Raw genomic sequence first — 56,067 nt, 5'->3', positions numbered from 1 at the left:
GCGCTGCTGGCCGTGATGACGGCGGTCCGCGAGTTCGGGCGGTCGCTGACCAAGCCGTTCGGGGCGCCGGCGGGCAACGTCGAGACGTACATCGAGGTGCCGTTCGTCCTGGGCGAGAAGAAGCTGTTCCCGGACGGTCTGGTCCGGGTCACTCGCGGGCAGAAGTCGTGGACCGCCCTGGTCGAGGTCAAGACGGGCAGCAACGAGCTGGCGCCCGAGCAGCTGGAGAACTACCTCGACATCGCCCGCGAGCAGGGCTTCGACGCGGTCCTGACCATCTCGAACGAGATCCCGGCCGTCCCGGGGCAGCATCCGACGAAGGTCGACAAGCGCAAGCTGCGCAAGGTCGCGCTGCACCACCTGTCGTGGACGAACGTGCTGACCGAGGCGGTGATGCAGAAGGAGTTCCGCGGCATCGCCGATCCCGACCAGGCGTGGGTCCTCGGTGAGCTCATCCGCTATCTCGAGCACCCGCGTTCCGGCGCGCTCGAGTTCGACGACATGGGCGAGACCTGGGTCGGCATCCGCAACGCGGTCGCGGCGGGGACGCTCCGGCCTGCCGACAAGGGCGTCAGCGAGGTCGCCAACCGCTTCGACGCGCTGCTGCGCTTCGCCAGCCTCCGCCTCGGCCGTCAGCTCGGCACCGAGGTGACGCCGGTGCTGTCGCGCAAGGAGCTGGCTGACCCGTCGCTGCGCGCCCAGTGGCTGATCGACAACCTGGCCGAGCACGGCACGCTCACCGGGGCCATCCGCATCCCCGACACCGTCGGCGAGCTGGTGGTGACGGCGGACCTGCGGGCCGGGCGCATCACCTGCCACGTCGACGTCGACGCGCCCAAAGAAGGGCGGCAGACGACGCGGGTCAACTGGCTGGTCCGGCAGCTCAAGGATGCGCCCGCGGACCTCCGCATCGAGGCGTACGTCATGCACGGACGGGGCGCCGGCGCGGCTGAGCTGCTCACCGTCGTCCGCGACGACCCGGGCGTGCTGGTCGCCGATCCGGCCAAGGAGCTACGCGCGTTCCGCGTCGCCCAGGGCCTGCCCATGGGCGGCAAGCGCGGCCGTGGCCGCGGCACGTTCATCGACTCGCTGCTGCACGCGGTCGACACCTTCTACGGCGAGGTCATCCAGCACCTGAAGGCATGGTCGGCCGCGCCGCCGCGGCTGCGTCCCGAGCCCGAGGCCGTGGAACGCCCGGCCGCCCTGGTCTCGACGTCGCTGTCGTCGCAGGACGACCCTCAGGTGGCCGCCGCCGAATGACGGCAGCGGCCACCGGGCCTCGTCCGGCCGGCGTCAGCGAGCGGGCCGCAGCCGGGACACGAGGGCCTTGGCGCGCGCCAGCATGCTGTCGCCGCGCGCCGGCGCCAGCGGACCGGGCAGGCTGTCCGGGAGCGGCTGAATGGGGTTGTCGCAGTAGATGGTGCCGGTGACGTACAGGTCGCCGGCGATCAGCACGTCGCCGTTGAACTGCGTGTGGCCGAAGGCGACGAGCGCAAAGCCGGCCTCGGAGTCGTTGACGGCCCACAGAGCCGAGTCGTCGCTGGCGGAGGTGTACGCGACGACGCCGGCGATGTTCGTTCCGACGCCGATGACGCCGGCGCCGGAACCCACAACGGGCGTGTCGTTGATGCCGACCACACCGACGCGCTCGGAGTCGAGCGTCGAGCCCACGACGCCGTCGTTGTACCGACCGCTGGCGGCGACGGCGGCGCCGGCGCCGGGGCTGTTGGCGTAGTTGGCGGCCGAGACGCCGTAGGCGTTGGGCGAGTAGCTGCCGCCGGCGAAGCCGTTGGACCGGGCGGACGTCATCAGCGCGGCGGCGCCCGACCCCGCGTTGTGCACTGCGACCGTCGGCGTCGAGGTCGAGTACGTGACGCCGGTCGAGGCGGAGCCCGACGTGTTCGAGCGGCCGAGGATGAGCGCCTGACCGGCCGCGGCCTGCGCCTGCGACGCGCCGGCGACGCCCAGCGCGGCAGCACCAGCGGCGCCGGCCGCGCCCGCCGCGATGATGCGACGACGGCTCGGCGTGCCGTCGGTGGTCGCAGGGTCGGTGGTCTCGTGCATGCTTGCCCCCCATGTTCCAGCCCGGCCGCGGGTCGGCGCGGGCACGGTCAGGTAACGGCTCGGACCGTAACAGCGGCGCATTAATGGTCAACAGGTATCCCGGCCGTCGGGCACAACCCTCATCAAAGTCCTCGATCAGACGCGCGTACCGGTGGCGGGCGGGGTGCCGGCGCCCCGCGTCAGGCGCGCCTCGACGGCGTTCAGCGCGCGCATCCAGAGCGCCATCCGCGTGGGGCGCTCCACCCGGCCGCCGGTGAGCCGTTCCGCGTTGTCGAGCAGCTGGCCGATCATCGTGTCGTGCATGCGCAGGAGCAGCGGCTTCGCCAGCTTGACCGCTCCCTCCAGCCGCGTGTCGAGCGTGTGCACCAGCCGCGTGCGGCCGTCCGCGAGCTGTTCGACGTCGAAGCCGTGGGTGCCGTCGAGGCCCGTGCCGGGGTCGAAGCGGAAGCGCACGCGGCGACCGGGCTCGTATGCGTCGACCGAGTAGCGGATGACGCCGTGCCCGCCGCGCGCGCCGGGGCCGAGCGGGCGGTCGAACTCGAGCTGGGTGCCGGGCCAGAGGTCGTTCGGCCACAGCGCGTCGTGCTCGCTGCCGAGGGCGGCGATGAGCCGTCCCACCTCCTCGCCGCTTGCGTCGAGGTCGCGCACGTGCCTGCTCAGGACTCTCATGGTGCGGTCCTTCCATACGGTTGCGTATGGTCCATACTGTAGCGTATGGCACTTAGCCGCGAGGACTGGACGCACGCCGCGCTCGTCGCGATCGCCGAGGGTGGTACCGCCGCGGTCACGGTCGAGCCCCTGGCCGCGCGGCTGGGCGCCACGAAGGGCAGCTTCTACTGGCACTTCGGCAGCCGCGCCGAGCTGGTCGCGGCCGCGCTCGCGACGTGGGAGCGCGAGGCGACCGACGAGATCATCGCCCGGCTCGAGGATCTGCCCGACCCCGTCGAGCGGCTGCGACTGACGCTCACCGCGGCCATGGAGGACGAGGGCGACGAGTACGGCGCGATCGACGCGGCGCTGCTCGCCTCCGCCGCGGATCCGGCGGTCGCCCCGGTCGTCGAGCGGGTCCAGAACAAGCGGCTCGCGTTCCTGGAGCGCTGCTTCCGCGACATGGACCTGCCGCGGCGCGAGGCGCGCCTGCGCGCACAGATCGGCTACAGCATCTACCTCGGCTGGTTCCGCCAGCGGCAGGCGGGCGGCGCGACGGTGCCGACGGTCCGCGAGCTGCGCGCCTACCAGCGCACGGCGATCGACCTGCTCACGCCCTGACGGCCTCGATGCTGTGTCGCCCTCGGACGCGATCTGAGCAACCAGAAACTCTGTTGCACCTCGATCACCGGAGCATCAACGTTGGGCGCATGGACAACGGCACCGCAGACGCCTGGCGCACTGACGGCTTTGTGATCCTGCCTGGCTTTCTTTCGAGCGATGACCTGGCGGCCGCACTCGGGGAGGTGGAGACGATGTTTCCCACCCCGGACGGGTTTCATGACGGCACCGATCCACGTCGCACCCGCTATGTCGATGATGAGTTCGACGGGATCGACGAGTTCCCGTTCTCCAGTACCGAGCTCAGTCTCCTGGCTGTGCATCCCCGGATCGTCCAGCTAGCCGAGGATCTGCTCGGGCAGACTGACCTGCGGATCTCCTCGGCGGAAGCTTGGGCCAAGTACACGGGCGCCGCATCGTACGACCAGGCGCTGCACCGCGACTATCTCAATCAGACGATCCTGGTGCCTTCCACTGAGAACCGGTACCAGCAACTTGAGCTCTTCGTCTTCCTCGTCGACGTCCCTGAAGAGCTCGGCCCGCCGCATGTGGTCTCGTGGGACCACACCGCCCACCTGCCGATGAATCCGAACTTCTACCCCAGGAGCGGTGGCACCGGCGAGTTCGTCTCGACCGCCGACAACTCGAACCTGTACGCCGCAGAGCAGTCCGGCGCGGGCCCGGCCGGCACCGTCATCGCATTCAACACCCGGACCTTCCACCGCGGCACCAGTCTCAGGGCGCCTCGGGGCGCCCGATACTCGATGCAACTCATCTTCCGTCCGGCCGACGTCGACTGGGGCCAACGGATGGCATGGGCGGCGCGAAGCCACCTGCCCGCGTGGTACGCGTTCGTGCACCGTGCGACGCCACGTCAGCTTGAACTCTTCGGGTTCCCGCCCCCTGGCCACCAGTTCTGGACCGCGGAGACACTCAACGGCATCCAGCAGCGCTACCCGGAACTGGACGTGAGGCCCTGGCGTGACTCTTCCTGATCATGTGCTGACGAGCTGGGTGCGCCTGGAGGGACTCGAACCCCCGACCAAGAGCTTAGAAGGTCGTTCAGGGGTCGAAAGGCGCGGCCGCGAAATGGCTTTGAGCTGCAACGATGTGCGACAGAGGGCGACGCGAAACGAAGCTGGTTTGGTCGGTCACCGACCAGATGCCGACCACCGTGGCCTGTCGGTGGCGCGTACAGGACCCGGGCAGGCGGGGCTCGTGGGCCTCCTGTAGGCGGGCTCTGCCTCATCCATTTAGTCGCCCCCAGCCGGTGCTAGAGACACCGGACCGGGGACTTGATCCCAACCTGAGCTAGCCAGGGAGAGACCCGTGGTCAACGTACCTGAACGTGACAAGAGAGAGATCATCGCCCGCGCGCCGTTCGTCGACGAGATGGTCGGTGAGATGGTGGCGCACCTGCTGCACGGGAACGCGCACATCGATGTAGAGATCAAGCCGTTCGAGACCGACATGTACGCCAAGGTCGGCCTGAACCTGAAAGAGGTCCGCCGGACGGCTCTGGAGCTGCTGCGGATGGCCGAGGTCGCGCAGCAGGCGACGTGGACACCGAGGCTGCTGGCCAATGTCCGTGAGCGGTACCTGCCCGGCGCGACCGATGCGCAGATTATCGAGCAGTTGCGGCGGCTGGCCGAGCGAGACGACGGTCTGGAACTGCTCGAATCCGGTCTGCTGTTCCCCCAGGACGGCTACGCCCTCACCGCTGAAGCGCACCGCGAGCTGGTCGACCGCATCGCGGCTGCGTTGTCGGCGGCCGGCGTGACGCTAGGCGAGCTGGAGTCCTCCGTCGATGATCTGCGCAAGGTATACGCGAGCCGGGCGGCGGACGTGTCGTGATCGCGGCGGTGAACAGCTCGACGACGGCGTACGTGGCCACAGTCGAGCGTGCCCGGCGGGGGAGTGGGTGCGACGCCGGCTGAGCAAGGTGTGCTGGCTGATCCCGCCGCGGGCGTGTTCGTTGCTGCGGCGGGATCAGCCTGGCCCATTAGGGCCATAGGGACGACCGAACGTCGCAGGTCGCGGCGGTGAAATCGTGGAGGTTGGCAGATGACAAGCCGTACACTCGGCATCATGACCGCTGCATCGGAAGAGTACGAGGAGATGCATCGGCTGGTCGATCAGCTCACGCCTGACCAGCTGCGGGAGATTCGCGCGCGCACGGTTCGCCTTGTCCACTCGTCCGAGCACACCGAAGACAGTCATTGGCCACCGTCGTGGGTCGGCTCCATCCACGCCGGCCGGTCGGATGTCTCGGAGCGGGTCGAAGAGATCCTGTCCGAGGAGTTCGGGCGCGACGAGTGATCGTCGTCGACACCGGCCCTATCGTGGCTGCTGCCATCACTGATGACGCGCACCACGAGCGATGCGTCCAGGAGTTCGCCCGCATCTTCAAGGCACGGACGACGATGGTCGTGCCGAGCTTCGTCGCCGCGGAAGCCTGCTACATGCTGTCCCGATTCGGAACGCCGCAGCACGAGGCCGCGTTCGTCCGGTCGCTGGAATCCGGGCTGCTGACCTTCGGCGAGCTGACTACGGACGATCTCGCCCGCGTTGCCGTCCTGGTCGACCGCTACGCCGACTTCCCGCTTGGTGCGGCGGATGCGTCCGTGGTCTCGGTGGCTGAACGGCTGAAGGCAACCGAGGTCTTCACCCTCGACGTACGCCACTTCACGGCGATGCGTCCAGCTCACACGAGTGCGTTCACCCTGCTACCTGGTTAGACGCTCGGCCGATCGCTGCGCATTGCCTACTCCCGCACGCCGCGATCACTCGAACTTTGAAGCATTCTGATCTATGGTTCTGTTATGGGAGCCGACTCGCCGTTCGGGCAACCGGTAACAGCGCCCCCGGAGCACAAACCATGGACCACTATCCCGCTCATCCAGCAGATTGATGATGAGCTGCCTTGGCTTGGCCAAGCGACGCACACGATCAAGTATATAGCTATGCCAATTGTCCGGGAGTTTATCTCGGCGTCCGCGCCCTACCAGGCGCCCGCGTTGGTCTTCAGTCAGGCGTTCAATGACTGGATGGAACTCCTTGATGAGGTGTTAGAGGGTGCGGGGCGACCAGCTACACGCACCGCGCGCGCATTAGTCGAGCATGCAATAAATATGGCCGATGTCTCAACGAGTCCCGGACAAGCTGAGCGATATATGGATCATCTCGTCATCGTTGCAGAGCTTCAGCAGAACGCGAGGATTGGCCTGTCGAAGCTTAATCCGAAGGCGAGACGGTCCGTTGCTAGGAAGCTGGAACGTGAAGCCAGGCAGGCCGAGAGAAAGATTACCGAGGCGGTGTCGCGCTACGGTCCTTCATGGAAACGCAGCTGGGCGAGCGAGAACCTCTATGACCGCGCGAGTCGCCTGAACCTTGTGGATCTGTACGACTACTATCGCATTGCGTCTTTGGTGATGCACGGAGCCGCTGGTGGAAGTCTCGGGACTCGCGCCACCATCGACGGGCATACCGTCCATCGGACGGGTCCAGCGATCGACCTTTGTCCCATGGCCTACTTCGAGGGAAATCGGGCATTCTTGTCGATACTCGATTCGGCTGCCACCGTACGCGCAGATATGGACTTCAGTGATCTGCGCAATGCGGTCCAAGAACTGCTAGATGGCTTTGATGACGTTAGAAGTGCCTTTGTAAAGATCGACGAGCAGACCTGGCCCAGGACCAGTCCGGCGGAGCCACATTCCGTTGTAGCTATTGCTCGCAATGGACAAGTTCGCTGGTATTGGCATGAGCCCATCGCTGACCTGCTCTTCGAGGCCGAGCAGCCGACCCTGGCGGATAAGGTTCAGCGCGCGTTGGACCAGAAAGTCGATGACATCGTGCGCTCGCCAGATCAGTATATCCACCCGGGCTTTCGTTGGGTCGCAGGAGTATTCGGTCCTCCGGCGCTTTCCCCGCCCCGGGCCGGCGGCTGGGCGGTTCCAGCAGCGAGCGTTCTCGCCGCGGGGCAGGAAGATATCGCCGTCCCGGATTGAGGCGTCGGCCTCATAGCTGCCGGTCGTTGGCCGGAGCGTAGGGGGTCAAGGGTGGCGCTTGCGCCATCGCGTAGCGACGTCAAGATGGTTCGCCCTTTGGAGTCGATCGGTGACGAGTCCGCTAGCCAGGCGAACGATCTTGGCGCCCTTGATGCCCGGAGTGGAGGTCAAAGAATGGCCGCGATGAGGGGGACGCCGTTCGGCGAGATGTCAGCGTGGCCTGAGTTGGTGTCGGCCAGCTCGCTCGCACGCCCGGTCCGCGCCCGGAACGGCCGCCAGGCCGCACGCCCGGCGCGTGGCCGGGCGTGCTGCGGCGCGCTTGCGCGCCGCCTTGATCCTCAAGAGGCCTATCCGGCAAATCCCGTGTCTGTGAAATGCCCGTGAAGCAAACGCATTCGAAGCGAGGCGGTGAGATCAACGGTCTTACCGTCGCTTGGATCAGCACGGACGAACTTTCGGGCGAGGCTTACTCCGAGGCCAGAGCGGCACCCAGGAGCGCACCCAACAAACCAGCAAGTCCGGCGAGAGCTGTGACGGCAACCATGGATCGGCTGTCGAGTCGGGCTGACGAGTAGTCGAGCGCCTCACGGGCCAGGCTGAGATCCATCGTGTCGATGGCTGCAAGGTCGTCGGTTGAGTCCTGGTCAAAGAGTGGGCGCAGTTTTCCTTCACCTTCGTCGATCTGCTCGGTGAATCGTCTCCTGTCTTCGCTCCACTGACGGTTAATGAATCCAATCGCGGCAAGCCCGAGCCATATATCGGCCATAGCCTTTCTTGTCTTGCGCTTCCAGCCCCATAGTCTCGCCCATGCCGCAAATCGCTTCCTGATCGGCGTAACTCTAAGCTGCGCGCGTTGCTGCTGCAATGCAAGGAGGGTGAACAGGCGGCGGCTAACGATACTCTCGATGTCTCTGATTCTCCGCGCACCATTCTTGTAAAGGGAAAATAGAAAGAATGGTTGTCGGACTCTCCTGTGCCACCAGGTCAGTATCTCGCCCGGATCCTTATCTGCTAGGCGAGCAGGCAGGGTGAACATCACTGTCTGCCACATCGATTTCGGCGCTTCCACACCCGGAAAGACAAGGAGTGCATTTGCATGCGTGAAAATGTTCTGACAGTTCGGATTGCAGGCTTGGACGTATAATCCAAGATAAGATCTCTTGATAGCGTCGCGCAAAACATCTATAGCGACGCGTCCTGCTGCAACGGATACCGTGCCTGGGGATTGCTGTTCCCACATGACAGTCAGGGAAATCCCATCCCACGACACGAAGTAGCTGCCACGCGGAAAGGTCTTGACGCCCCTGAATTCTTCTTGATTCTCTGCGGGCACATTAACGCTGAACAGTATGGGATCCGACAGCTGTAGTGTATGAAAATGATCACGGCCGGTAAGGGGTAAGTCGCTTTCGTAGTTCTTCACCCAAGGGTAGGCTTCTCCGCGATAGACAAGGTGTGGCCTAAGCGGGGGTCTCGTAAGCTCCTTGACGCGGCTATCCGCTTTAAGGGCGTCGCAGATGCTTGAAAGCAGCTTCTCCGCGGCCTCAGTGCGTCGTCCTTTTAGATCTATCAATGCCATGGCATGTCGCACCGCGAAGCACCGATTGTCGACAACCTCGCTTGGCGCCGCCACCTTGCCCGCATTGGCCGCTTCTTGACCTGACATCGCATCCCCCTTGGTCACCGCATGCGATCACCCTTGCAGACGTTGACGTGTCATGGAAGTGTCTGGCAGGGTCAGTTGCGCTAGGTCTCAATGCAGCAGCCACGTGCGACGTTCGCAGAGTGTCGTCCGCGCCGGTAGCGGTCAACACTCCGCCTTGCTACTGCAGTCTCATGCAACACATCCTGACTCAGACCCCGGACACTGACCCGGCGTGGTGGCGTTGCGCCAAGGGGGCGTGGTGAGTTAGAGGATGACTGGGGCCGCGTCGTCCGGCGGTGCGTCTCGTGAAGCGCCCTCGTCCTCCTTGAGCAACCCCCGCGCGCGGAGCAGTTGAGCTGGCATCTCGTACTCGTGACGTATGAGGTGGCGAACAAACTCAGCGAGCTTGGCAGCCTCGTCGGCTGTCACGTCGTCGTAGTCCTCGGGGTGCGCGCCTTCGTTGCCCAGCTGATTGAGGTGGTCGGCCCATTCGGCCAGCGACGAGTGCAGCGAACCGTCCTCCTTCATGTGCCTGAGGGCGGGTTTGAGGTGGCGTTCAGCTTTGGCGTCTGGTCCACCCTTGTCTTTGACGAACAGACTGAGCGCACTCCGGAACATCACCGCAGCGGCGCGATTCGCTCCGATGCCGAGGCAACGCATCCCCTCGTCGTAGCAAGAGGCAACGCGTTCGTTGACCTGCTTGTCCAGATTTGCGGCGCCTGGCGCTGGATACCAGTGGATCCCACGCCGGTTCTGTTCGACGACAGCGGTCACGCGTTGACAGCCCTGGCACTTCATCGCTTGGAGCGTCTCATCGATCACGCTGCCGCCCGGGACGTTCCGAAAGGTGAGGACCGCTACGCGCTGAACGTCGAAGTTGGACACGCGTCCACAACGTGGGCATGGTCCGCTCGGGTCGAGCGATGTCGGAAGTGTGTCTGGATTGCGATCGTCATCTGTCACGTCGGCGGATCTTGCCACCACCCCCGGACACATCTGCTGCTCGCTCAGTGGGCCGTCGTCTGCTGCTGAGTGCACTATCTCTGCATCGATGAGCGCTGCTACCTTTGGTGCGACCTGGTACTTCTTGTACGTCCTGAGAGGGGAGTGGCTGTGTTCGCTCTGGTGGTGCGGTTCGATCTGCGTGATGAGGATGCCGTCGCGGCGTTCGATGCGTTGGTGGCGCGGACGGCTCCTGGTATCAGGGAGTTGGAGCCGGGGACGCTGGTGTATGCGACGCATGGCGTCGAGGGGGAGCCGCTGGCCCGAGTGTTCTATGAGGTGTACGCAGACCGGGCGGCGTTCGAGGCGCATGAGGAGCAGCTGCACGTGAAGGCGTTCCTGGCGGAGCGTGGTCAATACCTGACGTCGACCCGTGTGGAGTTCCTGACGGACGGTCCGGCTAAGGGCCTGTCAGACGGAGCCAGAGGGTGACCGACGACGCTCAAGCATTAGGTCGTAGAGTCGCGCAGGCGCGGAAGCGTCGCGGCCTTTCGCAGCGGGAGCTAGCTCGTTTGCTTGACCGCTCTGAGACGTGGCTGTCGCAGGTGGAGCGGGGCGTGCGGAAGATCGACCGCATGTCCGTGTTGGAACGGGTGGCCGCGGTGCTGGAAGTGCCACTCGCAGAGTTGGCGCCGGATCGGCCCGTCGTCGCGGCGACACACGAGCGGCCGGCACCTGCGGTCGACCTGACGTTGGCTCTGAGTTCGAGCAACGCTCTCACGGCCGTACTCGCTGAACGTTCGTCGGCCAACCTCCAGGAGCTGACCGGTTCGGTTGATCGGGCATGGTCGCTGGTTCACGCGGCCGAGTACGAGCGGGTCAGCGAGCTGCTGATGCGGCTCCTGCCAGCGCTAGAGTTCGCGGCTCGTGCATCGAACGGGGAAGTGCAGCGGGCGGCCTATGCGACGCTGGCCCGCGCCTATCACGCGTGTGCGTCCGTGCTGTCGAAGCTCGGTGAGCCGTCCGCCGCCTGCGTCTCCGCTGACCGCGCCATCGCGGCCGCGGAGCGCTCCGGCGACGCTCTGCTGATGGCCGAAGGCGCCTTCCGTCTTGCGCTCGTGTTCCAGAGTGCACGGTTCTACGACCAGGTCATTCAGACTGCCTCCACAGCCGTCGACGCGCTCTCTGGTCGGGTCGATGCCAGGGACCCTGCGGCCATCTCGCTCTCGGGCTCGTTGCTGATGCAGATGGCCATCACGGATGCTCGGCGTAACAATGCCGACCAGGCCTACGCGCACCTGGCCGAAGCGGAACGCCTCGGACAGGTTCTCGGCGCAGACCGCAACGACTACGGCACGGAGTTCGGTCCCGCGAACGTCACCCTCCACCAGGTCACCGTCGCGGTCGAGCTTGGTGACGCCGGCCGCGCGTTGCGGATCGCCTCAGGCTTCGATTCCTCCGGTCTCTCTCCCGAGCGGCGATCGCGCTATCAATTAGAGCTGGCCCGCGCCCACGCCCAACGTCGCGACGCTCCCGCCGCCGTGGCCGCTATCCACGAGGCCCTTCAAATTGCACCTGAGTTGGTCGTCGGCCACCCCACCGTTCACGCACTACTGACCGATCTCCTGCGCACCGAGAGCGGACAAGCGACCGAGGTCCGGGACCTGGCGAGGCGAGTCGGCATGACGCCCTGAGCAACCAACCGCACTTAGAGTATTGACCCGTACTATTAGTGCGGGTAGCCTTCTGATCATGAGGCATGCCGGGGAACGTCCTCGGCGCCACGTGAAGGAGGCCAGTCATGGCGTTGATGAAGGGTCACCGGTTCCCGGTGGAGTTCGGTGAGGCGTTCCCGCGCGGTCTGGTGATGGTGGGTGAGATCGAGCCGGATCTGGAGTACCAGTCGCAGGAGGACCGCGCCCGCGGTAAGGAGCAGCGTCAGCGGGTGGACGACATCACCAAGCAGCGGCAGTGGAAGGCCACCGTCACGGACCCGGACGAGGCGAAGGCGAAGCGCGCCAGTTTCGAGGTCATCTTCACCGCGGAGGTGCAGCCCGCGCCGCTGCCCGATGAGGTGCTGCCGGGGATGCGACCGATCGAGCTGGTGGGTGTGACGGCGTCGCCGAAGGTGATGGGTCAGGGTGAGTTCAAGTTCCTAGGCTACGAGTACCGCGCGACCGGGGTGAAGGCCCCGAACGGTGCCCCGCGCCCGCCCGCCGCTGGTGCTCGTGGCCAGAGTGAGGCCAAGCAGGGCGAGTCGAAGGCCGGCTGACGATGCCGACCGAGCGCGAGGCTTACCTGAGCATGAGTCTGACGCTGGAGTTGTCGGCGTCCTGGTCGAGCGAGCACGGCATCGTTGTGATGCGCGGTGATCATGGCCCGTACCCGGCGCTGTCGATGCACCTCACGGCCGAGCAGGGCGCGGATCTGGCGGCGTCGCTGATCCGCCCCGTGCTTGCCAGCGACCCGGAGGGGCTGTCTCGGCGGCTGGTCGACGCGGCGGGTGAGGCGTTGGCGCATCACTGGCGCGACGCCATCCCCACCACTACCGATCCTGTGCCGGTCGGAGCGTCGACATGACGACGACCGCCAAGCATGAGGCGTGGTGCGAGGACCAGGGGAGCGGCCACGAGGGGCCGTGCCGGTTCTACGGCGACAGCCTGTCCGCGTCCGGTGTCGTGGTCACCTCGACCGCCGAGGCGACCGGGAACGGTGCGGTGGTGGTGCTGACCACGACTGGCCGGGACGGGCGCCCGGTGCGGCTCGAAGTGGCTCCGGCGGCGGCATCGTCGTTCGGGCGGGCGTTGACCCGGCTGGGGTCGGCGTTCGAGGACCGTGTCCCGCGGCGTTCGCACCTGACTACGACGACGAGGACCGCCACGACTGGTGGTGTTGTCGTCTCGCGATGAGCCCCACCGGGGACGGGTTCTTGGCCTAGGAAACCGATCCCGTCCCCGGTGACCCCAACCACACCCCCACGAGGGAGGGGATTGGTGTGCCCAAGCTTACGTTCTGGCGACTCCCCGTCGCCCTACTGACCGTGATCGCGGTCCTGGTCCTGACGGCCGCGCAGCTCGCCACCGCGGTCTCCGATGTCGAGGCCGAGCGGTCCGACGCTGCCGACGCGGCGCAGACGACGCGGTGTGGTGGTCGGCCGTGAACGGCGACCCGGTGCTGTTCGGGCTGCTGCCGCACGACACCACGACGCGGGCGTATGCGTTCCACTGTCCGGTCTGCGACAAGGTCCGCTCCACCGCGCCGGACAAGCTGTGTCGGGATTGCGCGCGCGTGGTGAAGCCGACTCGTCGTCGCGCGTCCAAGGGCGGTGGTCGTCGTGCGTGACGATCTGACGCCTGAACAGGCGGACGGGTTGGCGTGCGTGGTGTGCGGCACGTCGTTCCTCGGTAGCCGGGTGACTCACGTTCCGGTCGGACGGTCCCAGACGGGATCGCAGGTGTTCGCCTGCACCGGCCCCTGCGCCGATCGAGCGGCCCGGTGATGCCCGATGACCGCGCGCATCCTGTCGTGCGACTCCTGCCGCGCCACGACCGTCGATGACTGCATGGCCGGCGCCTGGTTCGTCTTCCACGACGGCGACGGACCCGGCAACGCCCGCTGTCCCGACTGCCTGCCCGAGCAGGCCCGTCGTGGCGGTGATCTCGCATGTCTGCTCTGACCCGCTGCTCAGTCTGTGGCCGTGCCGTGGATGCCGCGGAGGTGTGGTTCCACCCCGGCACCGGCGACGCCACCTGCAACGACTGTCACGAAGCCGTCCGGTCCCGGCATGCCCGGTTGACCGCGCTGAGAGGTGAGTACCGATGAGAACGCGTCCACGACTGCACACGAGGCACTGCAACCGCTGCGCCGCCCGGCTGAACGGGACCGGGATGCCGCTGCACGGTGCGGGGACGTTGTGCCCGGCCTGCTGGGTCACCACCCGCACCGAACGGTTCGAAGCACGCGCCCGTGCCGCTGTCGCCGCCACGCTGGCTGACGAGCAGGGCGGGTGGTGACGATGGCGAACTTCCTGCGTGTGGTGAAGACGCTGCTGGCGCTGCCGCGCAAGCGGGTGAACGGGGCGGCGTCGCTGCTGACCGGCTGGTGGATGGTGCGGCTGCTCTGGCGCTTCCGCGTCCTGGTCGCCGCGACCCTGGTCGTTCTGGTCGCGTACTCGACGTGGGGCTGGGTCGGCCTGGTGCTCCTGGCCGTGGTTCCGCCGCTGGCGTCGTTGACGTGGCGGGCTGTGCATCCGCAGTCGCACGGGTGGCTCATGAACCGGCTCTTGGCCCGGCACCGGCTCCGCCACGTCTACCGGGCGCGGTGGGACGCCGTCATGGTCGCCTGCAACCTGCACCGGCCCCTGCCCGGCGGTGACTACGGCACCCCGCAGCTCGTGACGGTGTCGCTGGCTCCGGTGGGGGACGTGCTGCACGTCAGGTTGCTGGATGGGCAGGCGCCGGCCGACTTCATTCGCCAGGCCGACGAGCTGGCGCACGCGTTCGGCGTCCCCGACGTCCGCATCGCTCCGTCCGGGCCGGGCCGTGTTGAGCTGGTGTTGGTTGAACGGGACGTGCTCGCCGAACCCGTCACCCTGACCGACGTCCCGCCTGTGACAGATCTGCGCCGGGTGCGGTTCGCGATCGGTGAGGACGGACGCTGGCGCACCCGTGACTACGCGAACATCGCGGCGGAGGTCGGCGGCGGCGTCCCCGGCTCCGGCAAGACCGCGGGTGAGACGTCGATGGCTTGTGGGCTGATCCAGAACGCGGCCGTGCAGTACGTGGTGATCGACGGCAAGGGCGGCGAGGACTGGTCCTGGATCTCCGGCCGCGCGGCCGCGTACTGCGCCGAGGACGAGGACCTCGAGGCGGTCCTGGCCATCGTCGAGCAGGTCCACGGCCTAATGCGGCACCGGCTCAAGACGCAGAAGGGCGAACGGGGCGAGGCGAACTTCTGGAACCTGCCCCTCGACGCACACCACCCGGTCGTGTTCGTGGTCGTCGATGAGGTGCAGACGTTCACCGACACCAAGGGCATGGACAACGACACCAAGCAGCTCGCGTTCCAGATCACCGCCCGGTTGTCGGCACTGGTGAAGAAGGGCCGCTCCGCCGGGATCATCACCCGCCTGTTGACGCAGAAGCCCACCAGCGACGCGCTGCCGACCGCGATCCGCGACAACGCCAGCGTCAGGACGGCGTGGCGGGTGATCACCGACGATGCCGCCGAAGCCATCCTCGGGCCGGTCGTGCGCCGCTCCGACATCACCCCGGTCGACATCCCCGAAGAGATGCGCGGCGTCGCGGTGGTCGCCAACGCCGCCGGGCGGCTGGAACGGGTCCGCTTCCCCTACGTGGATGAGCACACCGCCGAACGCATCGCCACCCGCGTTGCGGACCTGCGGCGCGAGCTGACCGAGTTCGGCGCACCCGGCGTCAAGGACGACAGCGAGGGCGGCAGCAGCGAGGGCGCGTCGGGTGAGGCTTCGGAGGTGCGGGCGTGACCGTCACGCCACTGACGGCGGGACTGCCGGATGACGCCGCTTTGCGGGAGCTGGCCGCCGCGAAGGGCGTGTGCGTGCGGCCGATCCTGCAACACGTCACAGACACCCTCACCGGCGCCTCCAAGACGGTCGTGATCGCGTGCGGGGCCACCCGAGCGAAGGTGTGCCCCTCGTGCGCCGACGCGGCCCGCCGGCTGCGGATCCAGCAGTGCCGCGAAGGCTGGCACCTCACCGACGACCCGCCCAAGCCCGAAGCCACCGAGCCCACGGAGGACGGTGGGGACGACGACGGCGACCAGGCCGATGGGGACGTCGGCATCGGCCGGCGGGTGCGGTCCACGCGTCGGCGGCAGGATGCTCCCGACCTGCCTCGCCTAGCGGTGTCCGACCGGACGACCGGCCGGGTGTTCGAGGCATCGGATGGGAAGACGTACCGGCCGTCGATGTTTGTCACGTTCACCTGCCGTCCTACGGGCGCGTCACGAGCGAGGGTGTCCCGGTCGACCCGCGCTCGTACGACTACCGGCGGGCCGCGCTGGATGCGATGCACTTCCCGAAGCTGGTCGACCGGTTCTGGCAGAACCTCCGACGCGCTACCGGCTACTCGGTGCAGTACTTCGCCACCGTCGAACCGCAACGCCGCCTTGCACCTCACCTGCACGCCGCGATCCGCGGAGCCATCCCGCGCAAGCTCATGAAGCAGGTTGTCGCAGCGACGTATCACCAGGTGTGGTGGCCGCAGCTCGACGACCCCGTCTACACCGACCCGGATGAGTACCCGGTGTGGGACGCACTGGCCGAGACCTACGCCGACCCAATGACGGGCGCCGTGCTGCCGTCGTGGGATGAGGCGCTGGACGCCATCGACGACGACCCGAACGCGATGCCGGCACACGTCATCCGAGCCGGGGCGCAGGTCGACATCCAGGGCGTCATCGCCGGGACTCCGCTGGCGGATCGGGTCATCGGCTACCTGACCAAGTACCTGACCAAGTCGATCACCGACCCGCTCCATGACGACAGCGACGGGGAGGCACGCGTCTCGGCCGCGCGTAGGTCGCACGTCGACCGGATCGCCGACGAGGTCCGCTGGCTGCCGTGCTCGCCGACGTGCGCGAACTGGCTCCGCTATGGTGTCCAGCCCCAGGACGCGACGGGTGGCCTGGAACCGGGCCGCTGTGGGTCGAAGGCGCACGACCGGGACCACCTCGGCCTCGGCGGCCGCCGCGTCCTCGTCTCCCGGCGGTGGACCGGCAAGACCCTCGACGAGCATCGCGCCGACCGCGCCGCCGTCGTCCGCGCCGTCCTCGCCGAAGCCGGAATCGAGATGGACGACCACGACGAGCTTTCGGCAACCGCCACCACCCCGGACGGCAGGCCGAGGTTCGTCTGGACGATCACGCACCCCGGCGACGTCGACGGCCCGACCTATGGCCGGTTGATCGCGCACGCCATCGCACAGAAACAGCGCTGGCGAACCCAGTACGAGGACGCCAAGACCCGCGCCGGACCTGCGTCGCCGGATCTTTCGGCAACGAGTTCCGTGCATGACCCGGAAGGAAGTGATGTCGATGTCTCGTCGACGGTTGATGAAGACGGCTGAGGCCGCGGAGTACCTGACCGTGACCGCTGCTGCGCTGCGTGCATGGCGGCTGCGGGGAGGTGGCCCGCCGTGGATCAAGCTGGGTGGCGCTGTCCGGTACGACGAGGGCGTGCTGAACGACTGGCTGGACGGCCAGACGACGCAGACGCCTCCGCCGTTGAGAGGCCGGCGGTGATCGAGAAGCGTGACAACGGCTACCGGGTCCGGGTCTATCACCGGTCCCGCTACGTGGCGTCTCGGTCGTTCCGCCGGAAGATGGACGCCGAGGCGTGGGAGCGGCGGCAGAAGGACGCTCTGGCCGCTGGGACCTGGGTACCGCCGGATGACGCCGCCGCAACGGTCGCGGAGTGGATCGAGATCTGGAAGGGCACGAAGAGCGACAGCAAGCCCGGCACGCGGGCGCACCGTGCGGGCATGATCCGGAACCACGTGCTTCCGGCGTTCGGGCGCCGGCCGTTGTCGAGTATCCCGCCATCTGAGGTGGAGTCGTGGGCGAAGAAGCTCGCGGTGGAGAAGTCGGCCTCGACGGCACGGCACGCGCTCAGCGTCATCCGCGGCGTCTACCGGCTGGCCGTCCGGGACGGCGTCGTGCACCGCAACCCGGCGGAGGGGATCAAGCTCCCGAAGATGGGCCGCAACGAACCGCGGCCGCTCACACATGCCGAGCTGTGGCGGCTGGCGAAGACGGTCCCGAGCGACCGCGACCGCGTGATGGTGCTCGTCATGGGCTACAGCGGCATGCGCTGGGGTGAGGTATCGGCGCTGCGCAAACGGTCCGTGATGCCCCGTGGCCGCGTCCGCCTGGTCGAGGGGTACAGCGACGTGGGCGGGAAGCTCCACCTGGGCACGCTGAAGGACCACGAGGCCCGTACGGTCGTGCTCCCGGCCGTGGTCGCGGACGAATTGCGCGCCTGGTCGTCGCGGTACCGGGACGACCAGGATCTGCTGTTTCCCACGGGCAACGGGAAGCCGCTGCGCAACCAGAACTGGCGGCGCAGTGTCCTCACGCCGAGCCTCGCTGCGGCGAAGATCAAACCGATCACGCCGCACAACCTCCGAGATACCGCGGCCAGCCTCGCCATCGATGCCGGGGCCTCGGTCGTCGCCGTCGCTCGGATGCTCGGTCACGAGGACGCCGCGACGACGCTGCGGCACTACGCAAGCCTGTTCCCCGACGATCTGGGCGACGTGGCCAAGCGGATGAACGCGAAGGCGCGCACCGCCCGCGACGGCCGAACAGCGCGACCCAAGGCCGCGTAGTTACCGACCAGGTACCGACCAACCGCCGACCGGAGGGGAGGTGTTCATGATCGAGATGTGCTCTGAGCTGGGTGCGCCTGGAGGGACTCGAACCCCCGACCAAGAGCTTAGAAGGCTCCTGCTCTATCCAACTGAGCTACAGGCGCAATTGCAGACAGGGACATTGTGACCGAAAGATCAGCCTTGCTGCACGGGCCGGCCGAGGCCCTCGACCACCTGCGCCCCCGGCCACGCCGCCAGCACCGAGCCGGGAAGCGCCAGCTTCGAGCCGCGCAGACCGCTGCCGACCACCGCGAAGGGTAGCGCGGCGACGGCGGGGTCGACCAGGATCGGCCAGTCGGACGGCAGCCCCAGCGGCGTGATGCCGCCGTACTCCATGCCGGTGAGCTCGACGGCGGACGCCATCGGCAGGAACGACGCCTTGCGGACGCCGAGCAGCCGCCGGACCACGCCGTTGACGTCGGCGCGCGTCGTCGCGAGCACCATGCAGGCGGCCACCCGCTCGACGCCGTCGCGCTTGCCGGCGACGACCACGCAGTTCGCCGACTTGCCCAACTCCACCCCGTAGGCGGCGCAGAACTCGGCGGTGTCGGCCAGCGTGGCGTCGATCTCCGCGACGAAGACGGAGTCGGCCGCCGCGGTGCCCTCCAGGGACGACTTCACCGGGCCCGCCAGCAGGTCCGGACGGGACAGCGCCGGCTCCGTCGCCAGCCGGCCGATCTTCGGAGTTGTCACCCCTCGATGCTACGGTCACGTCTTCGTGGCCCTCTTCCTGCGTCTGCGCGTCTCCGCCTACGTCATCTGCGAGGACGACGACGGCCGCATCCTGCTCGCGCGCTGGATCGGCTACGAGGACGGCCCGCAGTGGTCGCTGGCCGGCGGCGGGCTCGACCCGGTCGAGCAGCCGCACGACGGCGCGGTGCGCGAGCTGCTCGAGGAGACCGGCTACACCGCCGAGCTCGACGCCCTGATCGGCATCGACGTGGAGCACTTCCGCAGCGACCGGCACGTGCCCGACGGCTACGACGGCGTCGACGTCCACGCGGTGCGCATCGTCTACCGCGGCCAGGTCACCGGCGGCGAGCTGTCGCACGAGGTCGGCGGCACCACCGACCTCGCCGCCTGGCTGTCGCGCGACGAGCTGGCCGGCCAGCCAGCGATCTCGCTGGTCAAGGCCGGACTGGCGATGTACGACGACGACGGCGGCGGCGTCCCGGTCGCGCCCCGCGAGCCCAGCCTGCCGCTGCCCGACGGTGTGCGCGTCGAGCCCCGCGTCGCGGCCTACGGGCGTCGGCCGGACGGCGACACCGCCGGCGGGCTGCTCGACCACGGCGCCGACCCCGCCGAGGCCGTCCGCGCCGCCTTCCGCGAACAGCGCGGCCAGGATGTCGCCGTCGGCCGGCCGCGCGCCGCCACCAGCAGCGTCGAACCCCTCGGCGACGACGCGGTCCGCTGGATCGTCCGCCTCGACTACGACGTCACCGCCGGCGGCTAGAACCGTCGTTCGGCCTGTCGTTCATCAGCCGGAAGGCCGGGACCACGAAGGGGCCGAGGGTGAGCAGGAACATGACGACGCCGACGATGGTCAGGGTCGGTCGCACACCCGCCTGATCGGTGAGCGCACCCACGAGTACCGGTCCCAGCGGGATGCCGGCCCAGGCCGACGCCTTGACCGCGCCCAGTACCCGGGGCAGCATCTCGGCCTGGATCCGCTCGTACTGGACGGCGCCGATGATCGGGTTGATGCCCCCGGTGGCCAGACCGCAACAGGCCGCCGTCACCACCACGGGGATGAGGGTGTCGCTCAGGGCGAGGCTCACGTACAGCGGTGACCCGCCGATCAGGAAACCCACGGCATAGGCGAGCCACCGATTCACCCGCGGCGCCAGCCAGGCTCCGAGGAGGCTGCCGGCCAGCGCGCCCAGTCCCGTCGCGGCCGCGACCGTGCCGACGGCGGTCACCGACAGCCCGTTGTCGCGCACCCACGACGGCAGCAGCACGCTCAGGTAGCCGGTGCCGAGCAGGTTCGTCGCGGCGATCATGACGACCAGGGCACGCAGGACCGGGTCGTGGACGAGGAACGAGAGGCCGTCGACGATCCGGCGCAGGTACGGCTCGGCGGGATCGGCGCCGCCGCCGACGTCACTCGGCACCAGGAGCCGGACCAGCAGGGACGCGACCACGAACCCGGTCCCGCTGATCAGCAGGACCAGCGGCGGAGGCACGAGGCTCAGCAGCAGCGCGGCCAGTGGAGCGCCGAGGAGATTGCCGGCCTGGCTGGCCGACGCGTGCAGTCCGGCCGCCCGGCTCAACGACGTCCGGCTGAGCGACGCGGTGCCCGGGACCAGCGGCGCGCTGCCGCAGTCGGCCACGCCGCGTACCGCGCCCACCGCGGCGACCACGGCCACCAGTGCGCCGTAGCCGAGCTGCCCGCTCGCATACAGCGCCGGCACGACCAGCACGACCAGCCCGGCGACGAGGTTGCCGAGCCAGCTGGCCCGGCGCGGCCCGATGCGCTCGACCCACGGTCCGCCGAGCGCCTGCATCGCGACGTACGGCGCCATCTCGGCGAACACCGCGAGGCCGGTGCGGGTGGCGCTGCCCGTCGTGCTGAGCACCAGCCAGGGGACCGCGATGGCTGAGACGGCGGTGCAGGTCACCGACGTGAGGTAGGCGCTCAGGACCGCAGCCAGCGGCAGTCGCCGGCGCGGTGCGGCCACGACGGCCGGTGCCGGCGCCGAGCTCATCAGCGTGGCTCGGCGCCGGCGGGGTGGGGGTCGGGCAGCAACTGGAACTGGAAGACCGCCCGCCGCCGCTCCGGTCCGCCGGACGGTGTCGTCTCGTCCGGTCCGCCCGGCCCGCGCGCCTGATCGGCCTGGTCGCGGCGATACGGGGCGACGAGCGCGGCGATCTGCTCGGACAATTCCCATGCCTCGTCGTGGGTGAGGCTCAGCGAGGCGTCGCCCAGCTGCCAGGGCAACCTGGCGAGTTCGTCCTGGCGCTCCACCAGCGTGCCGATCCAGGACAGGACGCGCTCGTAGGCGACCTGGGCGACCATGCGCACGTACTGCTCGGACACTTCGATCTGTTCGACGTCACCGGCCTGCCCGGGGACCCGGAAGGAGAACGTCGTCGCCTCGTGGGCGGCCCGCCACCACCGGTCCCGCCGGTTGCCGAGTGAGGTGTCCTCGACGACGAGACCGGCGGTGGCCATGATGCGCAGGTGGTAGCTGGTGACGCCGCTGGACTGGCCGATGCGCTCACCCAGCCCGGACGCGGTCTGCGGACCGTCCTCGCGCAGCAACCGGAGCAGGGTGAGCCTGACCGGATGAGCCAGGGCGCGCACGTTCAGCGGGGTGAGGAGGTCGTGCCGGTCCGGGTCGAACCACGACGGCGGCCACGAGTGGGGGTGCGGCATGCTGACAGACTAGAATCGCAAACGCTTTTTGCAAAGGAGTTCTGCAATCCGTGGCGACCTACGATCAGTGCGAGTAGACCGGCACCACCATGCCGCGCGCCAGGGTGTGGAAGGCGAGGTTGAACGAGACGACGGCGGGGGAGGCGTCGGCCTCGACCCCGAGCGTCTCGACGTCGACCGCGTGGACGACGAAGTAGTACCGGTGCGGGACGTCGCCCTGCGGCGGGGCGGAGCCGAAGTACTCCGTCGTGCCCGCGTCATTCCGCAGCGCGAACGCCGGATAGGGCAACCCGGCGCCGCGCGCCACGGACGTCGTCGTCGCCGGAATGTCGACGACCACCCAGTGCCAGAAGCCGCTCGGCGTCGGCGCGTCCGGGTCGAAGCAGGTGAGCGCGTAACTGCGGGTGCCGTCGGGCGCGCCGGACCACGACAACTGCGGCGAGAGATTCGCCCCGCCGGCCGCCGCGGCGATGAAGTCCTTGGCGAGCTGCTCGCCGTCGCGGACATCGTCGCTGGTCAGCGTCATGGACGGGACGGCCGGGAGCAGTGTGTAGGGGTCGGGCGGGGTGGGACGTTCGAGCGACATCGAGTCCTCCATCGAAGGCATTCCGGCAGGCCCGACGTTAGTCCATCGACTCGACAGTGTGACTTGTGATGTGAACGATTGGCATCAATGGGGCTATGGCTCTTGGCCAGGGGCGGTGTGAGAGTGCAAGATTCGCCAGTGGAAACCGCTGAGGTGAGCGTTCACGGCGCTCTCGCCGCTCTTCGCGGACGGCTCTCCGGCGTGCGGTATCCGCTGGAGGTCAGCGACGCGGAGAACGCCCGCACGACGCGCCGCGACATGCTCGCTCAGCTCGACGACTACATCCTCCCGCGCCTGGACCAACTGGACGCGCCGTTGCTCGCCGTCGTCGGCGGATCGACCGGCGCCGGCAAGTCGACTCTGGTGAACTCTCTGGTCCGGCGGAAGGTCAGCGACGCGGGCGTGCTGCGGCCGACGACGCGCTCGCCGGTGCTGGTGCACCACCCCGACGACGTCGGCTGGTTCGACGAGCTGCGGGTGCTGCCCGACCTGCCGCGGGTGGCGATCCACGACCAGGCCGGCGGCGCGCTGCGGCTGGTCGCCGACGACGGGTTGCCGGCCGGCGTGGCGATCCTCGACGCGCCCGACGTCGACTCCGTCGTCACCGAGAACCGGACGCTCGCCGCGCAGTTGCTCGCGGCCGCCGACCTGTGGCTGTTCGTCACCACCGCGGCCCGCTACTCCGACGCCGTCCCGTGGGACTTCCTCCGCGCCGCCGCCGACCGCCAGGCCGCCGTGGCCGTCGTCCTCGACCGCGTCGCGCCCGACGCCGTCAGCGAGGTGCGCACCCACCTGGCCGCGATGCTGGCCGAGCACGGTCTCGGCGACGCGCCGCTGCTGGTCGTCGAGGAGACCGCGCCTGACGACTCCGGCCTGCTGCCCGAGGAGGCGATCGCGTCGGTCCGCGCCTGGCTGGACGGGCTGGCCGCCGACGAGACGGCCCGCAACGAGATCGTCCGGCGGACGCTCGACGGCGCCGTCGGCGGGGTGCTGCGGCAGATCCCGGTCCTGGCTGACGCCGCCGACCACCAGGTCGAGACGCTGACCCGGCTGGGGAACGAGATCGCGCACGTCTACGGCAAGGCCGCCAAGCGCATCGACGCCGCGTCCGCCGACGGCAGCATGCTCCGCGGCGAGGTGCTGGCCCGCTGGCAGGACTTCGTCGGGACCGGCGACTTCATGCGCTCGCTGGAGGCGCGGGTCGGCCGCCTGCGCGACAAGGTGACGGCGTTCCTGCGGGGACGGCCGCAGCCCGCGGCGGCGGTCGAGGAGGCGATCGAGAACGGCGTCGCCGCGATGATCGTCGAGGAGGCGAACCGGGCCGCGGAGAAGGCCGACCGCAAGTGGCGCGACTCCGCCGCCGGACGGGCGCTGCTCGCGGGCGACGACCTGTCCCGCACCGTGGACGACCTGCCCGTGCGCAGCGCCAAGACCGTCCGCGAGTGGCAGGACGCGGTGCTGGCGATGGTCCGGTCCGAGGGCGCGGACAAGCGGTTCAACGCCCGGGTGCTCTCCTTCGGCGTCAACGGGCTCGGGCTCGCGCTGATGATCGTCGTGTTCGCGTCGACGGCCGGGCTGACCGGCGCCGAGGTCGGCGTCGCGGGCGGGACCGCCGTCGTCGGGCAGAAGCTGCTCGAGGCGTTCTTCGGCGACGAGGCCGTCCGGCGGCTGGCCGCCAAGGCGCGTGCTGACCTGTCACAACGGGTCGAGGAGTTGCTGCGGACGGAGTCCGCGCGGTTCACCGACCGGCTCGGGGGGCTACCTGTCGAGGCGGGCGCGGGCGACGCGCTGCGGGCCGCTCTCGTCACCGTCGAGCAGGCTCGGGAGGACGCCGCATGAAGAGGTGGTCGCGCCGCGGCCGCGTCACCTTGCCGGAACGGGTGACCGCGCTGCAGGAGGCGGTCGCGGCCGGCGGCAAGCGGCTGCCGTCGGACCTCGCCGAGACGGTGCAGGTGGTGGTCGACCGCGCCGGTGAACGCCGGCAGCTGTCGGTCGAGCACACCGTCGTCGCGCTGGCCGGCGCCACCGGCAGCGGGAAGTCGACGCTGTTCAACCGCATCTCCGGCATGGAGGTCTCCGTCGTCGGCGTCCGCCGCCCGACGACGTCGGACCCGCTGGCGATCGTGTGGGGCACGCAGGGGGTGATCCCGCTGCTGGACTGGCTCGGCGTGCCGCCGCGGAGCCGGGTCGCCCGCGAGAGCGTGCTCGACTCCGGCGAGAGCGACGACCTCGACGGGCTCGTCCTGCTCGATCTGCCCGACCACGACTCCACCCAGAAGGCGCACCGCGACACCGTCGACCGTCTCGTCGAGATGGTCGACCTGTTCGTGTGGATCCTCGACCCGCAGAAGTACGCCGACGCCGCCCTGCATGAGCGGTACCTGCGGCCGCTGGCGTCGCACCAGGGCGTGACCGTCATCGTGCTCAACCAGATCGACCGGCTCACCCGCGCCGACGTCGTCGAGTGCGTCACCGACCTGCGCGGCCTGCTCGACAAGGACGGGCTCGACGAGGTGCCGGTGGTCGCCCTGTCCGGGGCGACGGGCGACGGGGTCGAGGTGCTGATCGACCTGATCCGCACCGCCGTCACCAAGCGCCGCGCCGTGGACGAGCGCATCGAGGCCGACATCAGGATGACGGCCGAGCTGGTGGCGTCCGCGGTCGGGTCGGGTGCGCCCGGGTCGGTCGGCGACGGTGAGCGTCGCCGTTTGGCCGCGGCGGTTGCCGAGGCATCCGGCGCGGACGTCGTCGCGACGGCGGCCGGGCGGTCGTACCTGCAGCGGGCGCGCGTGGCGACCGGGTGGCCGATCACCCGCTGGCTGGGCCGGTTTCGACGCGATCCGCTGGCCAAGCTGGGCGTCCGCGTCCGGCCGTCGGTGTTGTCGGCGTCCTCGTTGTCAGACGGTCCGGGCGGGTTGGCTGGAGCGTCCGGCGGGTCGGCCGGCGGGTCCAGTGGCGGGTCGGCTGGATCGGGTGGCGGTTCGGGCGGGCGGATCTCGCTGCCGGCGCCGACGCCGGTGCAGCGGTCCCGGTCCGACGCCGCCGTGCGCGAGTACGGCGACGCGGCGGCCGGCACCCTGCCGCCCGCCTGGCGCGACGCCGTCCGCTCCGTCGCCACGTCGGCCGGCACACGACTGCCCGACGAACTGGACCGGCGGGTCGCCGGGACCGACTTCGGCATCGCGTCGCGGCCCGGCTGGTGGCGGCTGTTCAACGGGCTGCAGTGGCTGTCCCTGCTGACCGCGTCGGCGGGCGTGCTGTGGCTGCTCGCCCTGGCCGGCACCTCCTTCCTCCGCTTCGACGTCGCCGAGCCGTCGGTGGGCGGTCTCCCCGTCCCGACGGTGCTGCTGGCCGGTGGGCTGGTGCTCGGGGTGTTGCTCGGCCTGCTCGGCCTGGTGGCCGCGCGGCGGGGAAGCAGGCGCCAGGAAGCCCGCGTCCGCCGCCAACTCCACGACCTCGTCGACGGCCTCACCTCCGACGTCGTCGTCCAGCCCATCGACGCCGAGCTCGCCAAGTACGGCGCCTTCCAGACCGCCCTGGACCGCGCCCGCTCCTGATCGGCCGCTCAGCGTGTGCGCGCGGGCCTGTTTTCCACAGCCCTCACGAGTTCGCGGAGTTGTCCACATTTCGCCGAATCGGGCTTTCGATCGGCCGCGCCGAACGGAAATCTCGTGCTCGTCAAACCTCATCGGGTACGAGCACAGGAGACGCCACATGAGCGAGGTCAACATCACGGTCGTCGGCAACGTCGCGACCGAGCCCAAGCTGGACCGGAACAAGAACGGCGACGCGTTCGCCCACTTCCGGCTGGCGAGCAACAGCGCGCGGTACGACGCCCGATCACGGTCGTGGGTCGACGACGACACGTCGTTCTACACGGTGTACTGCTGGCGTTCGCCGCTGGCCGACAACATCGCGGTCTCCCTGCACAAGGGCGATCCGGTAGTCGTCTACGGCCGGTTGAAGAACCGCGAGTGGCGCGACGACAACCAGGCGATGCGCATCTCGCCGGAGATCACCGCCCGCAGCCTCGGCCACGACCTTTACCGCGGGACCTCCACCTTCACCAAGGTCTCCCGGCAGCCGGCCATCCCCGAGGACGACGACGCCGTCGAGTCCGTCCGCGCCGCCTACTTCGCTGCCGCCGACCAGCACGGCGTGGTCGATCGGCGGACCGGTGAGATCGAGTTCGGGTCACGTGGCGGTGAGCCGCGGCCCGGTATCGAGCAGCTGGTGCGTGGCGGCCCGCCGACGAACGGGCCTGCGGCCGGCGACGATCGGATCCTGAACGGTGCCCCGGCGGCTGTAGGCGATCGGCTGACCGCCGGTGATCGCATGGCGCCCGGCGACCGGATGATGGGCGACGACCGCACGGGCGTCCGCGGGCGAGCACCGGATGGCGGCGGTGATGCGCTGGGCGGTGGCGGAGTGCCTCGCAGCGGCGGCCGAGCGCAACCCGCCGAAACGGCGGCGTCCGGGAGGTCGGCACGCACGGCGACCTCGGCGCCGGGTACGGAGGCGGCTGCCGCGTCCGGCGCCAGGCCCCAGACCGATGCCGCCCAGGCCCGCTCGGAGTCCAGCCCGCCCGCCGACCCGCCGCCGGCCCCGCGCTCGAGCAGCCGCACTCGGCGCGAGAAAGCCGGCGTCGGCGGCTGACCGGACCCCGCGCCGTCGGTCGCCAGTGGCCCCGCCACGGACCTTCCCCCGATCCGTGTCGCGCCACAGCGACCGACGGCGCGGCCTTCAGCAGCATCGGCCGACTCGAGGAGGTGAAGTCGGTGCCGTCAGTCCCGTAGTCCCATGAACCCCTCGCCGCGGAGCTCGTGCCGCGCTCCGCGGCGAGGCCGGCCCTCGAGAACGGCAGCCGTCAAGGGCGGGCGTGTGCCGACGGGCCTGGCGTAGGTGACGTCGATGGTGGCGGTCGTCGTCGATGTCGGGAGCCGTGGTCCGGGTGTGTCGAGGGCGGGAGGGCAGCCCTTACCGGAGCCGAACGACCGTGCCTGGGTCGACGGCGTCCGGGCCGACCGTGCCGGGGCAGAGCGCGACGAGGCCGATCGGGCGCACAAGTCAGCCGCTCAAGCCCGGCCCGACGGCCGCGACCTGACTCACAATCGCAACCAACCCGAGAGAGTGAGGACCCGCGCCGCCCGCTGCCATCCACACGCCCGAGGCGCGACTACAGGCGCCTGACCAGCGCAGACCGTCCGCACAAGCCGCGCCGCGACCCGTCCGAACCGGCGACGGCTGCCGAGGACGGCGGGGCTGGGCGCGCCCCGGTGCCCAGAGAGGGGGACGCGGTCGTCTGCGGTGGGCGTGAGGCCGTACTCTTGGACTCGTTATGGCGGACTTCATTTACTCCATGCGTAAGGCGCGCAAAGCGCACGGTGACAAGGTCATCCTCGACGACGTCACTCTGTACTTCCTCCCCGGAGCGAAGATCGGTGTGGTGGGCCCGAACGGCGCCGGTAAGTCGAGCATCCTGAAGATCATGGCGGGGCTCGACCAGCCGTCCAACGGTGACGCCGAGTTGGCGCCCGGCGCGACGGTCGGGTACCTCGCCCAGGAGCCGGCGCTCAACGAGGACAAGACGGTGCTCGGCAACGTCCAGGAGGGCGTGGCCGAGACTCTCGAGCTGGTCAACCGGTTCAACGAGATCACCGAGAAGATGGCGGTCGACTACTCCGACGAGCTGCTCGAAGAGATGGGCAAGCTGCAGGAGCAGCTCGACCACCGCAACGCGTGGGAGCTGGACTCCCAGCTCGAGCAGGCCATGGACGCGCTGCGCTGCCCGCCGCCGGACGCCGACGTGTCGGTGCTGTCGGGTGGTGAGCGCCGCCGCGTGGCGCTGTGCAAGCTGCTGCTCCAGCAGCCCGACCTGCTGCTGCTCGACGAGCCGACCAACCACCTGGACGCCGAGAGCGTGCTGTGGCTGGAGCAGCACCTCGAGAAGTACCCCGGCGCGGTCATCGCCGTCACCCACGACCGGTACTTCCTCGACCACGTCGCCCAGTGGATCGCCGAGGTCGACCGCGGCCGCGTCCACGGCTACGAGGGCAACTACACGACCTACCTCGAGACCAAGGAAGCCCGGCTCAAGGTCGAGGGGCAGAAGGACGCCAAGCGCCAGCGCCGGCTGCGCGAAGAGCTCGAGTGGGTCCGCTCCAACGCCAAGGGCCGCCAGACCAAGCAGCGCGCCCGCCTCGAGCGGTACGAGGAGATGGCGTCCGAGGCCGAGAAGACCCGCAAGCTCGACTTCGAAGAGATCCAGATCCCGCCGGGCCCGCGCCTGGGCAGCCTGGTGGTCGAGGCGCAGGGCGTCACCAAGGGCTTCGGCGATCGCACCCTGATCCGCGACCTGTCCTTCTCGCTGCCGCGCAACGGCCTCGTCGGTGTCATCGGCCCGAACGGCGTCGGCAAGACCACGCTGTTCAACATGATCGTCGGGAACGAGACGCCCGACGAGGGCCAGTTCCGCATCGGAGACACCGTCCGGCTGTCCTACGTCGACCAGGGCCGGGCCAACATCGACCCGAAGAAGAACGTCTGGCAGCTCGTCTCCGACGAGCTCGACCACATCAAGGTCGGCCAGGTCGAGATGCCCAGCCGCGCCTACGTGTCGGCGTTCGGCTTCAAGGGCCCGGACCAGCAGAAGCCCGCGGGCGTGCTGTCCGGCGGTGAGCGCAACCGGCTGAACCTGGCGCTGACGCTCAAGCTCGGCGGCAACCTGATCCTGCTGGACGAGCCGACCAACGACCTCGACGTCGAGACGCTGCAGTCGCTCGAGAACGCGCTGCTCGAGTTCCCCGGCTGCGCCGTCATCACGTCGCACGACCGGTGGTTCCTCGACCGCGTCGCCACCCACATCCTGGCGTGGGAGGGCGACGACGAGGACCCGGCCAAGTGGTTCTGGTTCGAGGGCAACTTCGAGAGCTACGAGAAGAACAAGATCGAGCGGCTCGGCGCCGACGCCGCGCGGCCGCACCGGGTCACCTACCGCAAGCTCAGCCGCGACTAGGGGGTCCGGCGTGCCGCGCCACGTGACACACGTGCCCCTGCGCTGGGCCGACATGGACGCCTACGGCCATGTCAACAACGTCGTCTACCTGCGCTACCTGCAGGAGGCGCGGGTCGACATGCTGTTCGTCCACGCTCCGAAACAGGGCGCCGAACAGCTCGCCGAGGGCGTCGTCGTGGCGCGGCACGAGATCAGCTACCGCGCACCGCTGCACTTCCGGGCCGAGCCGGTCCGCGTCGAGACGTGGGTGCGCCGGGTCGGCAACTCGTCGTTCGACCTCGGCTACGAGGTGCTCGACGTCGACGGCGACGGCGCCCGCACGGTGTACGCCGTCGCGACCACCGTGCTGGTGCCGTACGACCTCGACGACGCGCACCCGCGCCGGGTCGCGCACGAGGAACGGCTCGTGCTCGAGACGTTCCTCGAGCTCGACGGGCCCGACCCGGGGAAGGCGGCCGCGTGAGACACGTCTACGAGTGCTCCGTCCGGTTCGACGACCTCGACGCGTTCGGGCACGTCAACAACGTGACGTTCGCCGAGTACCTGCAGGAGGCGCGGGTCGACTTCGCGCACCGCCAGCTCACGACGTCGGGTGAAACCCCGCACGAGGGCTCCGTCGTCGTCCACCAGAGCATCGACTACCTCGCGCCGGTCCCGTTCCGCACCGAGCCGCTGCACGTCGAGGTGTGGGTGACGCGCGTGGGCACGACGTCGTTCGAGGTCGCGTACGAGGTGAAGGACGAGTCGACGCTGTTCGCGCGGGCCACGGGCGTGCTCGTCGCGTTCGACGTCCGCTCGAACACGCCGCGGCCGGTCAGCCCGGCCGAACGCGAGGTCCTCGAGCGCTTCCACGAGCCGCCGACGTGACCTCGTTCGTCCCCGCACAGCCGGGCGCCGCCGCCGATCTTGCGACGTTCGCCCGCCGGGTGGCCAAGTACGAGCCCGACTCCGTGCTGCGCATCGTCGCCCACGGGACGGTTGCCGGCTGCTTCGCCGAGACCCCGTTCGACGCGCTCGCGCTGCGGGCTGTCGCGCTGGCCGAGCCCGCCGACTTCGACGTCGTCGTCGAGGCCGGCAACCTCGCCGCCCGTGCGGTCGGCGTGGCCGGGCAGTTCGAGCTGCCGCCGGCGCTGCCCGCGCTGCGCTGGGCCAGCAGCCTCCCGCCGCGGTCCGGGTGGACCGAGCTCGCCCGGCTCCCGTTGACCGCCGTCGTCGCCGACGTGGAACACGGCGTCGAGGAGTTCCGCACCCGCGCGGTCGGGGTCGCCGACGGCAAGTCGCTGCGGGCCGGACGGGCGGCGCTGGAGGGCCTGGCGACGGAGATCTGGGACCGCGAGCTGGCCGCCGGCATGCCGCTGCGGCTCGCCCACGCGGCGTCGTCGTACGGGTTCCTCGACGGTCCCGACGGCGCGGAGGTCGCGCTGCGCACGGTCGGCGCGTGGTGGCGGCTGGACGCCCCGAACGGCTCGGTGCTCGCTCGTACCGGCCTCGCGCTCTTCGCCCTCTGACGCGCCACCCCGCCAGGGCCCGCCCGCCTGCCCGCCTGCCCCCCCGGCCGCCTGTTGATCATGGAGAAGGTCGGCTCCCGGGCGACTCGGAGCCCGACCTTCTCCATGATCAACAAGGAGTGGCGGGCGTGGGGTGGGGGCGCGACATTGCACGGCGCGTCCGAGGTGACGCCCCCCTATCGATCGTGGGCGTGAGTGACGGTCAGACGGCGAGCCAGGCCGCGGTGTCGCCCGGCAGCCGGCCGTCGGGGTCGAGCGGGCCACTGGCCAGGATCAGCTCACGATGCGCGGGCAGCTCGGCCGGCGTCGTGCCCAGGTTCACCACGCAGACGAACCCGGCGCCCCGCTGGAACGCCAGGACATCGTCGTCGGACGGCAGCCAGGTGAGGGGCTCGGCGGACGGGATGTCTCGGCGCAGGCGCAGCGCCGACCGGTAGAGCGCCAGCATGGACGCGGGATCGGCGGACTCGGCCTCGACCGACCGGGCGCCCCACCCCGAAGGCTGCGGCAGCCAGGAACCACCCGTGCCGAACCCGTACGACGACCCCGAGACGGCCCAGGGGAGCGGGACCCGGCAGCCGTCGCGGCCGCGCTCGGTGCGGCCGGACCGCTCCCAGACCGGGTCCTGCAGCGACTCTTCGGGGAGGTCGAGCACCTCGGTCAGCCCCAGCTCCTGACCCTGGTAGACGTACGCCCCGCCGGGCAGCGCCAGCATCAGCAGCGCCGCCGCCCTGGCGCGCCGCGTCCCCAGCTCGACGTCGACCGGACCGCCGGGCCTGTCGGCGTGCCCGACTCCGGTCGACGTGGTCGTCCGGCCATAGCGGGTGACGATCCGCTCGACGTCGTGGTTCTCGAGTACCCAGGTGGCCGGCGCGCCGACCGAAGCGAGCACCGTGACGGAGTCGTCGATGGAGCGGCGCAGGTCGGCGGCCGTCCAGCCGGACTTCAGGTAGTCGAAGTTGAACGCGCTGTGCAGCTCGTCGTCGCGCAGGTAGCGGGCCAGCCGCTCGGCCGGCTCGACCCACGCCTCGGCGACGTACAGCTTGGGCGGGTCATAGGAGTCGGCGATCTCGCGCCAGCCGCGGTAGATGTCGTGGACGCCGTCGCGGTCGAAGAACGGGTGGTCGGCGATGCTCGGCCGGTCGAGCAGCCCGGACCGGTCGTACGGGAGGTCCGGCCCGTCCATGTTCTTGACCATGCCGTGTGCGACGTCGATGCGGAACCCGTCGACGCCGAGGTCGAACCAAAACCGGAGGATGTCGAGGAAGTCGGCGCGCACCTCGGCGTTGTTCCAGTCGAAGTCGGGCTGCGACACGTCGAAGATGTGGAAGTACCACTGGCCTGGCGTGCCGTCGGCCTCGGTGACCCGCTCCCAGGCCGGCCCGCCGAACACGCTGCGCCAGTTGTTCGGCGGCTCGCTGCCGTCAGGACCGCGGCCGTCGCGGAAGATGTAGCGGGCCCGCTCGGGCGACCCCGGGCCGGCGGCCAGCGCCTCCTTGAACCACTGGTGGTCCCACGAGCTGTGGTTCGGCACGATGTCGAGCAGGACCTTCAGGCCGAGCCCGTGCGCCTCGTCGAGCAGCGCCTTCGCCTGCGCGAGGTCGCCGAAGCGCGGATCGATGTCGCGGAAGTCGGCGACGTCGTAGCCGCCGTCGTTCAGCGGCGACGGATACCACGGGTTGATCCACAGCGCGTCGATGCCGAGGTCGCGGAGATACGGGAGCCGCTCGCGCAGCCCGGCGACGTCGCCCTCGCCGTCGCCGTTGCCGTCGGCGAAGGAGCGGATGTACACCTGGTAGATGACGGCGTCTCTCCACCAGTCACGGTAAGCCTGAGTCACGGGACACCAGCCTAGCCTCGGATGTCGTGGGGCCGGGCATGGGCCGCTGCGACGGCTCGGTCCGGACGCACCAGGACCTCGCTGCCGACGGGGGTGAACCCGCAGGCCAGGAACGCGCGCAGCGAACGGGCGTTGCCGGGCGTGACGGCGGCGAACACTGGCTCCCCGGCCGGGACCAGCGCCAGCGCGTCGGTCAGCAGCGACCGCCCGCGGCCGCGACCCTGGGCGCCGCCGGGCACCTCGATGCTCAGCTCACGCCGCCCGGCCGGCCCGCGTCCGAGCGTGACCAGCCCGCGCTCGTCGCCGTAGACGCGCACGTCCTGCCGCAGCGCCCGCGCGCGGCGCACCCGGTCGTGCCCCTCGAAGTCGGTTCGACGCGGAATGACGGTATCGGCGCGAGGTCCGCTGTGGTCGCCCTCGAGGACAGCCGGACCCGTACCCGTCGCCACCAGGATCAGGTCCAGCTCGCCGATCCCGCCGCGTGGACCAGCCAGCCGGCGCAGGAAGTCCGGCGCCATCGCCCCGCCGTACCCGTCAGGCGGCCGCGGCAGGCCGTCGGCTGCCAGCACGTCGGCCGCCGGCAGCGCCGTCGAGACCACCGCGTGCCCGGTGAACGCCGTCGCGCACTCCAGCCCGCCGGCCAGCGGCGGCAGCACGTCCACGGCGCCGTCGACCGGCGGGAACCGGCCCGCGGCGGCGTCGAGCAACACGGCCAGCAGCGGATGTGGTGTCATGGCGGTTCACGGTAAACGCCAGCGCTGAGGAGTGGTGCACGTGCACGGTCCCGATCTGCTGATCGATGCCTTCGGCCGGATCCGCGACCGCGTCAACGCGACGGTCGACGGGCTGACCCCTGGCCAGCTCGCGTATCGCGTCGACCCCGACGCCAACTCGATCGCCTGGCTGGTCTGGCACCTGACCCGCATCCAGGACGATCACGTGGCGCACGTCGCCGGCATCGACCAGGTGTGGACCTCGGGCCCCTGGAGCGACCGGTTCGGGCTGCCGTTCCCCGACCACGCGACCGGCTTCGGGCACAGCAGCGAGGACGTCGCCGCGGTCAAGATCGACGACCCCGAGCTGCTGATCGGCTACCACCACGCCACGCACGAGGTGACCGAGGGCTTCCTTCGCGAGCTCGACGACGAGACGCTCGGCCGGGTGGTCGACGAGCGCTACGACCCGCCGGTCACGATGGGTGTGCGGCTGGTCAGCGTGGTGGGCGACAACCTCCAGCACGTCGGCCAGGCGGCGTACGTGCGCGGCGTGCTGACGCGGCTCGGCATCGCCTGACGGCGTCAGTCCTCGAAGGTGTTGACCATGGAGTGCGCCGCCCGCTCGAGGTAGTCCCACAGGGTGTCGTGGTAGATCGGCGGCAGGTCGAGCTCGTCGACCGCCGTGCGCATGTGCAGCAGCCAGCGGTCACGCGCCGCCGGGTTGACCCGGAACGGCGCGTGCCGCATGCGCAGCCGGGGGTGACCGCGCTGGTCGGAGTAGGTCGTCGGGCCGCCCCAGTACTGCTCCAGGAACAGCAGCAGCCGCTCTTCCGCCGGCCCGAGGTCCTCTTCCGGGTACATCGGCTTGAGCAGCGGGTCGGTGGCGACGCCCTCGTAGAAGCGGTGCACGAGCTTCGCGAACGTCTCGTGCCCGCCGACGGCGTCGTAGAAGTTGTCCAGGCGCGTGGTCACGTCCCCATAGTCGTCGCCCCCGTCCCCGAGATGCAAAGTGCCCCTGGCCACACATCGGCGGACCGGACAGGGAAGGATGGACGACGGCCGCACACACGTCGCATGGGAGGACACGCTTCATGGCAACGACCCGTACCGCCACCACGCGCTGGGAAGGCTCGCTGTTCGAGGGCGCCGGTCGCGTCACGCTCGACTCGTCGGGGCTCGGCACCTACGACGTCACCTGGGCCTCGCGTGCGGAGACGCCGGACGGCAAGACGTCGCCGGAGGAGCTCATCGCGGCGGCGCACTCGGCCTGCTTCTCGATGGCGTTCTCCAACGGGCTGGCGAAGGCCGGCACGCCGCCCACGTCGCTGCAGACGTCGGCCGACGTGACGTTCCAGCCGGGCGAGGGGATCACCGGCATCAAGATCACTGTGCGCGGCGTGGTGCCGGGCATCACCAGCGACGAATTCGTGGCGGCCGCCGAGGACGCCAAGGCCAACTGCCCGGTGAGCAAGGCGCTGACGGGCACGACGATCACGCTCGACGCTGAGCTCGCCGAGGCCTGAGCTCTGGTGCGGAGGGGTGCACCACGATCGATCCGACCGTGGTGCACCTCCGCGGCAGACCCCGTGCCGGGTGTCTGACAACGCGTGAGGTGCCCGCTGACGCGTTCGGGCCGTCAGACCGGCCCGGCGGTGGACCCGAAGGTCCGGCGAGTCAGGGCGAACGCCCGGCTCGTGATCGGTAGCAGCGCGACGACGACGGCGCCGGCCCACAGCACGAGCGCGACGATCGGCAGCGCGATGTAGTCGCCCGCGCCGTTGCTCGAGAGGTCGATGACCCCGACGACGTACGCGATGATCACCAGCGCGCCCAGGCCCACCAGGATCCAGCGGGCGAACGCGAGCCGGAAGAACAGCAGCAGCGCGACCGTCGCGGTCGTGCAGCCGACGGTCATCGAGGCGGAGATCGCGAAGTCGACGTTCCCGGTGATGTCCCCGGAGAACGACAGCCCGACCAGCGCCGCGACGGCGTTCGGCCCCGGCGTGCCGAACCAGTTGGTCAGCGCGATGATCAGCGTGAACACTGCACAGGCCAGGAACAGCAGCGCCGTCAGGTAGATCGGCATCGCCGTCGCCGGCCGGTGCTGTGCGGGCGGGTAGGGCACGTAGCCGTACGGCTGCTGGCCGGGGCCGGGCGCCGGGTAATAGCCCGGCTGCGGCGGGTAGCCGGCCTGGGGCTGCGGCGGGTAGCCGGGCGGCGGTGCGTACCCCGGCGGCGGCGCGTAGCCGGCCTGGCCCTGTGGCGGGTAGGCGGCCTGGCCGGGCGGGGCGTACGCAGCCTGTCCCGGCGGCGGGTAGCCCGGCTGGGGCGCATACCCCTGGGGCGGGTAGCCCGGCGGCGGGTACTGGGCCGGCGCGGCGTGACCCTGCGCGTGCTGCGGGTAGTACCCCGGCGGCGCGGCCTCCGGCGACGGGGCGGCGGCCGGCGCCTCGGCCGGCGGGTCCGCGGGGACCACGTCGAACGGGCCGGTGACGGCCTCGCTAGGCGGGAGGTCGCCCGCGGGGCCCGGGTCCGGCGCGGCCGCCTGGTCCGCCGGTGGAGCGGACGGTGGATAGGCGTCCTGGTCCGCGGGTGGGCCGTCGGAGTGGCCTGGTGTCCGCGGCGTCTCATCGGGTTCTGTCACGGCCGGAACCGTAACCGACCGGCCGACGCGGTCGCAGGTGGACTGGTGTACCGCCCGTCAGCCTCCATCGGACGAGGTGGACGGCGGGATGATCGGGGGCGCGGGCGCGCTCGCCGGCGGCGGGTTGGTCGCGCCGCCCGGACCGCCGGGCCCGGCCGCGGGCGTCTCCGTCGCGACCGGCAGCGTGAGCCGTTCCGCGTCGAACCGGCTCTTGATGCGTTCGCGCAGCTCGCGGGCGACCCCCCACTGCTCCAGCGGCTTGGTCTTGATGACCACCCGGATCAGCACGCCGTCGGGGGTGAGGTCCTCGACGCCCCAGACCTCGGGGGGTTCGAGGATCAGTTCGCCCCAGCGGTCGTCGGCGGCGAGGTCGGCGACGACGTCCTCCAGCAGCCGGCGGGCCCGGGTGACCTCGGCGTCGGCGGGGATGTGGACGTCGAGCAGCACCCGCGACCAGCCGTAGGACGAGTTGCCGACGCGCACGACCTCGCCGTTGCGGACGTACCAGACGGTGCCGTCGACGGAGCGCAGCCGGGTGATGCGCAGGCTGACGGCCTCGACGGTGCCGACCGCGTGGCCCATGTCGACGACGTCGCCGACGCCGTACTGGTCCTCGAGCAGCATGGCCGCGCCGGCGAGGAAGTCCTTGACGAGGTTCTGCGCGCCGAAGCCCAGCGCGACGCCCGCGACCCCGGCCGACGCGAGCACCGGTCCGACGGAGTAGCCGAGGATCTCCAGCGCCATGACGACCGTGATGACGCTGATCAGCACCGTCGAGATGCTCCGCAGCACCGACCCGAGCGTCTCGGCCCGCAGCGACCGCCGCTCGGAGTACGCGCCGGCGCCGCCGAACACGATGCGGGCGGCCCGGGCGGACCCGAGCACGGCCTTCGGCGGCTCCTTCTCGACCGTCCGGCGGACCAGGCGGTTGATGAACTTGTGCAGCAGGTACCGGGTGACGACGGCGATGAGGACCAGGCCGGCGAGCCGCAGGGGCACGTCGAGCAGGATGTCGCGCCACCACTCGCCGGAGTACTGCTCCGCCTCGGTGACGCCGCCCGCCGCGAGCAGGCCGGCCATCGGGATCACCGCACCCCCAGGCCCAGCTGCGCGGCGACGAAGCCGAGCTGGTCGGCGCTGAGGTCGACGGTGCGCGACACGGCCCGGGCGCCGTGCCCGACGTTGGCCTCGGCGCGCAGCAGGATCGGCCGCGTCGCCGGGTCGCCCGACGTGGCGGCCTGCAGGGCGGCGGCCATCTTGCGCGCGTGCAGGGTGTCGACGCGGCTGTCGCCGTCGAACACGGTGAACAGGACGGACGGGTAGTCGACGCCGTCGCGCACGTGGTGGTACGGCGAGTAGCCGAGCAGCCAGCCCAGCTCGACGGGGTCGGCGGCGGTGCCGTACTCGTCGTTCCAGGACTCGCCGAGGCCGAACTTCTCGTACCGGACCATGTCGAGCAGCGGCGCGGAGCAGATGACGGCGCGGTACAGGTCAGGCCGCTGGGTGAGCGCGGCGCCGACCAGCAGGCCGCCGTTGGACCCGCCGAAGATCGCCAGCTGCTCGTGCGTCGTCCAGCCCTCGGCGACGAGGTACTCGGCCGCCGCGGCGAAGTCGTCGAACACGTTCTGCTTGTGCTCGCGCATGCCGGCGCGGTGCCATTCCTCGCCCTCCTCTGAGCCGCCGCGCAGGTTCGCGACCGCCCACACGCCGCCGGCCTCGACCCACGCCAGGATGCTGGCCGAGTAGGACGGCGTCAGGGCGATGTTGAAGCCGCCGTAGCCGTACAGCACCGCCGGCCGCGGGCCGTCGGCCTGCCCCGCCGGCGACACGATGACCATGCGCACCTCGGTGCCGTCCTTCGACCGGTACACCACCTGCTGCGACCGCACAGCGGGCACGTCGACCAGCCCGGGCGGGTCGGCCCACGTCGACACCGTCCGCGAGCGCGCGTCGTAGTGCAGGATGCGCACCGGGACCGTGTGGTCGGTGTAGGCGATCCACGCCTCGTGCCCGCCCTCGGGCCGCTCGGACAGCCCGCCGGCGCTGCCGATGCCGGGCAGCTCGAGCGAGTGCAGCGCCTCGCCGGTGGCCAGCGCGTGTGCCGTCACCTCGGAGACGGCGTGCCGCGTGCGCGACGCCAGCAGCACCGGAGCGTCCAGCTCGGCGCCGTCGAGCAGGGCGAAGTCCTCGAGCACCGCATCGGGGTCCTCGGGCAGCAGGTCGCGCCAGTGCTCCGGCTCGGGCGTCGTGGGGTCGGTGACGGCGAGCCGGCCGCGCGGTGCGTCGAGGTCGGTCCACACGTACAGCCGGCCGTCGCGGCCCACGTGCAGGCCGGTCTTCGCGTCCTGGCCGACGACGACGGGGCGCAGCCGCGGCGCCGCGGGGTCGGCGGCGTCGGCGCCGTCGCCGCCCAAGTCGGCGATCCAGACGTCGTTGCGCGGCGCCGTGCCCTGCGCCGCCGAGACCGTCAGCCAGCGGCCGTCGCGGCTGACCGAGACGCCGTAGTAGTTGGTCTTGTCCTTGCCGGCGCCGAAGATCTCGACGTCGCCGGCGGGGTCGGTGCCGAGCCGGTGCAGGTAGACGCGGCGGTGGAACTGGTCCTCGCCGGCCGGGACGGAGCCCTTCGGCAGCCGGCGCACGTAGTAGAACGCCTCGCCGCCGGGCAGCCAGGCGACGGGGGAGTAGCGGGCGCGGTCGATCGGGCCGTCGACCACCTCGCCCGTCGCGACGTCGAGCACCCGCAGCACGGACTCCTCGGTGCCGCCCTCGGAGAGCTGGTAGGCGAGCAGGCCGCCCTCCTTCGACGGCTGCCAGCCGTCGAGCGTGGTGGCGCCGGACGGGTCCAGCGCCACGGGGTCGACCAGCGCCCGCTCGGTGCCGTCAGGGTCGACGGTGAGCAGGACGGCGTGCTCCTGGTCGGGCGTGCGGCGGGTGTGGAACACGCGGTCGCCGCGCCAGACCGGGGTGCCGACGGAGCCGGCCCGCAGCAGCTGCGCCAGCCGCTCGGCGAACGCCGGGCGGGCCGGCCAGCCGGCGCGGTACTCGTCGAACAGCACGCGCTGCGACTTGGACCACGCCTGTGTGCCGGCGTCGTCCTCGTCCTCCAGCGCGCGGTACGGGTCGGGCACCGTGACGCCGTGCAGCACGTCGGCGTCGTCACCGCGCGGGGCGGGGGGATACGGCTGGGAGCTCGATGCGTCGATGGCCACCCTCCGACCTTACTGACCCCCTCCGGCCGGCTCGCGCCACATGGCCGTCAGCGTGGGACCGCCGGGCAGGACGATGTCCCTGGTCGGCCGGAACCCGAACCGCTCGTAGATCGGGACGTTCCCCGCCGCCGACGACTCCAGGTACGCCGGCACCCCTTGCGCGTCGGCCCGCGCGAGCCCGTCGCGCAGCAGCGCGCCGCCGACGCCACGTCCGGGCAGCGCCGCCCCGAGCGTCTGCAGGTACCAGTGCGGCGGCCCCGCCGGATGCGCGTCCTCGATGGTCCGGAACGCCCGCATCGCCTTCGGCAGCCCCGTCCCGAACGCCCGCAGCAGGTGCCGGCTGTAGCGCAGCGTCTGCCAGAACCCCGGCGGGCCGGCGCCGGGCAGCCCCCACAGCGCCGCCCCGGCGATCTCCCCGTCGACCACGTCGACCCACGACCCTCGCGGGCTCAGCAGCGTCTCGAACACGAATAGCGCGGTCAGCCGCCTCCGGTACCGCGGCGCCGGCACGATGAACCGCATCACCGGGTCGGCGTCGAACGCCTCGGCCAGCACCCGCGCGACCGTGCCGATGTCAGACCGCAGCGCCTGCCGGACGACGTGACTCGAAGGCTGCATCACTTGATCATGCTGCATGATCGGCGTGCAGGTAAGTGATGGCCCGAGACACGGCGGTTGCGTAGGTTCGGGCGGATGGAGCAGTCGGTTCGCTGGCCGACGTCTTCTCCGCCTTGGCTAGCCTGGTCGCCGCACCAGGCCGGGCATATCGGGCGCCGTCACGACGACCAGCCTTGCCAAGGGCGGCAATCGGCCGTCGGGTGCGGTGTCGGATCGGGGTGGGAGCGTTCGTAGAGGGGGTGAGCGGCCGCCCACGAGGGGCGACCCGAGGAGAGGGAACCGCGATCATGAAACTGACGGCCATCATGCAGGTGTCGGTCGACGGCGTGATGCAGGGGAACGGCGGGCGGCATCCGGAGCTCGACCCGGGGTTCGAGCGCGGCGGGTGGGCGCTGCCGCTGTTCGACGACGAGGCGATGGCGTACGTCGAGCAGCTGTGCCTGCGTGCCGACGCGTTCCTGTTCGGACGGCGGACCTACGAGTTCTTCGCCGCGACGTGGGGCACGATCGAGGAGATGGCGAACAGCACGATCGGGCGGGCCTTCAACACGCGGCCCAGGTACGTAGCGTCGACCACGCTGACCGAGCCGCGCTGGGCGGGCACGACCGTCCTCTCCGGCGACGTCGCGGCGGCGATCGGCGAGCTGAGGACCGGGCCGGGCGGTGAGCTGCAGGTGCACGGCAGCGGCGACCTGGTCCGCCGGCTCCTCGAGAACGACCTCGTCGACGAGTTGATCCTGCTCGTCTGCCCGGTGGTCGTCGGCGAGGGGACGCGGCTGTTCCCCGACGCCGGGCCGGACCTCGCGCTCGACCTGGTCGAGTCGCGGGCCTTCCCGAAGGGCATCACGGCCCAGGTCTACCGGCCCGCAGGCCGTCCGCAGTACGCCAGCTGAAGCTCGACACAGACAGGAGACGATCCGAGATGAAGTACCTGGTTTCCGTGATCGACGACAAGAGCGGTTCGGCCACCCCGGCCGAGATGGCGGCGATCCACGAGTTCAACGAGCGGATCCAGGCCGATGGCCACTGGGTCTTCGCCAACGGCCTCGCCGACCCCAGCACGGCCACCGTCGTCGACAACCGGGGCGGCGGCGAGCCGTTGATCACCGACGGGCCGTTCCTGGAGTCGAAGGAGTACTTCGCCGGCCTCTGGATCATGGAGGCCGCCGACCTGGACGCCGTGCTCGAGCTGGCCGCCCAGGCGTCGAAGGCCTGCAACCGGAAGCTCGAGGTGCGGCCGTTCGTGCGGCCGTGACGTGTCTCGCTAGCTCGGCGTCCCGTCGCCCTGGTTCCTCTGGGCGAGTTGGTGGCGTTGGCCTTCGTGGATGTCGGCCACCCACTCCCAGCCCTCCTTGGCCGGCGGGCCGATCCGCGGGTCGTCGAGAACACCGTCGTCACGCAGGACGCGCAGGTACGCGCGGTCGAGGTCGATCCGGGCGCGCAGCTGATCGGCTCCGCCGACGGATCCGTGACCAGGGATGACGACGTCGGCGTCGCCCGCCACGCCCTCGAGGAGTTCCAGTCCGGCGAGGTAGTCCCCGATCGGGTCGGCGGGGTCGAAGTCGAGCATCGGGGGGAAGAGGTCGGACAGCATGTCGCCGGCGACGAGCACCCCGCTCTCCTCGACCAACAGTGCCGCGTGGCCCGGGGCGTGCGCCGGATGCTCGATGATCCGGACTCGAGGGCCGTCCCAAGGAAGCTCCGCCGTTCCGGCGGGCAGAGCGGTGATGCGGCCGAACGGGTCCAGCGGTATCTCGTCGGCGATCTCCGGCGGCAACCCCTCGGTGACGCGCGCCTTCCAGTCCGCGTCCGACAGCACGTCTCGCATGAAGGACGCGCAGCGGGCCGTGCCGTAGCGGGGCGCCTCGCCGAGCTCGTCGTGCCAGAGCACGTGATCCCAGTCGGGATGCGTCGCGAAGCCTGCCACCACCGGCTGGCCCAGCTCGCGGAGGTCGTTCGCGAGGCAGGCCATCTCGTCGCCCGTGATCCCGGGGTCGACGAGCAACACGCCGGCCCGGCCCTGCACGACGGCGGTGTTATTCTGGAGTAACTCGCTCTGGTGGACCAGCACACCCTCCGCGAGCTGCGTCAGCATGAGGTTCCCTCCGCTTGTGATATGCAATCGCTTTCCGGGACGGTACTCCCTGGCGATGGTAGATTGCAAGCACTATGGGCGAAGCACATGAGCCTCGGTCGGGGTGCCCGATCAACGCCGCCGTCGAGGTGTTCGGCGATCGCTGGAGCCTGCTCGTCCTGCGCGACATCATCTTCGGGGGCCGCCGCTATTTCCGGGAGCTGCAGGCCGGCTCCATGGAGGGGATCGCCTCGAACATCCTCGCCGACCGGCTCAAACGTCTCGTCGAGTTCGGCTTGCTCACCCGCGAGGACGTGCGACCCGGCCAGCGGGCGCGCTACAGCCTGACCGAACCCGCGATCCAACTCGTGCCCGTGTTCGCGCAGCTCGGCAGCTGGGGGGCGCGCCACCGGCCCACGAGCTCCGAGCTGCGCGCGGGCGCCGAGGTGCTCGAACAGGGCGGCCCCGCGCTCTGGCTCGAGCTCATGGATGAGCTTCGCCGCTCGCACCTCGGCTCACCTCCTGCCGCCAGTTCCTCGTAGCGCGCCAGGTGGGGCGACGCTCCGCTTGACACCACTCGAACATGTGTTCGACGATGGGTGAGTGACGGTTCTCAGGCGCGACCAGGCCGAAGCGGCGCTGGCCAGAGCGGGTCTCGCCGTCCAGCCGGTCGAGCTGGTCGCGGTGCTGCCCGCCCTGCGCACGCTGCTCGGCGGGCTGCGCCGCGGGCAGGTGGTCGCGGTCGACGGGGCCGGGGTGCTGCCGCTGGCGCTCCTGGCCGGGGCCACGGCGGCCGGGGCATGGGCGGCGGTGGTGGGGCTGTCCGAGTTCGGCGTGCCGGCGGCGTCCGACCTGGGCGCCGACCTCGGCCGGGTCGTGGTCGTCGAGCACCCCGGCGACCAGTGGGCCGAGGTGGTGGCGGTGCTGCTCACGTCGGTCGAGGTGGTGCTGGTGCGCCCGCCCGGGCCGGTCTCCGGGCAACTGTCCCGGCGGCTCGTCGCGCTGGCGCGACGGCACGGCACGGCGCTGGTCTGCGTCGGCGACTGGGAAGGGGCGCAGACCCGCCTGCGGGTGGCGTCGTCGCTGTGGGTGGGGCCGGATGGCGGCCGCGGCCACCTGCGCGGGCGGCGGGTGAAGGTCGAGGCGTACGGACGGGGCGCCGGCGCCCGGCCGCGGTCGGCGTGGTTGTGGCTGCCCGGACCGGACGGCACGGTGTCCGGCGCCGACCTCGAGGCGCTGGAGACCGGCGGACCCGCGCTGTCCGCGACGGATGCGACGGGCGCGACGGCCGGCAGCACGCCGGCGGCCGGTCTGGGGGTGGCGGGATGAGCCGCCGCCGGGTGCTCGTCGTGTGGTGTCCTGACTGGCCGGTGGTCGCGGCCATGGCCGACGACGCCGCCATCCAGGCGTCCGCGCCGGCCGTGGTGCTGGCCGCCAACGCCGTCGTCGCCTGCAACGAGGCGGCCCGGGCCGAGGGCGTCCGCCGGGGCATGCGCCGCCGCGACGCGCAGTCGCGCTGCCCCGAGGTCACCCTCATCGACGCCAGCCCCGACCGCGACGCCCGGGTGTTCGAGCCGGTGCTGGTCGCGGTCGAAGAGCTGCGGCCGGGCGTCGCGCCGTTGCGGCCGGGGCTGCTGGCGGTGCACGCGCCGGGTCGGTTCTACGGCGGCGAGGAGTCCGCCGGCGCGCTCATCGCCGAACGGCTGGTCCAGGTCGGCGTGTGGGACAGCCGCGTCGGCATCGCCGACGACCTCTTCACCGCCGAGCAGGCCGCCCGGCAAGCCGGGCCGCAGGAGACCGTCGTGGTCGAGGCGGGCGGGTCGGCGGCGTTCCTGCGCGACCTCCCGGTCAGCGTCATCGACGACGACGAGGTGGCCGGCCTGCTGCGCCGCCTGGGGCTGCGCACACTCGGCGACTTCGCCCGGCTCGACGGCGACGACGTCCAGGCGCGGTTCGGCGGCTACGGCGCCAAGGTGCACCGGCTGGCCCGCGGCGAGGACGCCGCCCTGCTCGGCGCCCGCAGGCCGCCGCCCGACCTGGAGTGCCAGGTCCGGTTCGAGCCGCCGCTGGACAACGTCGAGGCCATCGGCTTCAGCGTCCGCCAGACCGCCGAGCGGTTCGTCGCCCAGCTGGCCGGCCGCGGGCTGGTCTGCACCGAGGTCCTCATCGAGGCCGAGTGCGACCACGAGGTCGCGTCGTCGCGGATGTGGGCGCACTCGCGCTGGTTCGGCCCCGCCGACCTCGTCGACCGCGTCCACTGGCAGCTGCGGGGACAGCTGCGCAACACCGGGGGCGTCTCGGCGCCGGTCGAGCTGGTGCGGTTCGTCCCCGACACCGTCGAGCCGGCCGGCGCGCACGCCGCGGCGCTGTGGGGCGGCGGCACCGACGAACGCGTCGAGCGGGCGGTCGCCCGGGTCCAGGGGATGCTCGGCCCGCACGCGGTCACCGTCCCGGCGGTGCAGGGCGGCCGCGCGCCGGCCGACCGCCAGGCGCTGGTCCCGTGGGGCGAGCGGCCGGTCGGGCTCCGCCCGGTCGACCTCCCGTGGCCGGGCAGCCTCCCGCCGCCGGCACCGGTCCGCGTGTTCGCCGAGCCGCGTCCGGTGGTCGTCGTCGACGACCGGGGGCAGCTGGTGTGGGTCAGCGAGCGCGGGGTGGTCAGCGCCCCGCCGGCCCGCTTCCGCGACGCGTCCGGTGACGGCTGGCAGCCGGTCGGCGCGTGGTCCGGGCCGTGGCCGGTCGAGGAGCTGTGGTGGGACAACCCGGCCAGCTGGGTCGCCCGCTTCCAGATCGTCTCCGTCGACGGCCACGCCTGGCTGATGACCTGGGCCGACGACGGCTGGTGGGTCGAGGCCGGCTATGACTGAGCAAGAGAGGTCCTGACGTGGGGTGGAACAACCCGCCGATCCCCTGGGGCGAGCTGGAGCGCCGGTTGTCCGACCGGCCGACGGTCCCGCCCGAGGACGGCCCGGGGTCGCGCAAGCGCAAGCCGTACAGACGCAAGGCCGAGGTGGTCCGCCCGGACGAGCCGGTCACGCCGTACGCCGAGCTGCACGCGCACAGCAACTTCAGCTTCCTCGACGGCGCCAGCGGGCCGGACCGGCTGGTCGAGGCGGCCATCGAGCTGGGGTTGCACGGGCTGGCGCTCACCGACCACGACGGCTTCTACGGCGCGCCGCTGTTCGCCGAGATCGCTCAGAAGTACGCCGCCGAGAACCTGCGCACCGTCTACGGCGCGGAGCTGTCGCTGGGCCTCGACGCGCCGCAGAACGGCGTCCCCGACCCTCGTGGCCAGCACCTGCTCGTGCTGGCCAGAGGCGTCGAGGGCTACCACCGGCTGGCCGGCGCCATCACCGAGGCACAACTGCGCGGCAAGGAGAAGGGAAAGCCCGACTACCGCCTCGACGAGCTGGCCGAGTTCGGACGCGGGCACTGGCTGGTGCTCACCGGCTGTCGCAAGGGCGCGGTCCGATCCGCTCTCGCCACCGAGGGACCGTCCGCGGCCGTCGTCGAGCTGGACCGGCTGACGGAGAGGTTCGGCCCCGAGCACGTGGTGGTCGAGCTGTTCGACCACGGCCATCCCAGCGACGACGACGTCAACCGGCTGCTGGCCGGCCTCGCCGCCGACCGCGGGCTGCGCGTCGTCGCCACCAACAACGTCCACTACGCCGACCCCGGCGACCACCGGCTGGCCTCGGCCATGGCGGCGATCCGGGCCCGGCGCAGCCTCACCGAGATGAACGGCTGGCTGCCGGCGTGGGGCGCGGCGTCGCTGCGGACCGGCCGCGAGATGGCCGCCAAGTTCGCCGCCTACCCCGGCGCCGTCGCGCGCTCCGTCGAGCTGGCCGACGAGCTCGCGTTCGACCTGCACAAGGCCAGCCCGCGGCTGCCGAAGGAGCACATCCCCGACGGCCACACGGCGATGAGCTGGCTGCGGATCCTGGTCGAGCGCGGCTTCCAGCGCTACTACCACGGCGTGAAGCACGAGCAGGCCGCCCGCGACCGCGTCGACTATGAGCTGAAGATCATCGACGAGAAGGACTTCGCCGGCTACTTCGTCATCGTCCACGACATCGTCGCGTTCGCCCGCGACGAAGGCATCCTCTGCCAGGGACGGGGCTCGGCGGCCAGCTCGGCGGTCTGTTACGCGCTCGGCGTCACCGCGATCGACCCGGTTTACCACGACCTCCCGTTCGAGCGGTTCATCTCCGTCAACCGCGACGAAGAGCCCGACATCGACGTCGACTTCGACTCCGCCCGGCGCGAAGAGGTCATCCAGCAGGTCTACGAGTGGTACGGCCGGCGCAACGCCGCCCAGGTCGCCAACGTCATCAGCTACCGGCCCAAGATGGCCGTCCGCGACGCCGCCAAAGCGCTGGGCTACTCGCCGGGGCAGCAGGACGCCTGGTCGAAGCAGACCGACAGCTGGTCCGCGGTCGCCGGCCAGGACGTCGCCGACCACGAGATCCCCGGCGCCGTCGTCGACCTCGCCAACCAGCTCATGCGGGCGCCGCGGCACCTGGGCATCCACTCCGGCGGCATGGTCCTGACCGAGCGGCCGATCGGCCAGGTGTGCCCCATCGAGTGGGCGCGCATGAAGGACCGCACCGTCCTGCAGTGGGACAAGGACGCCTGCGAGTCGATGGGACTGGTCAAGTTCGACCTGCTCGGGCTGGGCATGCTGAGCGCGCTCAACCACGCGTTCACCCTGATCGCCGGGCATCTCGGCGAGGCGTGGGAGCTGCAGAGCGTGCCGAAGGAGGAGCCGGCGGTCTACGACATGCTCTGCCGCGGCGACTCCATCGGCGTGTTCCAGGTCGAGAGCCGGGCCCAGATCGGGACGCTGCCGCGGCTGCGTCCGCGCAAGTTCTACGACCTCGCCATCGAGATCGCGCTGATCCGCCCCGGCCCCATTCAGGGCGGCGCCGTCCACCCGTACATCCGCCGCGCCACCGGCAAGGAGGAGGCCGAGTACGTCCACGAGGACCTGAAGCCCGTGCTCGAGCGCACCCTCGGCGTGCCGCTGTTCCAGGAGCAGCTCATGCAGATGGCCATCGCCGTCGGCGACTGCACCCCCGACGACGCCGACCTGCTGCGCCGCGCCATGGGCTCCAAGCGCGGCGTCGAGCGCATCGAGAGCATCAAGGAGAAGCTCTACGTCGGCATGGCGAAGCGGGGCCTCACCGGCGCCGTCGCCGACCAGCTCTACACCAAGATCCTCTCGTTCGCGAACTTCGGGTTCGCCGAGAGCCACGCGCTGTCCTTCGCCAAGCTCGTCTACGTCAGCTCCTGGCTCAAGCTGCACTACCCGGCGGCGTTCCTGGCCGCGCTGCTGCGGGCCCAGCCGATGGGGTTCTACTCCGCCCAGTCGCTGGTCCACGACGCCCGGCGGCACGGCGTGCAGGTGCTGCGTCCGGACATCATGAGCTCCGGCGCCACGGCCGGCCTCGAGCCCGACGGCGACCCCCGGGGCACCGGGCGGGCCGAATGCCTGGCCCCGGAGCACGAACCTGCCGAGTGGGTCCCCGGCACGCCCGACCCGACGCCCGAGCACCGCCGCGACAGCGGGTACGCGGTCCGGCTCGGCCTCGACTCCGTCCGCGGCATCAGCACGCCGGCCGCCGAGGCGATCGTCGCCGCCCGCGAGGACCGGCCGTTCCGCGACCCGACCGACCTGTCCCGCCGGGCCGGCCTCGACGCCCGGCAGCTGGAGGCGCTGGCCACCGCGGGCGCGTTCGACGGCTTCGGCCTCACCCGCCGCGAGGCGCTGTGGAACGCCGGCTACGTCGAGACCGCCGGCCAGCTCGAGGCCGTCACCGCGACCCCGCCGGCGCCGGCGCTGCCGGGCATGAGCGACGTCGAGCTGACCCTGGCCGACCTGTGGGCCACCTCGATCTCACCCGGCAGCCACCCGATCGCGCACCTACGGCCACTGCTGCGCCGCGAGGGCATCCTCGCCGTCGAGGCCCTCGCCGCCGCCGAGCCGAACCGCCGGGTCACCGTCGCCGGCGTGGTCACGCACCGGCAGCGCCCCGGCACCGCCGGCGGCATCACGTTCCTCAACATCGAGGACGAGACCGGCATGCTCAACGTCGTCTGCGGCGGCGGGCTGTGGCAACGGCACCGGCGGGTCGCCCGCAACGCCGCCTGCATGATCGTGCGGGGCATCCTGGAGCGCAAGGACGGCGTGATCAACCTGGTCGCCGACAAGCTCGCCTCGCTGGCCGAGCTGCACCCCGAGGCCGCCCGCGCCCTGCACGCCCGGCACCGCTCCCGCGACTTCCAGTGAGGACGGGCGGGTAGCGCGGGCAACGGTGTACCGCCGCCCGCCGCTGCCCGCCGCTGCCCGCCGCCGCCGCCCGCCGCCGCCGCCCGCCGCCCACCGCCCGTCTGCCGCCTGCCGCCGCCCGCCCCGCCAGTCCGGCCCGCTGGAGGTCTGCCATCTCATTCGATTGCAGACCTCCATCGCGCGATGGAGCTCTGCAATCGCATCCGACGGCAGAGCTCCAGCGCGGCGACGAGGCCGTCACCGGCCCACGGGCCGTCACCGGCCCCCGGCTCCGGCCCACGCGCCGTCGCCGGGCCCCGTCACCGGCCCACGGGCCGCCGGCCGGGCCCCAGGCCCCGGCCGGCGGCGACGCGGTAGCGTCCTGGCGTGCCGACCTACCGCGCCGATGACACAACGCCCCTGCACTACGACGAGCTGGCCGGACCGGATGCCGCCGGCCCGCCGGTCGTCGTCCTGGCGGGAGGGGCCGCGCGGCACCCCGTCTACCTGGGCGATCTCGCCGGGCTGGCCGACCGGTACCCGCTGGTGATCCCGCACCTGCGCGGCATCGGCCAGTCACCGGCGCCTGCGCCGGACCGCCCGAACCAACTGGAGGCGGCCTCGTACTGGCGGCAGGCCGACGACCTCGACGCGTTGCGCCGGCACCTCGGGCAGGATCGCCTGCTGGTCGCCGGGCACTCCGCCGGCACCCGGCTCGCCGTCGCCTTCGCCGTGCAGTACCCGGAACACGTCGCGGCGCTGCTGCTCCTCACGCCGCCGTCCGTCCACCTCGTTGACGCCGAGCCGGACGCGGGGAAGATCGCCGGCCGCCTCAGCACGACGGAGCCGGCCTTCGCCGACGCCTGGGCCGCGCTGGCCGAAGGGCCCGCCGTCCTCGACGACGAGGGCTTCAACGACTGGCAGCGGCGGGTCGCGCCGTCCAGCTACGCCCACTGGGGCCCGGCCGAGCAGCGGCACGCCGCCGAGGGCCGCTACGACCTGCCCGCCAACCGCGCGTACTTCAGTGTCGACCCGCCGGTCGACCTCGCCGAGCGGCTCGCGTCCGTCGCCGCCCCGGTGCTCGTGGTCGCCGGCGCCGACGACGCGATGACCGGGTTCGCGCCGGTCGCCGCGCTGGCCGAGCGGTTCCCGGCCGGTCGCCTGGCCGTCGTCGAGGCCAGCGGGCACTACCCGTGGGTCGAGCGGCCGGCTCCGTTCCGGGCCGCCGTCGACGCCTTCCTGGACGACGTGGTCGAGGTGCCGCTGCTCGGCGGCGACGTCAGCGACGGCGTCGTCCGCGTCGGCCGCACCGTCCGGCGGCGCCCGGCCGAGGCCGCGGCCGCCGTCCACGCCTACCTCCTGCACCTGGAGCGGGCCGGCTTCGCGCACGCGCCGCGCTTCCTGGGGTTCGACGAGCGGGGCCGCGAGATCCTCACCTACCTCGACGGCGAGATGGGCGGCCGGCCGCTGGCGCCGTGGGCGGCCACGGAGGACGCGCTGCGCGAGATCGCCGTCATCCAGCGCCGGCTGCACGACTGCTCCGCCGGCTTCGTGCTGCCTGACGGGGTCGGCTGGCCGCCGCCGGTCGACCTGCCCGGCGTGCCGCCGGTGATCGAGCGCGGCACCGAGGACGTCGTCGGGCACAACGACATCACGTTCGAGAACACGATCTTCGCCGGCGGACGGCCGGTCGGGATCATCGACTTCGACTTCGCCGGGCCGACCACGCGGCTGCTCGACGTCGTCACGACGCTGCGGTACTGGGCGCCGCTGGCCGCGCCGGCCGACCGCGACCCGGCGCTGCGCGACGCCGACGCCGGCCGCCGGATGCGGATCTTCGCCGACGCCTACGGGCTCGACGCCGCCCAGCGGGCCGGCCTCCTCGACGTCGCCGACCGCCGGTTCACCCGCAGCTGGCACGCCATGAAGCACCGCGCCGAGAACGACGGCGGCGGCTGGGCGCGCATGTGGGACGGCGGCGCCGGCGACAACATCCGGCGCAGCCAGGAGTGGGTCCGGTCGCAGCGAGACGCACTCGCCGCGGCGCTCACCGGCTGAGCCGGCCGACCCGGCCGAGCCGGGTCAGCACAACACCGCGGCGCCGGTGCGGTGCAGGTAACCGCAGATCAGCGCCAAGTCCCACTCCAGCTGCGTGATGCGTTCGTCGATGTCCTCGGCCGGCCAGGACGGCGCGTCCAAGCCGAGCTGCCGCTCGATCTCGTCCAGCCGGGCCGCGTCGCCCGGGCCGGCCCGTTGGCCGGTGCCGTCGCCGTCGTCGACCCGTGCCCGCAGGTCGCGGACGACCGCCTCCAGCTCGTCGATCCGCCCGCTCTGCCGCTGCACGACGACGCCGCCGAGCCCGACGACGGCGAGCAGGACGAGACCCATCGCGATCAGCGCAATCCGATTCATGACCGCCCCCGCACGTCCGTGTGCGTGTGTTCCGCACGGTACGCCGTCTAGAGTTCGGGCGGTGAGGATCGTCATCGCCCGTTGCCAGGTCGACTACGCCGGCCGGTTGTCCGCCCACCTCCCGCTCGCCACCCGCGTCATCATGGTGAAGGCCGACGGCAGCGTGCTGGTGCATTCCGACGGCGGCTCGTACAAGCCGCTGAACTGGATGAGCCCGCCCTGCACGCTCACCGTCCGCGAGCCGGAGCCGGGCGAGGACGGCGTCACCGCGGTGTGGACGGTGCAGAACGACAAGACCGACGACCGCCTGGTGATCGACCTGCACGAGATCCTGCACGAATCCACCCACGACCTCGGCCTCGACCCGGGCCTGGTCAAAGACGGCGTCGAGGCGCACCTGCAGGTGCTGCTGGCCGAGCAGGTCGAGACGTTCGGCGCCGGCTGGCGGCTGGTGCGGCGCGAGTACCCGACGCCGATCGGCCCGGTCGACCTCCTCTGCCGCGACGAGCAGGGCGTCGCCGTCGCCGTCGAGGTGAAGCGGCGCGGCGAGATCGACGGCGTCGAGCAGCTCACCCGCTACCTCGACCTGCTCAACCGCGACCCGCTGCTGTCGCCGGTGCGAGGCGTGTTCGCGGCGCAGGAGATCAAGCCGCAGGCCCGCACGCTCGCCGTCGACCGCGGCATCGCCTGCGTCACGGTCGACTACGACGCCCTCCGCGGCGTCGACGACCCGACGTCGCGGCTGTTCTGACCGGGCTTCCGACGGCGCCGTTCAGTCGCCCTCGATCAGGTCGAGCATCTCGAGCCAGTTCTCGGCTTCGCCCCAGCCACTGGTCCACCCCTGCTGGGCCTCGTCGGCCGACTCGTTGAGCTCGTTCGGCGGTGCGTCGTCGGTGGGTGGGTTGACCCAGTCGTAGAACTGGTCCGCGAGGGCGTCATCAGCGAAGATCTCGTTCATCGGCCTGAGTTGGCCGTTCTCGAGGAGGCCGGCCGGCGCGCTGGCGAGCGCGTCGGCGCCGACCCCGTTCTGGATCATCTTCTCGGCGATGAGGTACCAGCGCATGTGCTCTTCGGTGACGTTGTCGGCGACCACCTGGCCCTCGGTACCCTCGCCGTCCACCCACGCGGCGAGGCCCTCGCCCGTGCCGATCTGCAGTGCCCAGTACGGCAGGTGCGCCGAGCCCGGCACCGGGATGAGTCCGAGGCCGGCGCTGTAGAACTTCGCCAGCCCGTCCCGGATCTCGCGCTGCTGGGCGTCGAAGTCGGCGGCGTAGTTGCGCCGTGCCTCGTAGTGCAAGGACGACATCCCGCCGAACAGCGACATCAAGTCCGCCGTCCGGGTGCCGGGCGGATCGGTGGCATGGTCGGCCAGGATCGATGCGTTGAGCTGAGTGTCCATCAGCGTGCTCATGGCGGTGTCGAAGGGCATGGACGTCTCGAGCTGGTCCTGGAAGCCGCCGACGAACAGGTAGACGACGTCCGGGGTGAGGTAGAACGACGGGGTCAGGCCCGCGTCGCCAGGGAAGTCGGCCGGCGCATCGGTCATCGACGGGTCGCGCCGTCCGGGACGTTCGCCTGGATCGACGAAGGACCCCGCCACCATCTCGTCGACGTACGCCGCCGCCACCCGACCGAGCGAGTCTCTCATCGAGGCCGGCACTTCCCTGTGCCTCCCGACGGCGGAGATGAACTCGAAGGCGAGCTCGTTCTCCTCAGGAGAGTGCTCCGTGCGCGGCGGGGTGCCCTCCGCACCGACACCGGCCTCGATGGCCAGCCCGAACGCGTCAGCGACGCTATGCCGATCCGGCGGTGACCCGCTCAGCAGGTCGACCCGGTCGAAGAGCTCCTGCACCGAGATGTCCTGCCCGGTCAGCACTTCCGTGGCCATCGTGGGATACCGGCTCAGCACGGTGAACGCCATCGCGGTGATGTCCGATGGCAGGCCGGCGGTCGTGGTGTCGGACGGCGTCAGCGACTGGGCCGAGATGTTGGCAGGGTCCGCCCAATCCTCGCCGGCGAACGCGTCCAGCGCCGTTCCGTTGACGGTTCCCTGGACGAACGACTGCGCATCGGGGCCGGAGAAGTTGCCGTACTGCAGCAGCGCCAGCCGGCCCCAGGCGACCATGGGGTCGTCGGTCGGCTGGTGGAACTCGTACATCGCGCCCCAGCCGTCGGGGTGGTCGGCGTCGAGCAGGGCGGTGGACAGTCCCTGGCTCATCAGCTCCAGGTAACGCTGGGCGTTCGCGCCGGCGCCGCCGTCGGGCATGCCGATCGACCCGGCCAGCATGGCGGCGGCCTCGGGGCCGAGCTCGGCGTAGAAGGCGGACATCGCGTCCGGATCGTCGGCCAGCTCCTCGAGCTCGGCCATCAGCTCGTCGAAGCCCTCGTTGACGCCGCCCAGGTCCTTCAGGGCGATGGCGAGCTCACGGCCGCTGGCCTCCGCCGTCGAGGTGGACATCCGCTCGACCAGCGCCTCGTCGAGCTGGACCGTCAGTGCGCCGGGCTGCTGGTTCTCGAGCACGCGGGCGAGGTTCAGCCGGCGGGTCAGGTCCGGGAGCGCCTCGTCGTCGATCCAGTCCTGGACCCGGTCCAGCGCCTCGAAGCCGCGGGAGGAGACGTCGAGCCCGTCCATGTCCGACCGCACCGACCGCCCGGTGGGGTGGCCGGTGAAGTCCATGACGGTGCTCAGAGAGACCTGCATCCGCGCCACGAGGTCCTCGAGCCCGGCGATGGTGATCGAGGAGAAGACGGTCATGCCGGTGGGTCCTCTGGTGCCGACGCGACCTCGGCCGCGATGTCCCCGGCGATCGTGTCCGCCGCCGTCTGGAGGGCCGCCTTGTGACCGTCGAGGTCGGCGCCGAACGCGTCGGCGCGCGTGCCGGTCCAGGCCCCGCCGCCGGCCATGATCGTGAGCGGCGTGTCGAGGGCGCCCTTGAGATCGTCGACGATGCGTGAGACTCGGATCTGCAGTTGCTCGAGGTCGGCGCGGCGGGTGGAGTCGTTCACGGTATCGAGTGAACTACCCGGCATCTTCAGATCGTCTTCACTTGTGTGTCACGGCTCGCAGCGTGGCCGGACGGCGGGCCTCTAGGCTGGGGTCCATGAGTGCGCACTTCGATGTCGTCGTCCTGGGCGCCGGTCCGGGCGGGTACACCGCGGCCGTCCGCGCGGCGCAGCTGGGCAAGTCCGTGGCCGTCGTGGAGTCCAAATACTGGGGCGGCGTTTGCCTCAACGTGGGCTGCATCCCGAGCAAGGCGCTGCTGCGCAACGCCGAGCTGGCCCACATCGTCAAGAACGAGGCCGACACCTTCGGGCTGGTCTTCGAGGGCGAGGTCAAGGCCGACTACTCGAAGGCGTACGAGCGCAGCCGCACCGTGGCCGACGGCCGCGTCAAGGGCGTGCACTACCTGATGAAGAAGAACAAGATCACCGAGTTCGACGGCTGGGGCACGTTCACCGACGCCACCACGTTGGACGTCCGCCTGAACGACGGCGGCAACGAGACGGTGACGTTCGAGCACTGCATCGTCGCGGCCGGCGCGACGACCCGGCTGCTGCCCGGCACGTCGCTGAGCGAGCGCGTCGTCACGTACGAGGAGCAGATCCTCGAGAGCGAGCTGCCGCAGCGCATCGTCATCGCGGGCGCCGGCGCCATCGGCGTCGAGTTCGGCTACGTCATGGCCAACTACGGCGTCCAGGTCACGATCGTCGAGTTCCTCGACCGCATGCTGCCGCTGGAGGACCCCGACGTCTCCAAGGAGCTCGCCCGCCAGTACAAGAAGCTCGGCGTCGACGTCCGCACGTCGACCCGCGTCGACGCCATCGACGACTCCGGCGACGTCGTGAAGGTGACGGTGACCTCCGGCGACCAGCAGGAGGTTCTCGAGGCTGACAAGGTCCTGCAGGCCATCGGCTTCGCCCCGCGCGTCGACGGCTACGGCCTCGACAAGACGGGGGTGCGGCTGACCGAGCGCGGCGCCATCGAGGTCGACGACCGCCTGCGCACCAACGTCCCCAGCATCTATGCCATCGGCGATGTGACGGGCAAGCTGCTGCTCGCGCACGCGGCCGAGGCCATGGCGATCGTCGCCACCGAGACCATCGCCGGCGTCGAGACCATGCCGATCGACTACGACATGATCCCGCGGGCCACGTACTGCCAGCCGCAGGTGGCCAGCTTCGGCTACACCGAGGAGCAGGCTCGCAAGCTGGGGCATGAGGTCAAGGTCTCGAAGTTCCCGTTCATGGCCAACGGCAAGGCCCACGGCCTCGGCGACCCCGTCGGCTTCGTCAAGATCGTCGCCGACGCCGCGCACAACGAGCTCCTGGGCGCCCACCTCATCGGCCCTGACGTGACCGAGCTGCTGCCCGAGCTCACGTTGGCGCAGCTCTGGGACCTGACGGCGGACGAGGTCGGCCGCAACATCCACGCCCACCCGACGCTGTCCGAGGCCGTCAAGGAGGCCATCCACGGCATCTCGGGACACCCGATCAACATCTAGACGCGTGCGTACACCCCATGATCATCAACCTTTTGCGTCGTGATAGCACAATGCCGTTAAGTTAGGGCGGTTTGTGCTGGTCAGCGGCGTGTCGGTGGGGTTCGTGGGCAGGGCCCTCCGTTAGAACGGTGATTGTCGAAGATCATCGTCTGCCGGAGGGCCCTGTGAGTTCTGAGTCTGCCACGTGGCGATCGGGCGAGGTGAGTCTGGGCGCACTGGAAAGTGATCTTTGTCCGGAGCTGCTGGACGAGGTGATCGAGCAGGCCGGTGTGCGCGAGCAGCGGCGGCGGCTGTTGCCGGCCCGGACGGTGATGGTCTTCGTGCTCGGGTTATGCGTGTTCTGCGGCGCCGACTCGCATTCCCCGCCGGGATACCGCATGGTGATGTGCTGGCTGACCAGCACGTTCGGGTACCTGCGGGGGCTGGTCGTGCCGAGCGCGTCGGCGCTGTGCCAGGCCCGCAAACGCCTGGGCGTCACGCCGCTGCGGCTGCTGTTCGACCGGGTCCGAGGCCCACGCGCGGCGCCCGACGCGGCGGGAGCGTGGCTGTTCGGGCGGCGGCTGGTCGCCTTCGACGGCACCGCCCTGGACCTGGCCGACACCGCGGCCAACGTGGCCGCGTTCGGCCACATCGGCACGCCCTCGGGGTTCGCACAGGTGCGGCTGGTCGCGCTGATCGAATGCGCCACCCACGCGATCATCGACGCGGTGTTCGACGCGTGCCGGCACAGCGAGCAGGAACTGACCCAGCGGCTGATCGGTGCGATGCGTCCGGGGATGCTGGTGCTCGCCGACCGCAACTTCGGTCACCGGTTGTTCGCCCAGATCGCCACCAGCACCGGCGCGGACCTGATCTGGCGGATCAAGGGCAACGCCGACTTCCCCGGGCGTGTTGAATCTTTCGTGTAAGGCCGGGTGGGCCAGGATTGGTCCGGGCGTGTTTGCGTCGTGGCCGCGAGAGGATT

58 protein-coding genes, 1 tRNA gene and 1 pseudogene (1 of these 60 only partly in view) are annotated in these 56,067 nt (G+C 70.9%); 40 read left to right on the top strand and 20 right to left on the bottom strand.

Annotated elements, in window-relative coordinates:
* Positions 1-1,260: the 3' portion of a hypothetical protein gene (locus tag BLV05_RS31625; RefSeq protein WP_046768682.1), read on the top strand. The gene continues 87 nt to the left of window position 1, outside the view; only the last 1,260 of its 1,347 coding nucleotides appear in the window; the start codon falls outside the window, past its left edge; its stop codon occupies positions 1,258-1,260.
* A 33-nt stretch (positions 1,261-1,293) separates the two neighbouring features.
* Here BLV05_RS31625 and BLV05_RS31620 read toward each other — a convergent pair whose 3' ends face one another.
* Positions 1,294-2,064, bottom strand: coding sequence for a hypothetical protein (locus BLV05_RS31620; protein WP_046768683.1), 771 nt, complete (start codon positions 2,062-2,064; stop codon positions 1,294-1,296).
* 135 nt (positions 2,065-2,199) lie between these two features.
* Entirely contained in the window at positions 2,200-2,733 is a 534-nt protein-coding gene (locus BLV05_RS31615; protein WP_046768684.1) for an SRPBCC family protein, read from the bottom strand.
* A gap of 45 nt (positions 2,734-2,778) precedes the next feature.
* Here BLV05_RS31615 and BLV05_RS31610 point away from each other — a divergent pair, with 45 nt between their 5' ends.
* The 6 genes from BLV05_RS31610 to BLV05_RS36305 all read left to right on the top strand — a co-directional run bounded on the left by BLV05_RS31610 (position 2,779) and on the right by BLV05_RS36305 (position 7,343).
* Positions 2,779-3,333 (top strand): TetR/AcrR family transcriptional regulator, encoded by a 555-nt coding sequence (locus tag BLV05_RS31610; protein WP_046768685.1) that lies wholly within the window; start codon positions 2,779-2,781, stop codon positions 3,331-3,333.
* Between the two features lie 89 nt (positions 3,334-3,422).
* Positions 3,423-4,328, top strand: coding sequence for a phytanoyl-CoA dioxygenase family protein (locus tag BLV05_RS31605; RefSeq protein ID WP_046768686.1), 906 nt, complete (start codon positions 3,423-3,425; stop codon positions 4,326-4,328).
* Positions 4,329-4,662: 334 nt separating this feature from the next.
* Positions 4,663-5,187 carry a hypothetical protein gene (locus BLV05_RS31600; protein WP_046768687.1) on the top strand — a complete coding sequence of 175 codons (525 nt, stop codon included), beginning with the start codon at positions 4,663-4,665 and terminating at the stop codon, positions 5,185-5,187.
* A gap of 234 nt (positions 5,188-5,421) precedes the next feature.
* Positions 5,422-5,652, top strand: a complete 231-nt coding sequence (locus BLV05_RS31595) for a hypothetical protein (protein WP_046768760.1) — start codon at positions 5,422-5,424, stop codon at positions 5,650-5,652.
* Positions 5,649-6,071 (top strand): type II toxin-antitoxin system VapC family toxin, encoded by a 423-nt coding sequence (locus BLV05_RS31590; RefSeq protein ID WP_046768688.1) that lies wholly within the window; start codon positions 5,649-5,651, stop codon positions 6,069-6,071. Before BLV05_RS31595 ends, BLV05_RS31590 begins: the two co-directional genes overlap by 4 nt.
* A gap of 84 nt (positions 6,072-6,155) precedes the next feature.
* Entirely contained in the window at positions 6,156-7,343 is a 1,188-nt protein-coding gene (locus BLV05_RS36305) for a DUF5677 domain-containing protein (RefSeq protein WP_152690733.1), read from the top strand.
* A 466-nt stretch (positions 7,344-7,809) separates the two neighbouring features.
* On the opposite strand, the gene BLV05_RS36300 is transcribed toward BLV05_RS36305, so the two are convergent.
* Together BLV05_RS36300 and BLV05_RS31580 are read right to left on the bottom strand one after the other, a co-directional pair.
* Positions 7,810-9,027, bottom strand: a complete 1,218-nt coding sequence (locus BLV05_RS36300) for a hypothetical protein (protein WP_152690734.1) — start codon at positions 9,025-9,027, stop codon at positions 7,810-7,812.
* 225 nt (positions 9,028-9,252) lie between these two features.
* Entirely contained in the window at positions 9,253-9,873 is a 621-nt protein-coding gene (locus BLV05_RS31580) for a DUF4145 domain-containing protein (protein WP_052762432.1), read from the bottom strand.
* 228 nt (positions 9,874-10,101) lie between these two features.
* Between BLV05_RS31580 and BLV05_RS31575 the strand changes: the two genes are divergently transcribed.
* From BLV05_RS31575 to BLV05_RS31535, 13 genes and pseudogenes are all read left to right on the top strand, one after another.
* Positions 10,102-10,422 (top strand): putative quinol monooxygenase, encoded by a 321-nt coding sequence (locus tag BLV05_RS31575; protein WP_046768690.1) that lies wholly within the window; start codon positions 10,102-10,104, stop codon positions 10,420-10,422.
* Positions 10,419-11,624 carry a helix-turn-helix domain-containing protein gene (locus BLV05_RS31570; RefSeq protein ID WP_083421452.1) on the top strand — a complete coding sequence of 402 codons (1,206 nt, stop codon included), beginning with the start codon at positions 10,419-10,421 and terminating at the stop codon, positions 11,622-11,624. The genes BLV05_RS31575 and BLV05_RS31570 overlap by 4 nt, the downstream gene beginning before the upstream one ends.
* Before the next feature lie 107 nt (positions 11,625-11,731).
* The gene (locus BLV05_RS31565) at positions 11,732-12,202 is read left to right on the top strand and encodes a hypothetical protein (RefSeq protein ID WP_046768692.1); all 471 of its coding nucleotides are present in this window, start codon (positions 11,732-11,734) and stop codon (positions 12,200-12,202) included.
* A 2-nt stretch (positions 12,203-12,204) separates the two neighbouring features.
* Complete coding sequence (locus BLV05_RS31560; RefSeq protein ID WP_046768693.1) at positions 12,205-12,510, top strand: hypothetical protein; 306 nt, start codon at positions 12,205-12,207, stop codon at positions 12,508-12,510.
* Entirely contained in the window at positions 12,507-12,839 is a 333-nt protein-coding gene (locus BLV05_RS31555) for a hypothetical protein (RefSeq protein WP_046768694.1), read from the top strand. Before BLV05_RS31560 ends, BLV05_RS31555 begins: the two co-directional genes overlap by 4 nt.
* Before the next feature lie 86 nt (positions 12,840-12,925).
* Entirely contained in the window at positions 12,926-13,090 is a 165-nt protein-coding gene (locus tag BLV05_RS36295; RefSeq protein WP_157524361.1) for a hypothetical protein, read from the top strand.
* A complete protein-coding gene (locus BLV05_RS36290) occupies positions 13,087-13,272 on the top strand; it encodes a hypothetical protein (RefSeq protein WP_152690736.1) in 186 nt (61 codons plus the stop codon). Before BLV05_RS36295 ends, BLV05_RS36290 begins: the two co-directional genes overlap by 4 nt.
* Before the next feature lie 163 nt (positions 13,273-13,435).
* On the top strand, positions 13,436-13,606 hold the full coding sequence (locus tag BLV05_RS36285) for a hypothetical protein (protein ID WP_157524359.1): 171 nt from the start codon (positions 13,436-13,438) through the stop codon (positions 13,604-13,606).
* A gap of 142 nt (positions 13,607-13,748) precedes the next feature.
* Positions 13,749-13,943, top strand: coding sequence for a hypothetical protein (locus tag BLV05_RS36280; protein ID WP_152690737.1), 195 nt, complete (start codon positions 13,749-13,751; stop codon positions 13,941-13,943).
* Positions 13,940-15,433, top strand: coding sequence for a hypothetical protein (locus BLV05_RS31550; RefSeq protein ID WP_157524357.1), 1,494 nt, complete (start codon positions 13,940-13,942; stop codon positions 15,431-15,433). Before BLV05_RS36280 ends, BLV05_RS31550 begins: the two co-directional genes overlap by 4 nt.
* Positions 15,430-17,036 (top strand): annotated as a pseudogene (locus BLV05_RS37350) (replication initiator). The gene BLV05_RS31550 and the pseudogene BLV05_RS37350 overlap by 4 nt, the downstream one beginning before the upstream one ends.
* A complete protein-coding gene (locus BLV05_RS31540; protein WP_197683423.1) occupies positions 17,023-17,211 on the top strand; it encodes a helix-turn-helix transcriptional regulator in 189 nt (62 codons plus the stop codon). Before BLV05_RS37350 ends, BLV05_RS31540 begins: the two are co-directional and overlap by 14 nt.
* On the top strand, positions 17,208-18,296 hold the full coding sequence (locus BLV05_RS31535) for a tyrosine-type recombinase/integrase (protein WP_052762434.1): 1,089 nt from the start codon (positions 17,208-17,210) through the stop codon (positions 18,294-18,296). Before BLV05_RS31540 ends, BLV05_RS31535 begins: the two co-directional genes overlap by 4 nt.
* A 72-nt stretch (positions 18,297-18,368) precedes the next feature.
* Here the strand turns inward: BLV05_RS31535 and BLV05_RS31530 are convergent.
* Positions 18,369-18,442: transfer RNA gene (locus BLV05_RS31530), tRNA-Arg, on the bottom strand.
* 31 nt (positions 18,443-18,473) lie between these two features.
* Positions 18,474-19,031 (bottom strand): YbaK/EbsC family protein, encoded by a 558-nt coding sequence (locus tag BLV05_RS31525; RefSeq protein ID WP_197683422.1) that lies wholly within the window; start codon positions 19,029-19,031, stop codon positions 18,474-18,476.
* Positions 19,032-19,056: 25 nt separating this feature from the next.
* Here BLV05_RS31525 and BLV05_RS31520 point away from each other — a divergent pair, with 25 nt between their 5' ends.
* Positions 19,057-19,791 carry an NUDIX hydrolase gene (locus tag BLV05_RS31520; RefSeq protein WP_052762435.1) on the top strand — a complete coding sequence of 245 codons (735 nt, stop codon included), beginning with the start codon at positions 19,057-19,059 and terminating at the stop codon, positions 19,789-19,791.
* On the opposite strand, the gene BLV05_RS31515 is transcribed toward BLV05_RS31520, so the two are convergent.
* From BLV05_RS31515 to BLV05_RS31505, 3 genes are all read right to left on the bottom strand, one after another.
* Entirely contained in the window at positions 19,775-21,043 is a 1,269-nt protein-coding gene (locus BLV05_RS31515; protein WP_046768696.1) for an MFS transporter, read from the bottom strand. The genes BLV05_RS31520 and BLV05_RS31515 overlap by 17 nt on opposite strands.
* The gene (locus BLV05_RS31510; RefSeq protein ID WP_052762436.1) at positions 21,043-21,714 is read right to left on the bottom strand and encodes a winged helix-turn-helix domain-containing protein; all 672 of its coding nucleotides are present in this window, start codon (positions 21,712-21,714) and stop codon (positions 21,043-21,045) included. Before BLV05_RS31510 ends, BLV05_RS31515 begins: the two co-directional genes overlap by 1 nt.
* Before the next feature lie 64 nt (positions 21,715-21,778).
* Positions 21,779-22,300 (bottom strand): YbhB/YbcL family Raf kinase inhibitor-like protein, encoded by a 522-nt coding sequence (locus tag BLV05_RS31505; RefSeq protein ID WP_046768767.1) that lies wholly within the window; start codon positions 22,298-22,300, stop codon positions 21,779-21,781.
* A 201-nt stretch (positions 22,301-22,501) separates the two neighbouring features.
* Here BLV05_RS31505 and BLV05_RS31500 point away from each other — a divergent pair, with 201 nt between their 5' ends.
* From BLV05_RS31500 to BLV05_RS31470, 7 genes are all read left to right on the top strand, one after another.
* Positions 22,502-24,139 carry a GTPase domain-containing protein gene (locus BLV05_RS31500; protein WP_052762437.1) on the top strand — a complete coding sequence of 546 codons (1,638 nt, stop codon included), beginning with the start codon at positions 22,502-22,504 and terminating at the stop codon, positions 24,137-24,139.
* Positions 24,136-25,857 carry a GTPase gene (locus tag BLV05_RS31495; RefSeq protein WP_046768698.1) on the top strand — a complete coding sequence of 574 codons (1,722 nt, stop codon included), beginning with the start codon at positions 24,136-24,138 and terminating at the stop codon, positions 25,855-25,857. The genes BLV05_RS31500 and BLV05_RS31495 overlap by 4 nt, the downstream gene beginning before the upstream one ends.
* A gap of 157 nt (positions 25,858-26,014) precedes the next feature.
* Positions 26,015-26,956, top strand: coding sequence for a single-stranded DNA-binding protein (locus tag BLV05_RS31490; RefSeq protein WP_052762438.1), 942 nt, complete (start codon positions 26,015-26,017; stop codon positions 26,954-26,956).
* Positions 26,957-27,638: 682 nt separating this feature from the next.
* Positions 27,639-29,315 carry an energy-dependent translational throttle protein EttA gene (gene ettA / locus BLV05_RS31485; RefSeq protein WP_046768699.1) on the top strand — a complete coding sequence of 559 codons (1,677 nt, stop codon included), beginning with the start codon at positions 27,639-27,641 and terminating at the stop codon, positions 29,313-29,315.
* Positions 29,316-29,325: 10 nt separating this feature from the next.
* Positions 29,326-29,778 (top strand): acyl-CoA thioesterase, encoded by a 453-nt coding sequence (locus tag BLV05_RS31480; RefSeq protein ID WP_046768700.1) that lies wholly within the window; start codon positions 29,326-29,328, stop codon positions 29,776-29,778.
* Positions 29,775-30,182, top strand: coding sequence for an acyl-CoA thioesterase (locus BLV05_RS31475; RefSeq protein WP_046768701.1), 408 nt, complete (start codon positions 29,775-29,777; stop codon positions 30,180-30,182). The genes BLV05_RS31480 and BLV05_RS31475 overlap by 4 nt, the downstream gene beginning before the upstream one ends.
* The gene (locus tag BLV05_RS31470; RefSeq protein WP_046768702.1) at positions 30,179-30,823 is read left to right on the top strand and encodes a hypothetical protein; all 645 of its coding nucleotides are present in this window, start codon (positions 30,179-30,181) and stop codon (positions 30,821-30,823) included. The genes BLV05_RS31475 and BLV05_RS31470 overlap by 4 nt, the downstream gene beginning before the upstream one ends.
* A 202-nt stretch (positions 30,824-31,025) precedes the next feature.
* Here BLV05_RS31470 and BLV05_RS31465 read toward each other — a convergent pair whose 3' ends face one another.
* Together BLV05_RS31465 and BLV05_RS31460 are read right to left on the bottom strand one after the other, a co-directional pair.
* Entirely contained in the window at positions 31,026-32,663 is a 1,638-nt protein-coding gene (locus BLV05_RS31465; RefSeq protein ID WP_046768703.1) for a glycoside hydrolase family 13 protein, read from the bottom strand.
* An 11-nt stretch (positions 32,664-32,674) separates the two neighbouring features.
* Complete coding sequence (locus BLV05_RS31460; protein ID WP_046768704.1) at positions 32,675-33,397, bottom strand: hypothetical protein; 723 nt, start codon at positions 33,395-33,397, stop codon at positions 32,675-32,677.
* A 40-nt stretch (positions 33,398-33,437) separates the two neighbouring features.
* Here BLV05_RS31460 and BLV05_RS31455 point away from each other — a divergent pair, with 40 nt between their 5' ends.
* Complete coding sequence (locus tag BLV05_RS31455) at positions 33,438-33,956, top strand: mycothiol transferase (RefSeq protein WP_046768769.1); 519 nt, start codon at positions 33,438-33,440, stop codon at positions 33,954-33,956.
* Positions 33,957-33,961: 5 nt separating this feature from the next.
* On the opposite strand, the gene BLV05_RS31450 is transcribed toward BLV05_RS31455, so the two are convergent.
* A complete protein-coding gene (locus tag BLV05_RS31450; RefSeq protein WP_046768705.1) occupies positions 33,962-34,351 on the bottom strand; it encodes a globin in 390 nt (129 codons plus the stop codon).
* A gap of 119 nt (positions 34,352-34,470) precedes the next feature.
* Between BLV05_RS31450 and BLV05_RS31445 the strand changes: the two genes are divergently transcribed.
* Positions 34,471-34,902, top strand: a complete 432-nt coding sequence (locus BLV05_RS31445; RefSeq protein ID WP_046768706.1) for an OsmC family peroxiredoxin — start codon at positions 34,471-34,473, stop codon at positions 34,900-34,902.
* 113 nt (positions 34,903-35,015) lie between these two features.
* Here the strand turns inward: BLV05_RS31445 and BLV05_RS31440 are convergent, their stop codons facing one another.
* From BLV05_RS31440 to BLV05_RS31425, 4 genes are read right to left on the bottom strand one after another with little or no spacing between them, the layout of a single operon-like run.
* Complete coding sequence (locus BLV05_RS31440) at positions 35,016-36,023, bottom strand: hypothetical protein (RefSeq protein ID WP_052762439.1); 1,008 nt, start codon at positions 36,021-36,023, stop codon at positions 35,016-35,018.
* 57 nt (positions 36,024-36,080) lie between these two features.
* Positions 36,081-37,103, bottom strand: coding sequence for a mechanosensitive ion channel family protein (locus BLV05_RS31435; RefSeq protein WP_083421450.1), 1,023 nt, complete (start codon positions 37,101-37,103; stop codon positions 36,081-36,083).
* A gap of 5 nt (positions 37,104-37,108) precedes the next feature.
* Positions 37,109-39,232, bottom strand: coding sequence for a prolyl oligopeptidase family serine peptidase (locus BLV05_RS31430; protein ID WP_201777973.1), 2,124 nt, complete (start codon positions 39,230-39,232; stop codon positions 37,109-37,111).
* 9 nt (positions 39,233-39,241) lie between these two features.
* Positions 39,242-39,850, bottom strand: a complete 609-nt coding sequence (locus BLV05_RS31425) for a GNAT family N-acetyltransferase (protein ID WP_052762441.1) — start codon at positions 39,848-39,850, stop codon at positions 39,242-39,244.
* A gap of 287 nt (positions 39,851-40,137) precedes the next feature.
* Between BLV05_RS31425 and BLV05_RS31420 the strand changes: the two genes are divergently transcribed.
* A complete protein-coding gene (locus tag BLV05_RS31420) occupies positions 40,138-40,743 on the top strand; it encodes a dihydrofolate reductase family protein (protein ID WP_046768708.1) in 606 nt (201 codons plus the stop codon).
* Between the two features lie 29 nt (positions 40,744-40,772).
* The gene (locus tag BLV05_RS31415) at positions 40,773-41,105 is read left to right on the top strand and encodes a YciI family protein (RefSeq protein ID WP_046768709.1); all 333 of its coding nucleotides are present in this window, start codon (positions 40,773-40,775) and stop codon (positions 41,103-41,105) included.
* A 9-nt stretch (positions 41,106-41,114) separates the two neighbouring features.
* Here the strand turns inward: BLV05_RS31415 and BLV05_RS31410 are convergent, their stop codons facing one another.
* A complete protein-coding gene (locus BLV05_RS31410) occupies positions 41,115-41,945 on the bottom strand; it encodes an MBL fold metallo-hydrolase (protein WP_046768710.1) in 831 nt (276 codons plus the stop codon).
* A gap of 74 nt (positions 41,946-42,019) precedes the next feature.
* Here BLV05_RS31410 and BLV05_RS31405 point away from each other — a divergent pair, with 74 nt between their 5' ends.
* The 5 genes from BLV05_RS31405 (at position 42,020) to BLV05_RS31385 (ending at position 50,247) form a co-directional block, all read left to right on the top strand.
* Positions 42,020-42,466, top strand: a complete 447-nt coding sequence (locus BLV05_RS31405) for a winged helix-turn-helix transcriptional regulator (RefSeq protein ID WP_046768711.1) — start codon at positions 42,020-42,022, stop codon at positions 42,464-42,466.
* Positions 42,467-42,527: 61 nt separating this feature from the next.
* Positions 42,528-43,253: a hypothetical protein gene (locus BLV05_RS31400; protein WP_046768712.1), complete on the top strand. Its 726-nt coding sequence runs from the start codon at positions 42,528-42,530 to the stop codon at positions 43,251-43,253.
* Positions 43,250-44,788, top strand: coding sequence for a DNA polymerase Y family protein (locus BLV05_RS31395; protein WP_046768713.1), 1,539 nt, complete (start codon positions 43,250-43,252; stop codon positions 44,786-44,788). Before BLV05_RS31400 ends, BLV05_RS31395 begins: the two co-directional genes overlap by 4 nt.
* A gap of 17 nt (positions 44,789-44,805) precedes the next feature.
* Positions 44,806-48,210, top strand: coding sequence for an error-prone DNA polymerase (locus BLV05_RS31390; protein ID WP_046768714.1), 3,405 nt, complete (start codon positions 44,806-44,808; stop codon positions 48,208-48,210).
* Between the two features lie 366 nt (positions 48,211-48,576).
* A complete protein-coding gene (locus BLV05_RS31385) occupies positions 48,577-50,247 on the top strand; it encodes an alpha/beta fold hydrolase (RefSeq protein ID WP_083421449.1) in 1,671 nt (556 codons plus the stop codon).
* Between the two features lie 24 nt (positions 50,248-50,271).
* Here BLV05_RS31385 and BLV05_RS31380 read toward each other — a convergent pair whose 3' ends face one another.
* Positions 50,272-50,601, bottom strand: coding sequence for a hypothetical protein (locus tag BLV05_RS31380; protein WP_152690740.1), 330 nt, complete (start codon positions 50,599-50,601; stop codon positions 50,272-50,274).
* A 61-nt stretch (positions 50,602-50,662) separates the two neighbouring features.
* On the opposite strand from BLV05_RS31380, the gene nucS reads away from it, so the two are divergent.
* Entirely contained in the window at positions 50,663-51,352 is a 690-nt protein-coding gene (nucS, locus tag BLV05_RS31375) for an endonuclease NucS (protein ID WP_046768717.1), read from the top strand.
* Between the two features lie 21 nt (positions 51,353-51,373).
* On the opposite strand, the gene BLV05_RS31370 is transcribed toward nucS, so the two are convergent.
* Complete coding sequence (locus BLV05_RS31370; protein ID WP_046768718.1) at positions 51,374-53,356, bottom strand: hypothetical protein; 1,983 nt, start codon at positions 53,354-53,356, stop codon at positions 51,374-51,376.
* Positions 53,353-53,607: a hypothetical protein gene (locus BLV05_RS31365; protein ID WP_046768719.1), complete on the bottom strand. Its 255-nt coding sequence runs from the start codon at positions 53,605-53,607 to the stop codon at positions 53,353-53,355. The genes BLV05_RS31370 and BLV05_RS31365 overlap by 4 nt, the downstream gene beginning before the upstream one ends.
* A gap of 95 nt (positions 53,608-53,702) precedes the next feature.
* Between BLV05_RS31365 and lpdA the strand changes: the two genes are divergently transcribed.
* Together lpdA and BLV05_RS31355 are read left to right on the top strand one after the other, a co-directional pair.
* Positions 53,703-55,103, top strand: coding sequence for a dihydrolipoyl dehydrogenase (lpdA, locus tag BLV05_RS31360; protein WP_046768720.1), 1,401 nt, complete (start codon positions 53,703-53,705; stop codon positions 55,101-55,103).
* Positions 55,104-55,303: 200 nt separating this feature from the next.
* Positions 55,304-56,011 (top strand): IS4 family transposase, encoded by a 708-nt coding sequence (locus tag BLV05_RS31355; protein ID WP_172860734.1) that lies wholly within the window; start codon positions 55,304-55,306, stop codon positions 56,009-56,011.
* Positions 56,012-56,067: the final 56 nt, after the last annotated feature.

Origin of the sequence: Jiangella alkaliphila (assembly GCF_900105925.1) — a bacterium.
Classification (GTDB): Bacteria; Actinomycetota; Actinomycetes; order Jiangellales; family Jiangellaceae; genus Jiangella; species Jiangella alkaliphila.
The sequence above is the reverse complement of the archived record's forward strand: the minus strand, read 5'-3'. Positions and strand labels throughout refer to the sequence as shown.

Coding starts and splice junctions, on each gene's coding strand:
- BLV05_RS31395 (WP_046768713.1), top strand. CDS start 43,250: ATGAGCCGCCGCCGGGTGCTCGTCGTGTGGTGTCCTGACTGGCCGGTG.
- BLV05_RS31615 (WP_046768684.1), bottom strand. CDS start 2,733: ATGAGAGTCCTGAGCAGGCACGTGCGCGACCTCGACGCAAGCGGCGAG.
- BLV05_RS31370 (WP_046768718.1), bottom strand. CDS start 53,356: ATGACCGTCTTCTCCTCGATCACCATCGCCGGGCTCGAGGACCTCGTG.
- BLV05_RS31405 (WP_046768711.1), top strand. CDS start 42,020: ATGGGCGAAGCACATGAGCCTCGGTCGGGGTGCCCGATCAACGCCGCC.
- BLV05_RS31495 (WP_046768698.1), top strand. CDS start 24,136: ATGAAGAGGTGGTCGCGCCGCGGCCGCGTCACCTTGCCGGAACGGGTG.
- BLV05_RS31540 (WP_197683423.1), top strand. CDS start 17,023: ATGAAGACGGCTGAGGCCGCGGAGTACCTGACCGTGACCGCTGCTGCG.
- ettA (WP_046768699.1), top strand. CDS start 27,639: ATGGCGGACTTCATTTACTCCATGCGTAAGGCGCGCAAAGCGCACGGT.
- BLV05_RS31505 (WP_046768767.1), bottom strand. CDS start 22,300: ATGTCGCTCGAACGTCCCACCCCGCCCGACCCCTACACACTGCTCCCG.
- BLV05_RS36285 (WP_157524359.1), top strand. CDS start 13,436: ATGACCGCGCGCATCCTGTCGTGCGACTCCTGCCGCGCCACGACCGTC.
- lpdA (WP_046768720.1), top strand. CDS start 53,703: ATGAGTGCGCACTTCGATGTCGTCGTCCTGGGCGCCGGTCCGGGCGGG.
- BLV05_RS36305 (WP_152690733.1), top strand. CDS start 6,156: ATGGGAGCCGACTCGCCGTTCGGGCAACCGGTAACAGCGCCCCCGGAG.
- BLV05_RS31435 (WP_083421450.1), bottom strand. CDS start 37,103: ATGGCCGGCCTGCTCGCGGCGGGCGGCGTCACCGAGGCGGAGCAGTAC.
- BLV05_RS31415 (WP_046768709.1), top strand. CDS start 40,773: ATGAAGTACCTGGTTTCCGTGATCGACGACAAGAGCGGTTCGGCCACC.
- BLV05_RS31425 (WP_052762441.1), bottom strand. CDS start 39,850: ATGCAGCCTTCGAGTCACGTCGTCCGGCAGGCGCTGCGGTCTGACATC.
- BLV05_RS31510 (WP_052762436.1), bottom strand. CDS start 21,714: ATGCCGCACCCCCACTCGTGGCCGCCGTCGTGGTTCGACCCGGACCGG.
- BLV05_RS31515 (WP_046768696.1), bottom strand. CDS start 21,043: ATGAGCTCGGCGCCGGCACCGGCCGTCGTGGCCGCACCGCGCCGGCGA.
- BLV05_RS31410 (WP_046768710.1), bottom strand. CDS start 41,945: ATGCTGACGCAGCTCGCGGAGGGTGTGCTGGTCCACCAGAGCGAGTTA.
- BLV05_RS31490 (WP_052762438.1), top strand. CDS start 26,015: ATGAGCGAGGTCAACATCACGGTCGTCGGCAACGTCGCGACCGAGCCC.
- BLV05_RS31610 (WP_046768685.1), top strand. CDS start 2,779: ATGGCACTTAGCCGCGAGGACTGGACGCACGCCGCGCTCGTCGCGATC.
- BLV05_RS31595 (WP_046768760.1), top strand. CDS start 5,422: ATGACCGCTGCATCGGAAGAGTACGAGGAGATGCATCGGCTGGTCGAT.
- BLV05_RS31380 (WP_152690740.1), bottom strand. CDS start 50,601: ATGAATCGGATTGCGCTGATCGCGATGGGTCTCGTCCTGCTCGCCGTC.
- BLV05_RS31565 (WP_046768692.1), top strand. CDS start 11,732: ATGGCGTTGATGAAGGGTCACCGGTTCCCGGTGGAGTTCGGTGAGGCG.
- BLV05_RS31555 (WP_046768694.1), top strand. CDS start 12,507: ATGACGACGACCGCCAAGCATGAGGCGTGGTGCGAGGACCAGGGGAGC.
- BLV05_RS31605 (WP_046768686.1), top strand. CDS start 3,423: ATGGACAACGGCACCGCAGACGCCTGGCGCACTGACGGCTTTGTGATC.
- BLV05_RS31560 (WP_046768693.1), top strand. CDS start 12,205: ATGCCGACCGAGCGCGAGGCTTACCTGAGCATGAGTCTGACGCTGGAG.
- BLV05_RS36280 (WP_152690737.1), top strand. CDS start 13,749: ATGAGAACGCGTCCACGACTGCACACGAGGCACTGCAACCGCTGCGCC.
- BLV05_RS31445 (WP_046768706.1), top strand. CDS start 34,471: ATGGCAACGACCCGTACCGCCACCACGCGCTGGGAAGGCTCGCTGTTC.
- BLV05_RS31420 (WP_046768708.1), top strand. CDS start 40,138: ATGAAACTGACGGCCATCATGCAGGTGTCGGTCGACGGCGTGATGCAG.
- BLV05_RS31460 (WP_046768704.1), bottom strand. CDS start 33,397: ATGACACCACATCCGCTGCTGGCCGTGTTGCTCGACGCCGCCGCGGGC.
- BLV05_RS31620 (WP_046768683.1), bottom strand. CDS start 2,064: ATGCACGAGACCACCGACCCTGCGACCACCGACGGCACGCCGAGCCGT.